Annotated in this window: 46 protein-coding genes and 2 tRNA genes (1 of these 48 running past the window's edge); 16 read left to right on the top strand and 32 right to left on the bottom strand. The window is 66.6% G+C overall.

The window, feature by feature from the left end; genetic code table 11:
• The 8 genes from iscA to C4B30_RS10670 form a co-directional block, all read right to left on the bottom strand.
• Position 1: a 1-nt sliver of an iron-sulfur cluster assembly protein IscA gene (gene iscA, locus C4B30_RS10705; RefSeq protein ID WP_014896627.1), read on the bottom strand. The gene continues 323 nt to the left of window position 1, outside the view; just 1 of its 324 coding nucleotides falls inside the window; its start codon straddles the left edge of the window (only 1 of its three bases is visible, at position 1); the stop codon falls past the left edge of the window.
• 66 nt (positions 2-67) lie between these two features.
• On the bottom strand, positions 68-475 hold the full coding sequence (iscU, locus tag C4B30_RS10700) for a Fe-S cluster assembly scaffold IscU (protein ID WP_006478389.1): 408 nt from the start codon (positions 473-475) through the stop codon (positions 68-70).
• A gap of 66 nt (positions 476-541) precedes the next feature.
• A complete protein-coding gene (locus tag C4B30_RS10695; protein ID WP_027784863.1) occupies positions 542-1,765 on the bottom strand; it encodes an IscS subfamily cysteine desulfurase in 1,224 nt (407 codons plus the stop codon).
• Positions 1,766-1,830: 65 nt separating this feature from the next.
• Positions 1,831-2,370 carry a Fe-S cluster assembly transcriptional regulator IscR gene (gene iscR, locus C4B30_RS10690; RefSeq protein WP_006401955.1) on the bottom strand — a complete coding sequence of 180 codons (540 nt, stop codon included), beginning with the start codon at positions 2,368-2,370 and terminating at the stop codon, positions 1,831-1,833.
• A gap of 114 nt (positions 2,371-2,484) precedes the next feature.
• Positions 2,485-2,967 carry a low molecular weight protein-tyrosine-phosphatase gene (locus C4B30_RS10685; RefSeq protein ID WP_027784864.1) on the bottom strand — a complete coding sequence of 161 codons (483 nt, stop codon included), beginning with the start codon at positions 2,965-2,967 and terminating at the stop codon, positions 2,485-2,487.
• A 101-nt stretch (positions 2,968-3,068) separates the two neighbouring features.
• Entirely contained in the window at positions 3,069-3,296 is a 228-nt protein-coding gene (locus C4B30_RS10680) for a hypothetical protein (RefSeq protein ID WP_027784865.1), read from the bottom strand.
• Between the two features lie 128 nt (positions 3,297-3,424).
• Entirely contained in the window at positions 3,425-4,837 is a 1,413-nt protein-coding gene (locus C4B30_RS10675) for a lactate utilization protein B (protein WP_027784866.1), read from the bottom strand.
• A gap of 34 nt (positions 4,838-4,871) precedes the next feature.
• A complete protein-coding gene (locus tag C4B30_RS10670; protein WP_027784867.1) occupies positions 4,872-5,594 on the bottom strand; it encodes a (Fe-S)-binding protein in 723 nt (240 codons plus the stop codon).
• Positions 5,595-5,776: 182 nt separating this feature from the next.
• Here C4B30_RS10670 and C4B30_RS10660 point away from each other — a divergent pair, with 182 nt between their 5' ends.
• Positions 5,777-6,586, top strand: a complete 810-nt coding sequence (locus tag C4B30_RS10660) for an IclR family transcriptional regulator (protein ID WP_027784868.1) — start codon at positions 5,777-5,779, stop codon at positions 6,584-6,586.
• A 111-nt stretch (positions 6,587-6,697) separates the two neighbouring features.
• Here C4B30_RS10660 and pbpG read toward each other — a convergent pair whose 3' ends face one another.
• Positions 6,698-7,864, bottom strand: a complete 1,167-nt coding sequence (gene pbpG / locus C4B30_RS10655) for a D-alanyl-D-alanine endopeptidase (protein ID WP_027784869.1) — start codon at positions 7,862-7,864, stop codon at positions 6,698-6,700.
• A 655-nt stretch (positions 7,865-8,519) separates the two neighbouring features.
• Between pbpG and C4B30_RS10650 the strand changes: the two genes are divergently transcribed.
• Positions 8,520-9,086 (top strand): phasin family protein, encoded by a 567-nt coding sequence (locus C4B30_RS10650; protein WP_006481973.1) that lies wholly within the window; start codon positions 8,520-8,522, stop codon positions 9,084-9,086.
• Between the two features lie 194 nt (positions 9,087-9,280).
• Here the strand turns inward: C4B30_RS10650 and lpdA are convergent, their stop codons facing one another.
• The 3 genes from lpdA to aceE form a co-directional block, all read right to left on the bottom strand.
• Positions 9,281-11,044 carry a dihydrolipoyl dehydrogenase gene (lpdA, locus tag C4B30_RS10645; protein ID WP_027784870.1) on the bottom strand — a complete coding sequence of 588 codons (1,764 nt, stop codon included), beginning with the start codon at positions 11,042-11,044 and terminating at the stop codon, positions 9,281-9,283.
• 285 nt (positions 11,045-11,329) lie between these two features.
• Complete coding sequence (gene aceF / locus C4B30_RS10635) at positions 11,330-12,979, bottom strand: dihydrolipoyllysine-residue acetyltransferase (protein WP_027784871.1); 1,650 nt, start codon at positions 12,977-12,979, stop codon at positions 11,330-11,332.
• A 68-nt stretch (positions 12,980-13,047) separates the two neighbouring features.
• Positions 13,048-15,744: a pyruvate dehydrogenase (acetyl-transferring), homodimeric type gene (gene aceE / locus C4B30_RS10630; protein ID WP_027784872.1), complete on the bottom strand. Its 2,697-nt coding sequence runs from the start codon at positions 15,742-15,744 to the stop codon at positions 13,048-13,050.
• Between the two features lie 273 nt (positions 15,745-16,017).
• Between aceE and fixL the strand changes: the two genes are divergently transcribed.
• From fixL to C4B30_RS10610, 4 genes are all read left to right on the top strand, one after another.
• On the top strand, positions 16,018-18,534 hold the full coding sequence (fixL, locus tag C4B30_RS10625) for an oxygen sensor histidine kinase FixL (protein ID WP_027784873.1): 2,517 nt from the start codon (positions 16,018-16,020) through the stop codon (positions 18,532-18,534).
• Positions 18,531-19,169 (top strand): oxygen response regulator transcription factor FixJ, encoded by a 639-nt coding sequence (gene fixJ / locus C4B30_RS10620; RefSeq protein ID WP_027784874.1) that lies wholly within the window; start codon positions 18,531-18,533, stop codon positions 19,167-19,169. The genes fixL and fixJ overlap by 4 nt, the downstream gene beginning before the upstream one ends.
• Positions 19,170-19,411: 242 nt before the next feature.
• Positions 19,412-20,272 carry a bifunctional methylenetetrahydrofolate dehydrogenase/methenyltetrahydrofolate cyclohydrolase FolD gene (gene folD, locus C4B30_RS10615; RefSeq protein WP_027784875.1) on the top strand — a complete coding sequence of 287 codons (861 nt, stop codon included), beginning with the start codon at positions 19,412-19,414 and terminating at the stop codon, positions 20,270-20,272.
• A gap of 246 nt (positions 20,273-20,518) precedes the next feature.
• Positions 20,519-22,606, top strand: coding sequence for a M3 family metallopeptidase (locus C4B30_RS10610; RefSeq protein WP_027784876.1), 2,088 nt, complete (start codon positions 20,519-20,521; stop codon positions 22,604-22,606).
• A 57-nt stretch (positions 22,607-22,663) separates the two neighbouring features.
• On the opposite strand, the gene dinB is transcribed toward C4B30_RS10610, so the two are convergent.
• Positions 22,664-23,827, bottom strand: coding sequence for a DNA polymerase IV (gene dinB, locus C4B30_RS10605; RefSeq protein WP_027784877.1), 1,164 nt, complete (start codon positions 23,825-23,827; stop codon positions 22,664-22,666).
• 183 nt (positions 23,828-24,010) lie between these two features.
• The gene (locus C4B30_RS10600) at positions 24,011-25,159 is read right to left on the bottom strand and encodes a branched-chain amino acid ABC transporter substrate-binding protein (protein ID WP_027784878.1); all 1,149 of its coding nucleotides are present in this window, start codon (positions 25,157-25,159) and stop codon (positions 24,011-24,013) included.
• 323 nt (positions 25,160-25,482) lie between these two features.
• Here C4B30_RS10600 and C4B30_RS10595 point away from each other — a divergent pair, with 323 nt between their 5' ends.
• The 3 genes from C4B30_RS10595 to C4B30_RS10585 all read left to right on the top strand — a co-directional run bounded on the left by C4B30_RS10595 (position 25,483) and on the right by C4B30_RS10585 (position 27,786).
• The gene (locus C4B30_RS10595; RefSeq protein WP_027784879.1) at positions 25,483-26,430 is read left to right on the top strand and encodes a LysR family transcriptional regulator; all 948 of its coding nucleotides are present in this window, start codon (positions 25,483-25,485) and stop codon (positions 26,428-26,430) included.
• 15 nt (positions 26,431-26,445) lie between these two features.
• On the top strand, positions 26,446-26,976 hold the full coding sequence (locus C4B30_RS10590; protein WP_027784880.1) for an ureidoglycolate lyase: 531 nt from the start codon (positions 26,446-26,448) through the stop codon (positions 26,974-26,976).
• Positions 26,977-27,093: 117 nt separating this feature from the next.
• On the top strand, positions 27,094-27,786 hold the full coding sequence (locus tag C4B30_RS10585; RefSeq protein WP_027784881.1) for an aspartate/glutamate racemase family protein: 693 nt from the start codon (positions 27,094-27,096) through the stop codon (positions 27,784-27,786).
• Positions 27,787-27,881: 95 nt separating this feature from the next.
• On the opposite strand, the gene C4B30_RS10580 is transcribed toward C4B30_RS10585, so the two are convergent.
• A tRNA-Met gene (locus tag C4B30_RS10580) sits at positions 27,882-27,958 on the bottom strand.
• Between the two features lie 183 nt (positions 27,959-28,141).
• Between C4B30_RS10580 and xth the strand changes: the two genes are divergently transcribed.
• Positions 28,142-28,918 carry an exodeoxyribonuclease III gene (gene xth / locus C4B30_RS10575; RefSeq protein WP_027784882.1) on the top strand — a complete coding sequence of 259 codons (777 nt, stop codon included), beginning with the start codon at positions 28,142-28,144 and terminating at the stop codon, positions 28,916-28,918.
• A gap of 22 nt (positions 28,919-28,940) precedes the next feature.
• On the opposite strand, the gene C4B30_RS10570 is transcribed toward xth, so the two are convergent.
• From C4B30_RS10570 to glnA, 4 genes are all read right to left on the bottom strand, one after another.
• On the bottom strand, positions 28,941-31,049 hold the full coding sequence (locus tag C4B30_RS10570; RefSeq protein WP_027784883.1) for a prolyl oligopeptidase family serine peptidase: 2,109 nt from the start codon (positions 31,047-31,049) through the stop codon (positions 28,941-28,943).
• An 88-nt stretch (positions 31,050-31,137) separates the two neighbouring features.
• Positions 31,138-32,652: a nitrogen regulation protein NR(I) gene (gene ntrC, locus C4B30_RS10565; RefSeq protein WP_027784884.1), complete on the bottom strand. Its 1,515-nt coding sequence runs from the start codon at positions 32,650-32,652 to the stop codon at positions 31,138-31,140.
• 46 nt (positions 32,653-32,698) lie between these two features.
• Positions 32,699-33,841 (bottom strand): nitrogen regulation protein NR(II), encoded by a 1,143-nt coding sequence (gene glnL, locus C4B30_RS10560; RefSeq protein WP_027784885.1) that lies wholly within the window; start codon positions 33,839-33,841, stop codon positions 32,699-32,701.
• 160 nt (positions 33,842-34,001) lie between these two features.
• Positions 34,002-35,417 (bottom strand): type I glutamate--ammonia ligase, encoded by a 1,416-nt coding sequence (gene glnA / locus C4B30_RS10555; protein WP_027784886.1) that lies wholly within the window; start codon positions 35,415-35,417, stop codon positions 34,002-34,004.
• Positions 35,418-35,823: 406 nt separating this feature from the next.
• Here glnA and C4B30_RS10550 point away from each other — a divergent pair, with 406 nt between their 5' ends.
• Positions 35,824-36,288, top strand: a complete 465-nt coding sequence (locus C4B30_RS10550) for a rhodanese-like domain-containing protein (protein WP_027784887.1) — start codon at positions 35,824-35,826, stop codon at positions 36,286-36,288.
• Positions 36,289-36,404: 116 nt separating this feature from the next.
• Here the strand turns inward: C4B30_RS10550 and C4B30_RS10545 are convergent, their stop codons facing one another.
• The 5 genes from C4B30_RS10545 to hrpA form a co-directional block, all read right to left on the bottom strand.
• Positions 36,405-37,220, bottom strand: a complete 816-nt coding sequence (locus C4B30_RS10545; RefSeq protein WP_027784888.1) for a competence/damage-inducible protein A — start codon at positions 37,218-37,220, stop codon at positions 36,405-36,407.
• On the bottom strand, positions 37,217-38,044 hold the full coding sequence (locus C4B30_RS10540) for an EI24 domain-containing protein (protein WP_027784889.1): 828 nt from the start codon (positions 38,042-38,044) through the stop codon (positions 37,217-37,219). Before C4B30_RS10540 ends, C4B30_RS10545 begins: the two co-directional genes overlap by 4 nt.
• Before the next feature lie 126 nt (positions 38,045-38,170).
• Positions 38,171-39,145 (bottom strand): sterol desaturase family protein, encoded by a 975-nt coding sequence (locus C4B30_RS10535; protein WP_027784890.1) that lies wholly within the window; start codon positions 39,143-39,145, stop codon positions 38,171-38,173.
• A 16-nt stretch (positions 39,146-39,161) separates the two neighbouring features.
• Positions 39,162-40,151, bottom strand: a complete 990-nt coding sequence (locus C4B30_RS10530) for a YVTN family beta-propeller repeat protein (RefSeq protein WP_027784891.1) — start codon at positions 40,149-40,151, stop codon at positions 39,162-39,164.
• A 179-nt stretch (positions 40,152-40,330) separates the two neighbouring features.
• Positions 40,331-44,530, bottom strand: a complete 4,200-nt coding sequence (hrpA, locus tag C4B30_RS10525) for an ATP-dependent RNA helicase HrpA (RefSeq protein WP_027784892.1) — start codon at positions 44,528-44,530, stop codon at positions 40,331-40,333.
• A gap of 23 nt (positions 44,531-44,553) precedes the next feature.
• On the opposite strand from hrpA, the gene argA reads away from it, so the two are divergent.
• Entirely contained in the window at positions 44,554-45,933 is a 1,380-nt protein-coding gene (gene argA / locus C4B30_RS10520) for an amino-acid N-acetyltransferase (RefSeq protein ID WP_027784893.1), read from the top strand.
• Positions 45,934-45,986: 53 nt separating this feature from the next.
• Positions 45,987-46,262, top strand: a complete 276-nt coding sequence (locus C4B30_RS10515; RefSeq protein ID WP_027784894.1) for an oxidative damage protection protein — start codon at positions 45,987-45,989, stop codon at positions 46,260-46,262.
• A 152-nt stretch (positions 46,263-46,414) separates the two neighbouring features.
• Here C4B30_RS10515 and C4B30_RS10510 read toward each other — a convergent pair whose 3' ends face one another.
• The 3 genes from C4B30_RS10510 to C4B30_RS10500 form a co-directional block, all read right to left on the bottom strand.
• Entirely contained in the window at positions 46,415-47,827 is a 1,413-nt protein-coding gene (locus C4B30_RS10510) for an MFS transporter (RefSeq protein WP_027784895.1), read from the bottom strand.
• 88 nt (positions 47,828-47,915) lie between these two features.
• A complete protein-coding gene (locus C4B30_RS10505) occupies positions 47,916-49,112 on the bottom strand; it encodes a CaiB/BaiF CoA transferase family protein (RefSeq protein WP_027784896.1) in 1,197 nt (398 codons plus the stop codon).
• Complete coding sequence (locus C4B30_RS10500; protein ID WP_027784897.1) at positions 49,109-50,860, bottom strand: acyl-CoA dehydrogenase family protein; 1,752 nt, start codon at positions 50,858-50,860, stop codon at positions 49,109-49,111. The genes C4B30_RS10505 and C4B30_RS10500 overlap by 4 nt, the downstream gene beginning before the upstream one ends.
• 172 nt (positions 50,861-51,032) lie before the next feature.
• Here C4B30_RS10500 and C4B30_RS10495 point away from each other — a divergent pair, with 172 nt between their 5' ends.
• Complete coding sequence (locus C4B30_RS10495) at positions 51,033-51,935, top strand: LysR family transcriptional regulator (protein WP_027784898.1); 903 nt, start codon at positions 51,033-51,035, stop codon at positions 51,933-51,935.
• A gap of 12 nt (positions 51,936-51,947) precedes the next feature.
• On the opposite strand, the gene C4B30_RS10490 is transcribed toward C4B30_RS10495, so the two are convergent.
• The 4 genes from C4B30_RS10490 to C4B30_RS10475 all read right to left on the bottom strand — a co-directional run bounded on the left by C4B30_RS10490 (position 51,948) and on the right by C4B30_RS10475 (position 56,234).
• Entirely contained in the window at positions 51,948-53,366 is a 1,419-nt protein-coding gene (locus C4B30_RS10490; RefSeq protein WP_027784899.1) for an amino acid permease, read from the bottom strand.
• 91 nt (positions 53,367-53,457) lie between these two features.
• Positions 53,458-54,528 carry a porin gene (locus tag C4B30_RS10485; protein WP_051421401.1) on the bottom strand — a complete coding sequence of 357 codons (1,071 nt, stop codon included), beginning with the start codon at positions 54,526-54,528 and terminating at the stop codon, positions 53,458-53,460.
• 71 nt (positions 54,529-54,599) lie between these two features.
• Positions 54,600-54,986 (bottom strand): RidA family protein, encoded by a 387-nt coding sequence (locus C4B30_RS10480; RefSeq protein ID WP_027784901.1) that lies wholly within the window; start codon positions 54,984-54,986, stop codon positions 54,600-54,602.
• Between the two features lie 33 nt (positions 54,987-55,019).
• A complete protein-coding gene (locus C4B30_RS10475) occupies positions 55,020-56,234 on the bottom strand; it encodes an amino acid aminotransferase (RefSeq protein WP_027784902.1) in 1,215 nt (404 codons plus the stop codon).
• A gap of 191 nt (positions 56,235-56,425) precedes the next feature.
• Between C4B30_RS10475 and C4B30_RS10470 the strand changes: the two genes are divergently transcribed.
• Together C4B30_RS10470 and C4B30_RS10465 are read left to right on the top strand one after the other, a co-directional pair.
• Positions 56,426-56,908: an Lrp/AsnC family transcriptional regulator gene (locus C4B30_RS10470; RefSeq protein ID WP_027784903.1), complete on the top strand. Its 483-nt coding sequence runs from the start codon at positions 56,426-56,428 to the stop codon at positions 56,906-56,908.
• An 82-nt stretch (positions 56,909-56,990) separates the two neighbouring features.
• A tRNA-Val gene (locus C4B30_RS10465) sits at positions 56,991-57,065 on the top strand.
• A 116-nt stretch (positions 57,066-57,181) separates the two neighbouring features.
• Here C4B30_RS10465 and C4B30_RS10460 read toward each other — a convergent pair.
• A partial coding sequence (locus tag C4B30_RS10460) for an aminotransferase class III-fold pyridoxal phosphate-dependent enzyme (protein WP_158683456.1) occupies positions 57,182-57,671 on the bottom strand: 490 nt, incomplete at its 5' end.

The raw sequence follows: 57,671 nt of genomic DNA, 5'->3' as shown, positions 1-57,671 counted from the left end.
TGATGTCCTTGCCGCGGCGTGCCACCGGGGCCCGCCGCGTTTCCTTCCTAGCCGCTCTCGATGCCGCTCAGGCTGCTGCCTGATCGCTTTCCTTGGTGTCGTGGCGCTTCTTGTAGTCGGCCACGGCTGCCTTGATCGCGTCTTCCGCGAGGATCGAGCAGTGAATCTTCACCGGCGGCAACGCGAGTTCCTCGGCGATCTGCGTGTTCTTGATCGACAGTGCCTCGTCGAGCGTCTTGCCCTTCACCCATTCGGTGACGAGCGAGCTCGATGCGATCGCCGAACCGCAACCGTAGGTCTTGAACTTCGCGTCTTCGATCACGCCGTCCGCGCCGACGCGAATCTGCAGCTTCATCACGTCGCCGCAAGCCGGCGCGCCGACCATGCCCGTGCCGACCGTGTCGTCGTCCTTCGCGAACGAACCGACGTTGCGCGGGTTTTCGTAGTGATCCAGAACCTTGTTGCTGTAAGACATGACTCAGACTCCTTGACTCGTTACGCTGCGTGCGTCAATCCGCGCGCGGTTGCATTCAATGCGGTATCAGTGTGCGGCCCATTCGATCGTCGACAGATCGATGCCTTCCTGGTGCATTTCCCAGAGCGGCGACAGTTCGCGCAGCTTCGCGATCTTGCTGTTCAGCAGGTCGATCACGAAATCGACTTCCTGCTCCGTCGTGAAGCGGCCCACCGTGAAGCGGATCGAGCTGTGCGCGAGTTCGTCGTTGCGGCCGAGCGCACGCAGCACGTACGACGGCTCCAGCGACGCCGACGTGCACGCGGAGCCCGACGACACCGCGACGTCCTTGATCGCCATGATCAGCGACTCGCCTTCGACGAAGTTGAAGCTGATGTTCAGGTTGTGCGGGACACGTTGATCCATGTCGCCGTTCACGTAGGTTTCCTCGATCTGCGACAGGCCGCGCAGCAGCTTGTCGCGCAGCATGCGGATGCGCTCGTTCTCGGTCGCCATTTCCTCGCGCGCGATGCGGAACGCTTCGCCCATGCCGACGATCTGGTGCGTCGGCAGCGTGCCCGAACGCATGCCGCGCTCGTGACCGCCGCCGTGCATCTGCGCTTCGATGCGCACGCGCGGCTTGCGACGCACGTACAGCGCGCCGATGCCCTTCGGGCCGTAGGTCTTGTGTGCCGAGAACGACATCAGGTCGACCTTCAGCTTCGCGAGGTCGATCACGACCTTGCCGGTCGACTGCGCGGCATCGACGTGGAACACGATGCCCTTCTCGCGGCAGATCTCGCCGATCGTCTCGATGTCCTGAATCACGCCGATCTCGTTGTTCACATGCATCACCGACACGAGGATCGTGTCCGGGCGCAGCGCGGCCTTGAACACGTCGAGGTCGATCAGGCCGTCATCCTTCACGTCGAGGTAGGTGACGTCGAAACCGTCGCGCTCGAGCTCGCGGCAGGTGTCGAGCACGGCCTTGTGCTCGGTCTTCACCGTGATGATGTGCTTGCCCTTGCCCTTGTAGAAGTTCGCGGCGCCCTTGATCGCGAGGTTGTCCGACTCCGTGGCGCCGGACGTCCAGATGATCTCGCGCGGATCGGCGTTCACGAGTGCGGCCACCTGCTCGCGCGCTTCCTCGACCGCGCGCTCCGCGTCCCAGCCATAGGCATGGCTACGCGACGCCGGGTTGCCGAACTGCTCGCGCAGGTACGGCACCATCTTGTCGACCACGCGCGGATCGACGGGCGTCGTCGCGCTGTAATCCATATAGATGGGCAGGTGGAGAGTCTCTTGGGTCATCTGTCGCTCCGGGTATTCTGTGCAGGGACTATGTGCGTTATGGGGTATGGCGGGCGCCTTCGCGCTCACGAACTCGCGATGTTGAACACCGAATTGGGGCCGAGCGGCATCGTGCGCACGGGCTCGGCCGGTGCGGCGACGGGCTCCGGCGCGCGACGGTCGCGCAGCACCGCCGGGGCGCCCTCGCGTGCGCGCTGCTGATCGACGAGATCCTGCAGCGACACCGAATCGAGGTATTCGACCATCTTCTGGTTCAGCGTCGACCACAGCTCGTGCGTCATGCAATGGCCGTCGGGCTGCTTCGAGCCGTCGCACGTGCCTTTGCCGCCGCACTGCGTGGCGTCAAGCGGTTCATCGACCGCGATGATGATGTCGGCAACGGTGACATCCTGCGCGCGACGCGCGAGGTTGTAGCCGCCGCCCGGGCCGCGCACGGATTCGACGATTTCATGCCTGCGCAGCTTGCCGAACAGCTGTTCGAGATACGAGAGCGAAATCCGCTGGCGCTGGCTGATGCCTGCAAGCGTCACCGGGCCCTGCTCCTGGCGCAGTGCCAAGTCAATCATCGCCGTGACGGCGAAACGGCCTTTGGTGGTGAGTCTCATGGTGTCTAGGGGACTGCAATCTTGACGATTTTGGTCAAGTATAAATATTTGACGTTTTTAGTCAAGTATCCATGTCTTTGAAAGGGTATTCGCAGACCGCTGAATACCGCCCGGTCAGCGCGCCGTGCGTGCGCGCAGCGTCTCCAGCAGCCCCGCGCATGCGCGCTCGACCTGGTCGAGCACCTGCTCGAAGCCCTGCGCGCCGCCGAAATAGGGGTCGGCCACTTCGGTTTCGGTCGCGCCAGGTGCGAATTCCATCAGCAGGCGCACCTTGTCGCGATGCTGCGGCGGACAACGGCGGCGCAGTTCGGCGAGATTCGCTTCGTCCATCGCGAGCAGCAAGTCGAACTGCTCGAAATCCGCCGCGCTCACCTGTCGCGCGCGCAACGCCGACAGATCGTAGCCGCGGCTACGGGCCGCCGCCTGCGCACGCGTATCGGGCGGCTCGCCCACGTGCCAGTCGCCGGTGCCGGCCGAATCGATCGCGATCCGGTCGGCCAGCGCGGCCGCGTCGACCTGGTGGCGCATCACGCCCTCCGCGGTGGGCGAACGGCAGATGTTGCCGAGACAGACGAAACAGATCGCAACGCGGGTCATCGCACTATCGGAAAGCCGCGGCGAGCCGCGTGGGTGAAGAACACGCCATTATACAAAGGGGGCCTAAATCGCGCCGCCGCGCGAAGCGACGGCGCCATGCCTCACAGCGCCTTCGGCGCAGCGAGCACAATGTCGCCGGATGCTGCCGGCAGCGGCTGCGCCGCGTCGCCGACCAGCCCGAACGACACCGCGCGCGCCAGTTCGGCGGACGCCTGGTGAACCTCGAGTGGGCCGCGCGACGGCGCACCGGCCATCGCATGCAGATAGGCAACCGCTGCCAGCGGGACCACGATTGCCAGCGGCCAGTACATCGATATTGTCTTTTTCATGATGCGGACCTCCTTGACCTCGTACCCCGAAACCCAATTCCGGGGACTACAGACGAGATTCTATAGGTCGCATCTATCGAGATAAATATGCAAATAGCGAACGCACTGTTGCTGCCCGCTGAACAGTGTCAGCCGAGATGGCTTTGCGACGCCGCGTACAGCTCGCGGAACGTGCGCCCGGTCGGCGTCGGCATGTCGCGCGTATCCATCCAGCCGCCCATCATCGGCAGGCGCCGCAGCGTGCCGGCGTTGCCGCCCAGCCGCTCGAGGACGCGCACCGCGAGCTTCGTCGTCAGCGCATACAGCATCGGCCGCCGTGCGAAGAAGCCCCACACGGCGAGCCCTGCGCGCTCGCGCCAGGGCCGCAGGTGGCGCTCGACCTGCTTCTCGCGCAGCGTGCGCAGCAGGTGCGACAACGGAATCCCGGCCGGACATACGCTGTCGCATTCGCCGCACAGCGTCGCGGCCTGCGGCAGGTCGAGCGTGCGGTCGAGTCCGACGTAGCTCGGCGTCAGCACCGATCCCATCGGGCCCGGATAGACCCAGCCGTACGCATGACCGCCGACCTTCTGGTACACCGGGCAATGGTTCATGCACGCGCCGCAGCGGATGCAGCGCAGCATCTCCTGGAATTCGCCGCCGATCAGGCCGGTGCGGCCGCCGTCGACGAGCACCACGTAGTTGTGTTCGGGGCCGTCCTCGTCGCCCTGCCCGCGCGGCCCGCTCAGCAGCGAGAAATAGTTCGACGTCTTCTGCCCCGTCGCGGAGCGCGGCAGCAGACGCATCGCGGTCGCGAGATCCTCGAGCGTCGGCAGCACCTTCTCGATGCCCGTCACCGCGACATGCACGCGCGGCATGACCGTGCACATGCCCTCGTTCCCTTCGTTCGTCACGAGCGCGACCGAGCCCGTTTCCGCGATCACGAAGTTGCCGCCCGTCACGCCCATGTCGGCCGACATGAAATGCGGGCGCAGCACCTCGCGCGCCTCGCGCGTCATGTCCGGAATCTCGGTGAGCCGCTCGCGCCGGTGCGTACGCGCGAACAGGTCGGCGATCTCGTCCTTGTCCTTGTGCACGACGGGCGCAATGATGTGGCTGGGCGGCTCGTTGTCGTTGATCTGCAGGATGTATTCGCCGAGGTCCGTCTCGATCGACTGCACGCCCATCTCGGCGAGCACCGCGTTCAGGCGCATTTCCTCCGACACCATCGACTTGGTCTTGATGACCTTCTTCACGCCGTGCCGGCGCGCGATGTCGGCCACGAGCCGCGCGGCGTCCGCGGTCGTTTCGGCGAACAGCACCGTCGTGCCGCGCCGCGTCGCCTCACGCTCGAACGCCTCGAGCCACACGTCGAGATTCTCCAGCGCACGGTTGCGGCGCGCCTTGAGCGCGGCGCGCGTGGCCGGGAAGTCGATCATGGTCATCGCATCGGCGCGCGCGGACACGAACTTCGTCGACAGCTTCTTCAGGTTCTGCTGCAGGCGCTCGTCGGCCAGCTTCTGGCCGGCGCGCGCCTTGAAATGCATCGATTGGACTTGCATCGCGGTATCGGGGAAAAGTGAGCGGAACCGGGCGTCAGACGTCGCCCGCCAGCACCTGCGCGACGTGCAGCACGCGCGTGTCGCGGTCGCCGGTGCGGCGCAACCGCCCTTCGATGTTCAGCATGCAGCCGAGATCGCCGAGCACGACGGCGCCCGCGCCGGACGCGCGCACGTTCGCGCATTTCTCGTCCGCGATGGCCGCCGAGATGTCGCCGTACTTGACCGCGAACGTACCGCCGAAGCCGCAGCAATGCTCGCAGTCCTTCATCTCGGTCACCGCGACGCCGCGCTGCGCGAGCAGCGCGCGCGGCTGCGCCTTCACGCCGAGCTCGCGCAGGCCCGAGCACGCGTCGTGATAGGTGACCGGCCCGGCGAATTCGCCCGGCGCGAGCGACACCTTCGCGACGTTGGCAAGGAAATCGGTCAGCTCGTGGACTTTCTGCTGGAACCGCGTGTAGCGCCCCATCAGCTCGGGATCGTCGCGGAACAGGTCGCCGTAGTGCGTGCGGATCATCCCGCCGCACGAACCCGACGGCGCGACGACGTAATCGAACTGCTCGAACTCGCGCAGCGTCTTTTCAGCGAGGTCGCGCGCGAGCGCGCGGTCGCCCGAGTTGTAGGCCGGCTGGCCGCAGCAGGTCTGCGTGGGCGGCACGATCACCTCGTAGCCGGCGTCGCGAATCAGCTTGAGCGCCGAAAAACCGATTTCGGGGCGCATCAGGTCGACCAGGCAGGTCACGAACAAACCGACTCGCATACGTGCTCCTTCGAGAAAACGGCCCTCATTATCCGACGTTTGGCCAGCAAGACCAACGCCGGCGCGCGCGCAAGCCCCGGTGCGCGAAGCGAGAACTTCCTCGAACGGCGTTCGCTTTTTTCACAATACGAGATACAATCGGTTCAACACCGCTTGACGCGTCAACCGATTCCTCCCCCGACATGAGCCAACCCAACCCGGATTCAAAAACGTCGATCCAGGTGATCGAACGCATGATGCGGTTGCTGGACGCGCTCGCCGCGCACAGTGACCCGGTCAGCCTGAAGGAACTTGCGCAGCGCACGGAGCTGCACCCGTCGACCGCCCATCGCATCCTCAACGACATGGTGACCTGCCGTCTCGTCGACCGCTCCGACCCCGGTACCTACCGCCTCGGTATGCGGCTGCTCGAGCTCGGCAATCTCGTGAAGGCCCGCCTGTCGGTGCGCGACGCGGCGCTGATGCCGATGCGCGAGTTGCACCGCCTCACCGGGCAGACCGTGAACCTGTCGGTGCGCCAGGGCGACGAGATCGTCTACATCGAGCGTGCGTACTCGGAGCGCTCGGGGATGCAGGTCGTTCGCGCGATCGGCGGCCGCGCCCCGCTGCACCTCACGTCGGTCGGCAAGCTGTTCCTCGCGGCCGACGAAACGTCGCGTGTGCGTGCCTATGCGACGCGCACGGGGCTGTCCGGCCATACCCAGAACAGCATTACCGAGATCTCGAAGCTCGAGCGCGAACTGACCCTCGTCCGCCAGCAATCGTGCGCGCGCGACAACGAGGAACTCGAACTCGGCGTGCGCTGTATCGCCGCCGGCATCTACGACGATTCGGGCAAGCTCGTCGCGGGCCTGTCGCTGTCGGCACCGGCCGACCGCCTGCAGGATGCGTGGCTCGGCCAGTTGAGCCGGACGGCGCTCACCATCTCGGAATCGCTGGGCTACCGGCCGGCGCCCGTGAAGGACGTGGACGGGTTGCAGCGGCAGGCGTAAGCCGCGCCATCGGCCCGGTTCCGACTCCGGTTCCGCCGGACGAAAAAAGCCCCGCGATTGCGGGGCTTTTTCTTTGCGGCGACCGGTACGGCGGCGAACCGCCGCACACGATCAGGTACCGCCGCTCGGCGTGTTGGCCGCCGTCAGGCGCTCGCCGCCGCCGGCATCGAGCCAGTTGCGCAGGCGCGATGCGTCGGCGAAGCGCGAATACTTGCCGAACGAATCGAGCAGCACCATCACCATCGGCCGGCCGTGGATCGTTGCCTGCATCACGAGGCATTCGCCCGCTTCGTTGATGAAGCCCGTCTTCTGCAGGCCGATGTCCCACGAGCCGTTGCCGCGGATCAGCGCGTTGGTGCTGTTGTAGACCAGGTTACGCTTGCCCGTGTACACCTCGTAGGTGCGATCGGTCGAGAACTGGCGGATCATCGGGTACTGGTACGCCGCATTGACCATCTTCACGAGGTCGCGCGCGCTCGACACGTTCGAGCTCGACAGGCCGGTCGAATTCTCAAAGTGCGTATCGGTCATGCCGAGCGACTTCGCCTTCGCGTTCATCGCCGCGATGAACGCCGGACGGCCACCCGGGTAGTAACGCGACAGCGCGGCGGCCGCGCGGTTTTCCGACGCCATCAGCGCGATGTGCAGCATGTCCTCGCGCGACAATACCGAGCCGACCGACAGGCGCGAGCCCGTGCCCTTCTCGTAGTCGCGGTCTTCGTCGGTGACTTCGAGCGGGTCGGTCATCGGCGACTTCGAGTCGAGCACGACCATGGCCGTCATCAGCTTCGAGATCGACGCGATCGGCACGACCGCGTGCGAATTCTTGTCGAACAGCGGCTCGCCGGAATTCTGGTCGACGACGTACGCGACGCTGGAGCGCAGCGCGAGCGCGTCGGGCGTGTCGTGCAGGCCGAATGCCTGGCCGACCGTCGGACGGCGCGGCTGGAACGCGACCTTGCGCACCGCGCCGCGATGGCCGCCATGCACGCCGTTCGCCGCGAGCGTCATGCGCTTTCGCGACGCTTTCGCGCGCGGCGCATCGGCCGCGGCGACCTTCGCGGAGTTGTCGGAGCTCGCCTTGGCCGACTTCTTCTTCGCTGACGAAGCAGGAGCGACGGCTTTTTTCTTGGCGGCTTGGGTCTTCGCAGTGGCGGCGAAGGCGTCAGCAGGCGTGACGGACGCGGTGGTCGCGAGCAACGCGACTGCGACCGACACAGCCGTGCCGAGCGTCATGCTCTGCAACAATCTGCGCGGTGAAAACGATTCGGCTTTCATTGGGGTCTGGACAAAGCGGGCGGGAGGTTTCCGCAAGTGTAGTTAAAGCTGAAAAAAAGAGCAATATTAGGCACTTACCGATCGTCTTTAAACCGGAATGTAAGAGTCGGCCAACCTCCGGCCAATCGACCCTTGCGCACCCATTGAAAAAATCCATGGGATGCCCTGCCCGACAGCGCCCGTCTCCCGATTACACACGGTTAATTGAGATAACGTCACTTCGGAGACGATTTAAAGCGGGGAAAGTACGTATCCGGTGCTCGGCATGCCAAAGGCGCCGGCCTCGACCCGTGGCGGCGGCACGTCGCCACGGCACGCGCATCGAAACGGCGCGTTTTTCGACAGGAACAGAAGGATAACGTTCCATGGGCCTGTCAGGTTTACCTGCGCATGATCATGGTGCGGCGCGCTTGCCCCGCCGCCGTGCGCACCATGTGGGAACGTGCCTGAAACCGATTCCGGACGACCGCGATAACTCGTTGTTTTATCGATAATTTGTCGTGATTGTGCAACGCACAAAAAATACTTGACATCCGTTTTCTCTGCCCTAAAATAGGCCTCATTGCTGCGTTGCACAAAGCACGCGGCGCCGAAGTTCCCCAGTGTAGTGCCCTTTATTTCTGCGATCGACGTGATCGCTTTTCAGGAGCTTGACATGTCCTTGCTGACCCCCGAGCAAATCGCCGCCGCCCAAAAAGCCAACCTCGAAAGCCTGTTCGGTCTGACGACCAAGGCGTTCGAAGGCGTCGAAAAGCTGATCGAACTCAACCTTCAGGTCGTGAAGTCGACGCTGGCCGAGGGCCAGGAAAACGCACAGCGTCTGCTGTCGGTGAAGGACGCGCAGGAACTGATCGCGCTGCAAGCGAGCCTGTCGCAGCCGGTCGCGGAAAAGGTGCTGTCGTACGGCCGTCACCTGTACGAAATCGCATCGTCGACGCAAGCCGAGTTCGCGAAGGTTGCCGAAGCGCAGTTCGAAGAGCAGAACAAGAAGGTCCAGGCACTCGTCGACAACGTCGCGAAGAACGCCCCGGCCGGTTCGGAAACGGCTGTCGCCGCACTGAAGTCGGCACTGAACGCTGCGAACACCACGTACGAAACGGTTCAGAAGGCCACGAAGCAAGCCGTCGAAATCGCCGAAACGAACTTCAACGCTGCTGCTGCCGTCGCAACGAAGGCTGCAACCGCCGCTGCCGCACGTCGTTCGAGCAAGCCGGCCGCGTAAGCGTCCCCTGCTCCTGAAAGAGCCGCGCCCAGCGCGGCTTTTTCGTTTCTGGCGCAAGAACGCGCGCGGGAGCAGCAAACCGCCCGTTCCGATCGATCGCCTGTCGCACGCCGCGCAAAAAAAACGCCGCCGCCCGGTTTGCCCGGGCGGCGGCGTTTTTTTTGGCCGGCACTTGGGGTGCCGGGCCGATCGCGTTACTTCTTGCGCTGCGGCGGCAAGTCGGTACAGACGCCTTCGTACAGCTCGGCGGCCATGCCGACCGATTCGCCGAGCGTCGGGTGCGGATGGATCGTCTTGCCGATGTCTTCCGCGTCCGCGCCCATCTCCACGGCGAGGCACACTTCGCTGATCAGGTCGCCCGCGTTCAGGCCGACGATGGCCCCACCGATCACGCGATGGGTTTCCTCGTCGAAGATCAGCTTCGTGAAGCCTTCGTCGCGGCCGTTCGCGATCGCGCGGCCCGAAGCGGCCCACGGGAACACGGCCTTGCCGTACTTGATGCCCTCGGCCTTGCACTGGTCTTCGGTCTTGCCGGCCCACGCCACTTCCGGATCGGTGTAGGCCACCGACGGGATCTGCAGTGCGTCGAAGTACGCCTTTTCGCCGTGCGCGGCTTCCGCGGCGACGTGGCCTTCATGCACGGCCTTGTGCGCGAGCATCGGCTGGCCGACGATATCGCCGATCGCGAAGATGTGCGGCACGTTCGTGCGCATCTGCTTGTCGACGTCGATGAAGCCGCGATCCGTGACCGCGACGCCGGCCTTGTCGGCACCGATCTTCTTGCCGTTCGGGCTGCGGCCCACCGCGACCAGCACGAGGTCGTAGCGCTGCGCTTCCGCGGGCGCCTTCTCGCCCTCGAACTTCACGTAGATGCCGTCTTCCTTCGCTTCCGCGCCGACCGTCTTGGTCTTCAGCATCACGTTGCCGAAGCGCTTCGCGTTGTACTTTTCCCAGACCTTCACGAGATCGCGGTCGGCGCCCATCATCAGGCCGTCCATCATTTCGACGACGTCGATCTCGGCGCCGAGCGTCGCGTACACCGTCGCCATTTCGAGGCCGATGATGCCGCCGCCGATCACGAGCATGCGTTTGGGCAGCTGGCGCAGTTCGAGCGCGCCCGTCGAATCGACGACACGCGGATCTTCCGGCATGAACGGCAGCTTCACGGCCTGCGAGCCCGCGGCGATGATCGCCTGCTTGAACTTGACGACCTTCTTGCCGTTTTCGCCCTGCACTTCCATGTGATACGGATCGACGAATGCACCGACGCCCGTGACGACTTCAACCTTGCGTGCCTTCGCCATGCCGGCGAGGCCCGTCGTCAGCTTCTTGACGACGCCGCCCTTGAAGTCGCGCAGCTTGTCGAGATCGACCTCCGGCTTGCCGAACGAGATGCCGTGCGACGCGAGCGCCGCGGCTTCGTCGATCACGAGCGCCGTGTGCAGCAGCGCTTTCGACGGGATGCAGCCGACGTTCAGGCACACGCCGCCGAGCGTCGAATAGCGTTCGACGAGCACGGTCTTCATGCCGAGATCGGCTGCGCGGAACGCAGCCGAGTAGCCGCCGGGGCCGGCGCCGAGCACGAGCATGTCGCACTCGATGTCGGCGGCGCCGCCATAGCTGCCGGCTTGCGGCGCGGGTGCCGGAGCGGCCGCGGCCGGAGCCGGCGCAGCCTTCGGCGCTTCGGGCGCTTTCGCGGGTGCGGGTGCGGCTGCGCCTGCCGAGGCTTCGACGATGGCGATGATGGTGCCTTGCGAGACTTTCTCGCCGGCTTTGACCTTGACTTCCTTGACGGTGCCGGCGACGTCGCTGGGCACTTCCATGGAGGCTTTATCGGATTCGAGCGTGATGAGCGTTTGCTCTTTTTCGATCACGTCGCCGGGTTTGACGTTGACTTCGATGACATCGACGCCGCTGAAATCGCCGATATCCGGAACCTTGACTTCGATGAGACTCATGACTGTCCCCTTCTTGATTGACTGCAGACAGAGGGGGAGGAACCCGCGAGAGAACCTGACGACGGCCGGCGAAAGACCGCGAGCTTGGGCAGGACCACCTTTGCCGTCCGCCCAAGGACGCGCCTTTCTTTTGGTTACTTTTCTTTGGAAGACAAAGAAAAGTGACCGCCGCCCCGCGCAGGGGCGACGCTAATAGACCGTTAGCACAACAGGTTCAACGACGACGACGGCGTGGAGAACAACAACAAAAACCAAACCACGCCCCCGCGAGCCCCACCCCGCTCATCAAAGAATGATGCGACGGAAATCCCCGAGCAACGCCCCGAGATACGCATTGAAACGCGCGGCTTCGGCGCCATCGATGACGCGATGGTCATACGACAGCGACAGCGGCAGCATGAGCCGCGGCACGAACTGCTTGCCGTCCCACACCGGCTTCATCTGGCCGCGCGACAACCCGAGGATCGCCACTTCCGGCGCGTTGATGATCGGTGTGAAGTTCGTCCCGCCGATCCCGCCGAGCGACGAAATCGAGAAGCAGCCGCCCTGCATCTGGTCCGGCTTCAGCTTGCCTTCGCGCGCGGCCTTCGACAGGTCGCTCATTTCCTTCGCGATGTCGACGAGGCCCTTCTTGTCCGCATCGCGAATCACCGGCACGACGAGGCCGTTCGGCGTATCGGCCGCGAAACCGACGTGGAAGTACTGCTTGAACACGAGGTTGTCGCCGTCGAGGCTCGCGTTGAAGGTCGGGAATTTCTTCAGCGCGGCGACGACCGCCTTGATCACGAACGCGAGCATCGTGAACTTCACGCCCGCCTTTTCGTGTTCCTTGTTCAACTGGACGCGCAGCGCTTCGAGCTCGGTGATGTCCGCTTCGTCGTTGTTCGTGACGTGCGGGATCATCACCCAGTTGCGATGCAGGTTCGCGCCCGAGATCTTCTTGATGCGCGACAGCGGCTTCGCCTCGAACGGGCCGAACTTCGAGAAGTCGACCTTCGGCCACGGCAGCAGGTTCAGCTCGCCGCCGCCTGCCGGTGCGGCTGCCGCGGCCGGTGCCGCACGCTGGCCCGTCATCACGCCCTTCACGAAGCCCGTGACGTCGTCCTTCGTGATGCGGCCCTTCGGACCCGAGCCCTGCACGCGCGAGACTTCGACGCCGAGTTCACGCGCGAACTTGCGGACCGACGGCGATGCGTGGCTGGCGCGGTATTCGCCGGACGGCGCGGCGGCCGGTGCCGGCGCGGCCTTCGCGGGTGCAGCGGCGGGCGCCGGAGCGGCCGCGGCCGGAGCCGGTGCGCTGGCCTGCGGCGCAGCGGCAGCCGGTGCGCCGGCGGCTTCGAGCAGCACGATCAGCGTGCCTTCCGACACCGAATCGCCCACCTTCACCTTGATGTCCTTCACGACGCCGGCAGCCGGGCTCGGCACGTCCATCGTCGCCTTGTCCGACTCGAGCGTGACGAGCGACTGCTCCTTCTCGACCGTGTCGCCGACCTTCACGCCGATCTCGATCACCGGCACGTCCTTGTAGTCGCCGATGTCGGGCACCTTCACTTCGAGCGTGCCGCCGGACGCTGCCGGTGCGGCAGCGGGCGCCGCGGCGGCCGGTGCCGGCGCTGCTGCCGGTGCCGGAGCGGCGGCCGGAGCCGGAGCCGGAGCCGCGGCCGGTGCAGCCGCGCCGTTCGCCTGGGCGGCCGCGCCGCCTTCGAGCAGGACGATCAGCGAACCTTCCGACACGGAATCGCCGACCTTGACCTTGATTTCCTTCACGACGCCGCCCACCGGGCTCGGCACGTCCATCGTCGCCTTGTCCGACTCGAGCGTGACGAGCGACTGCTCGGGCTCGACCGTATCGCCGACCTTCACGCCGATCTCGATGACCGGCACGTCCTTGTAATCGCCGATATCCGGCACCTTCACTTCGATCGCTTGACTCATCTGTTTCTGTCTCCATGGCTGCGCGCGCTCCTCGCGGGAGCGGCGCGCGGCATCACACGGCGTGTGCGTTAAACGGTCATCGGGTTGGGCTTGGACGGATCGAGGTTGTACTTGGCGATCGCGTCCGCGACCACCTTGCGCTCGATCGTGCCTTCGTCGGCCAGCGCGTTGAGCGCGGCGACGGTGACCCAGTGACGGTCGACCTCGAAGAAGTGACGCAGTTTCTCGCGGGTGTCCGAACGGCCGAAGCCGTCGGTGCCCAGCACGACGAAGCGGCGATCGATCTGGCCGCGGATCTGGTCGACCAGCGCACGGACGTAGTCGGTCGATGCGATGACCGGGCCCTGCGTGTCCTTCAGGCACTTCTGCACGTGCGACAGGCGACGCTCCTCGGTCGGATGGAGCAGGTTCCAGCGCTCGACCTGATGGCCTTCGCGCGCGAGCTCGGTGAAGCTCGGCACGCTCCACAGGTCGGCGGCGACGCCCCAGTCGTTCTTCAGCAGGTCGGCAGCCGCGATCACTTCGTTGAAGATCGTGCCCGCGCCGAGCAGCTGGACGCGCGGCGCCTTCTTGTCGGCGTCGGCCTTCTTGAACGCGTACATGCCCTTGATGATGTCGGCCGCCACGTGCTCGCCCTGCGGAATCGCCGGGTGCTCGTAGTTCTCGTTCATCACCGTGATGTAGTAGTACACGTCTTCCTGGTCCTGCACCATGCGGCGCAGGCCGTCCTGGACGATCACCGCGAGTTCATAGCCGAACGTCGGGTCGTAGCTCACGCAGTTCGGCACCGATGCCGCCCACAGCAGCGAGTGACCGTCTTCGTGTTGCAGGCCTTCGCCGTTCAGCGTCGTACGGCCCGCCGTGCCGCCCAGCAGGAAGCCGCGCGAACGCATGTCGCCCGCGGCCCATGCGAGGTCGCCGATCCGCTGGAAGCCGAACATCGAATAGAAGATGTAGAACGGCACCATGATCTCGCCGTGCGTCGAATACGACGTCGCCGCCGCGATCCAGTCGCACATGCCGCCCGCTTCGTTGATGCCTTCCTGCAGGATCTGGCCCGTCTGCGATTCCTTGTAGAACATCAGCTGGTCGGAATCCTCCGGCACGTACTTCTGGCCTTCCTGGTTCCAGATACCGATCTGGCGGAACAGGCCTTCCATGCCGAACGTACGCGATTCGTCCGGGACGATCGGCACGATGCGCTTGCCGAGCGCCTTGTCCTTCAGGAGGATGTTCAGGATCCGCACGAACGACATCGTCGTCGAGATCTCGCGGCCTTCGCCCGTGCCCTTCAGCAGCGGCTCGAACGCGTCGAGCGCCGGCACCGGCAGCGACGTCGCCTTCTCGCGGCGGTGCGGCAGGTAGCCGCCGAGGTCCATGCGCTTCTGGCGCATGTATTCGAGTTCCTTCGAGCCTTCCTCGAACTTCAGGTACGGCACGTCGGCGATCTGCTCGTCGGTGATCGGCAGGCGGAACTGGTCACGGAACTTCTTCAGTTGCTCGACCGGCAGCTTCTTCTGCTGGTGCGTGATGTTCATCGCCTGGCCCGACTCGCCCATCCCGTAGCCCTTGATGGTCTTCGCGAGGATGACGGTCGGCGCGCCCTTCGTGTTGGTGGCTTCGTGGAACGCCGCGTAGATCTTGTGCGGATCGTGGCCGCCGCGGTTCAGCGCCCAGATGTCGTCGTCCGACCAGTCGGCGACGAGCGCCTTCAGTTCAGGCGTGTTGAAGAAGTGCTCGCGAACGAACGCGCCCGACTCCGACTTGTACGTCTGGTATTCGCCGTCGACGCATTCCATCATCCGGCGCATCAGCGCACCCGTCTTGTCGCGGGCGAACAGCGCATCCCAGCGGCTGCCCCAGATGACCTTGATCACGTTCCAGCCGGCGCCGCGGAATTCCGATTCGAGTTCCTGGATGATCTTGCCGTTGCCGCGCACCGGGCCGTCGAGACGCTGCAGGTTGCAGTTGATCACGAACACGAGGTTGTCGAGCTTCTCGCGGCTCGCCATGCCGATCGCGCCGAGCGATTCCGGCTCGTCCGTCTCGCCGTCGCCGAGGAACGCCCATACCTTGCGGCCTTCCGTCTTCGCGATGCCGCGCGACTCCAGGTACTTCATGAAGCGTGCCTGGTAGATCGCCATGATCGGGCCGAGACCCATCGACACGGTCGGGAACTGCCAGAAGTCCGGCATCAGCCACGGGTGCGGGTACGACGAAATGCCCTTGCCGTCGACTTCCTGGCGGAAGTTGTCGAGCTGCTCTTCCTTCAGGCGGCCGAGCAGGAACGCGCGCGAGTATACGCCCGGCGACGAGTGGCCCTGCACGAACACGAGATCGCCGCCGTGCTGGTCGGACGCCGCGTGCCAGAAGTGGTTGTAGCCGACGTCATAGAGCGTCGCGGCCGACGCGAACGACGCGATGTGGCCGCCGACGTTGGTGTCCTTGCCTGCGCGCAGCACCATCGCCAGCGCGTTCCAGCGCGTGTACGAACGGATGCGGTGCTCGATGTCCTGGTCGCCCGGAATCTTCGCCTGGGCTTCGAGCGGAATCGTGTTGATGTACGGGGTATTGGCGGAGAACGGCAGGTGTTCGCCGTGCATGCGGGCGAATTCGATCTGCTTTTCGATCAGGTAATGCGCACGGCCGGTGCCCACGGAGGAGATCACGCCATCGAGCGACTCGAGCCACTCGACGGTTTCTTGCGGGTCGTCGTCACGTTCGGCGGCGACATATTTCATCACTTCGTTCGGTACAGCGGACATTCTCGTCTCCTGGGTCCTGGAATGTGAGGATCGCTCTCGTGCAGACGTCGCGACGCGGCCGGCTGCGGGCAAGCTCCGACGGATTGTAATGAGCGTGGACGGGCCTGCGCAACAAAATTTTCGAATCGTGAGATCTTTTCTCACCATACGAAATATTGCTGCGCTGCACCTATATTTCAGGGCTCCGCAGCCCGTCTCGTCGGAACAAAACCGTTTCCGTTCAACATATCCGGTATAGGTTTTCCATGTATTGCGCTGCGCTACAATCCTGCCATGTTGACCGATCGGCTTTTCGCACGCTCGGCGCGACCGCCGGGCCCGCCGGCGGAGTCGCAGCCGTCCCGTTGGCACCACGGACCGTGGTGGTCCAACTCCTATTTGCTGACGCCGCTGCTGTCGATCCTGGTGTTCCTCGTCGTGATGAGCCTCATCCTGTGGAGCCTCAACCGGCGCGAACAGCAGCAGCAGGAAGACACCCTCTTTCGCAACGTCGCGTGGGCCCAGCAGCAGATCCGCCTGTCGATGACGGGCGCGCAGGAACAGTTGCAGGCGCTGTCGCGCGACCTCGCATCCGGCCGCCTCGACCAGAACGCGTTCCAGATGGCCGTCGCCGACGTGATGCAGACGCATCCGGAAATCCTCTACCTGAACTGGTACACGGCGCCGGGCGTGCAGCGCTGGCCGGCCGTGCATCCGCCGCTGCTCGGCCAGCGGCTCGCGAAGCCCGGCGACGCGCAGATGCAGGACGCCGTGCGCGGTGCGTACGACGAGGCGCGCAGCACGCGCCGCCAGGCCTATTCGCCGCTGATCTACGACGACTTCGGCAACGGCTTCATCACGTTGCAGACGCCCGTGATGCGCGGCGACCGCGAATATCTCGGCTCGATCGCCGCGGTGTTCTCCGTCGAGGGCATCCTGAAGCACGACATCCCGCAGGAACTGTCGTCGAAGTACAAGATCTCGATCACCGATTCGAACAATCGCGAACTGTCGTCCACGTCGACGCGCCCGCGCCTGCCGCGCGACTCGCACTACGATCTCCCGCTCGACCCGCCCGGCCAGGGGCTGACGGTGCGCGTGTACGCGTTCCCGCAACTCACGAACCTGACCAACAACACGCTCGTGTGGCTGGTCGCCGGCCTGTCCTGCTTCGTGCTGTGGAGCCTCTGGAGCCTGTGGAAGCACACGCGCCAGCGCTTCGAGGCGCAGCAGGCGCTGTATGCGGAAGCGTTCTTCCGCCGCGCGATGGAAAACTCGGTGCTGATCGGCATGCGCGTGCTCGACATGCATGGCCGCATCACGCACGTGAACCCCGCGTTCTGCCGGATGACCGGCTGGGACGAAACCGATCTCGTCGGCAAGGTCGCGCCGTTCCCGTACTGGCCGCGCGACGCATACCCGGAAATGCAGCGCCAGCTCGACATGACGCTGCGCGGCAAGGCGCCGAGCTCGGGCTTCGAGCTGCGCGTGCGGCGCAAGAACGGCACGCTGTTCCATGCGCGCCTGTACGTGTCGCCGCTGATCGACAGTTCGGGCCGCCAGACCGGCTGGATGTCGTCGATGACCGACATCACCGAGCCGAAGCGCGCGCGCGAAGAGCTCGCGGCCGCGCACGAACGCTTCACGACGGTGCTCGAAAGCCTCGACGCCGCGGTGTCGGTGCTCGCCGCCGACGAAGCCGAGCTGCTGTTCGCGAACCGCTACTACCGCCACCTGTTCGGGATTCGCCCGGACGGCCACCTCGAACTGTCCGGCGGCGGCTTCGACCGCGCGCAGGCGTCGTCCGACTCGATCGACATGGTCGACGCGTTCGCGGGCCTGCCGGCCGCCGCGCTGACGAGCAGCACGGCCGATGCGCAGGAAGTGTACGTCGAGAGCATCCAGAAGTGGTTCGAGGTGCGCCGCCAGTACATCCAGTGGGTGGACGGCCATCTCGCGCAGATGCAGATCGCGACCGACATCACGACCCGCAAGAAGGCGCAGGAACTCGCGCACCAGCAGGAAGAAAAGCTGCAGTTCACGAGCCGATTGATGACGATGGGTGAAATGGCGTCGTCGATTGCTCACGAATTGAATCAGCCGCTCGCCGCGATCAACAACTACTGCTCGGGCACGCTCGCGCTCGTGAAGAGCGGCCGCGGCACGCCCGAGACGCTGCAGCCCGCGCTGGAAAAGACCGCGCAGCAGGCGCTGCGCGCCGGGATGATCGTCAAGCGGATCCGCGAATTCGTGAAGCGCAGCGAGCCGAAGCGCCAGCCGGCGCGGGTCGCGGACATCGTCGCCGACGCGGTCGGGCTCGCCGAAATCGAGGCCAGAAAGCGCAGGATACGGATCGTCACGGAAATCCTCGCAAGAATGCCTATTATTTATGTCGACCCCGTGCTGATCGAACAGGTGCTGATGAACCTGATGAAGAACGCAGCCGAGGCGATGGCCGACGTGAAGCCGGCGTCGGTGGACGGCGTGATCCGCGTCGTCGCCGACATCGATGCGGGCTTCGTCGACATCCGTGTGATTGACCAGGGCCCGGGCGTCGACGAAGCGACCGCCGAGCGCCTGTTCGAACCGTTTTACAGCACCAAGTCCGATGGCATGGGCATGGGGCTGAACATCTGCCGTTCGATCATCGAATCGCATCGGGGGCGTCTGTGGGTGGTCAACAACGTCGAGCCGGATGGCCGCATTTCCGGCGCGACGTTCCACTGCAGTCTGCCCATTGGGGAACCCGCTGATCTCGGCCAAGGGGGGCGCGAGGCATCGGCATCACATACCGTTACGGGAGAACTATGAATAGCCCTGTCACCACCACTCAGGAAACCGTCTTTGTCGTCGACGACGACGAGGCCGTACGGGACTCGCTGCGCTGGCTGCTGGAGGCGAACGGCTATCGCGTTCAATGCTTCTCGAGCTCCGAGCAGTTCCTCGATGCGTACCAGCCGGCGCAGCAGGCCGGCCAGATCGCTTGCCTGATCCTCGACGTGCGGATGTCGGGCATGAGCGGCCTCGAATTGCAGGAACGCCTCATCGCCGACAATGCCGCGCTGCCGATCATCTTCGTCACCGGTCACGGCGACGTGCCGATGGCCGTGTCGACGATGAAAAAGGGTGCGATGGACTTTATCGAGAAACCGTTCGACGAAGCCGAGCTGCGCAAGCTCGTCGAGCGGATGCTCGACAAGGCCCGAAGCGAAAGCAAGAGCGTCCAGGAGCAGCGTGCCGCGAGCGAACGGCTGTCGAAGCTGACCGCGCGCGAGCAGCAGGTGCTCGAGCGGATCATCGCGGGCCGCCTGAACAAGCAGATCGCCGACGACCTCGGCATCAGCATCAAGACCGTCGAGGCGCACCGGGCGAACATCATGGAAAAGCTCAACGTCAACACGGTGGCCGATCTGCTGCGCCTCGCGCTGTCGAAGAAACAGGCCTGAGCATGTTCCCCGGCCGCGGCGGCGCTGCCCGCCCGGCCCGCAACCGGTGTTTTCCGCCCCGCGCGATGCGGCCCACTCGCGCGGCGGCAGCCGTTCCTCCCGGCGCACGAGCGCCGCGGCCATGACGCTTCCCGTTGATTCGCTGTCGGACGGCGGCAGGCGAACGGTATAATTACGTGCTTTGCTACGGCGCTTCGGGCGCCGTACGCCCGCATTCCAACTTCCCGGCAGAACCCACCACCATGACAGCCCTCCTCATCGACGGCAACGCCCTTTCGAAGACCTTGCGCGGTCAGGCCGCCGAACGCGCCGCCGCGCTGACCGCACGCGGCCACCAGCCCGGTCTCGCGGTGATCCTCGTCGGCGCCAACCCGGCGAGCGAAGTCTACGTGCGCAACAAGATCAAGGCATGCGAGGACAACGGTTTCTTCTCGCTGAAGGATGCGTACCCGGCCACGCTGTCGGAAGCCGACCTGCTCGCGCGCATCGACGAACTGAACCGCGACCCGAAGATCCACGGCATCCTGGTCCAGCTGCCGCTGCCCGCGCATATCGACAGCCACAAGGTGATCGAGGCGATCGCGCCGGAGAAGGACGTCGACGGCTTTCACGTCGCGAACGCCGGTGCGCTGATGACCGGCAAGCCGCTGTTCCGCCCGTGCACGCCGTACGGCGTGATGAAGATGTTCGAAGCGCACGGCATTGCGCTGCAAGGCGCGAACGCGGTCGTGATCGGCCGCTCGAACATCGTCGGCAAGCCGATGGCGATGATGATGCTCGACGCCGGCGCGACCGTGACGATCTGCCACAGCAAGACGCGCGACCTCGCCGCGCATACGCGTCAGGCCGACATCGTGGTCGCCGCGGTCGGCAAGCGCAACATCCTGACCGCCGACATGGTGAAGCCGGGCGCGACGGTGATCGACGTCGGCATGAACCGCGACGACGCGGGCAAGCTGTGCGGCGACGTCGATTTCACGGGCGTGAAGGAAGTCGCCGGCTACATCACGCCGGTGCCGGGCGGCGTCGGCCCGATGACCATCACGATGCTGCTGATCAACACGATCGAATCCGCCGAACGCGCCGCTGCCGCCGCAGCCTGACGCCCCACCCGCTCAGCCGGCGCGCGGTTCCGTGCGCCGGCGCCTCGCCAGCCGCAATCGCGCAGCCGCATCGCGCCAGCCGGCACGCCCGACACCGCGCATCCGACCCTGCGTCAATCGCACCGTTAGAAACTAACGATTGGAAAGCGCGCGAGGCGCCCCAATAATATTGATATCGGGCGCGTTCGCGCCCCGCCGCCGTTACCCTTTTCATCCCGGTTCATCCGGCAACAGACAGGGAGTCTTATGTCCGCCAGCGCCAATACCAATCCGCTCCTCGACTTCTCCGGCCTGCCCCGTTTCGGCGAGATCCGGCCGGAGCATGTGACGCCCGCGCTCGACACGCTGCTCGCTGCCGCCAGCCGCGCGGTCGAAGCGGCGAGCGCGAGCGAGACGCCGTCGACCTGGGCCACCGTGGTCGAGACGGTCGAGCAGGCCACGGAGCCGCTCGGCCGCGCATGGGGCATCGTCGGCCACCTGAACGCAGTCGCCGACACGCCCGAACTGCGGGCTGCCTACGGTGAAAACCTGCCGCGCGTGACCGAGTTCTGGTCGAGCGTCGGCCAGAACCTCGCGCTGTACGAAAAATACAAGGCGATCGCCGCGAGCGCCGAATACGCGACGCTGTCCGCCGAGCGCAAGAAGATCCTCGACAATGCGCTGCGCGACTTCCGCCTGTCGGGCGCCGAGCTGCCCGAGGACCAGAAGCCGCGCTTCGCGGAACTGCAGGAACAGCAGGCCGCGCTGTCGAAGGCGTTCTCCGATCATGTGCTCGACGCGACCAACGCGTACGCGTACTTCGCCAAGGACGAAGCCGAGCTGGCCGGCCTGCCCGGCGACGCGATTGAAGCCGCCCGCGAAGCTGCCCAGAAGGACGGCAAGGAAGGCTGGAAATTCACGCTGCATTTCCCGTCGTACTTCCCGGTGCTGCAATACGCCGACAACCGCGCGCTGCGCGAGACGCTCTACCGCGCCTATGCGACCCGCGCATCGGAACTCGGGCCGCAGTACGGCGACGGCAAGGCCGAATGGGACAACACGGCGATCGTCGCCGACGCGCTGAAGCTGCGCCGCGAAGAGGCGCAGATGCTCGGCTATCGCAACTTCGCCGAAGTATCGCTCGCGCCGAAGATGGCCGAATCGCCGCAGCAGGTGATCGCGTTCCTCGAGGATCTCGCGACGCGCGCACGCCCGCACGCGGACAAGGACTGGGACGAGCTGCGCACGTTCGCCGCGAAGGAACTCGGCCTCGCCGAACTCGCGCCGTGGGACGTCGCATACGCGGCCGAAAAGCTCCGCCAGCAGCGCTATGCGTTCTCGGAAAACGAGGTCAAGCAGTACTTCCCGGAACCGGCCGCGCTGAAGGGCCTGTTCACCGTCACCGAGACGCTGTTCGGCGTGAAGATCAAGCCGGACGACGCGCCGGTATGGCACAAGGACGTGCGCTTCTTCCGCGTCGAGAATCGCGACGGCTCGCTCGTCGCGCAGTTCTATCTCGACCTGTACGCGCGCGAAGGCAAGCGCGGCGGCGCGTGGATGGACGACGCACGTTCGCGCGCGAAGCGCGGCAGCGACGTGCAGACGCCCGTCGCGTACCTGACCTGCAACTTCTCCGCGCCGGTCGGCGGCAAGCCCGCGTGCTTCACGCACGACGAGGTCATCACGCTGTTCCATGAATTCGGCCACGGGCTGCACCACATGCTCACGCGCGTCGACGAACTCGGCGTGTCGGGCATCAACGGCGTCGAATGGGATGCGGTCGAACTGCCGTCGCAGTTCATGGAAAACTTCTGCTGGGAATGGGACGTGCTGTCGTCGATGTCGTCGCACGTCGATACGGGCGCCGCGCTGCCGCGCGAGCTGTTCGACAAGATGATCGCCGCGAAGAACTTCCAGAGCGGGCTCGGCACGCTGCGCCAGATCGTGTTCTCGATGTTCGACATGCTGCTGCACGTCGACTTCGACCCGGCCGGCGCCACCGGCGTGACCGCATTCGCGCGCGAGATCAACGAGCGCTATCACGTGATCCCGCAGGCGGCGTTCTCGCGCTGGCCGAACACGTTCAGCCATATCTTCGCGGGCGGCTACGCGGCCGGCTACTACAGCTACAAGTGGGCCGAAGTGCTGTCGGCCGATGCGTACGCGGCGTTCGAGGAAGCGGCCGCCGCCAGCGGCAGCGTGCTCGACGCGGCAACCGGCACGCGCTATCGCCGCGAAATCCTCGAGGTCGGCGGCAGCCGTCCGGCGATGGAGTCGTTCAAGGCGTTCCGCGGCCGCGAGCCGCAGATCGACGCGCTGCTGCGCCACAACGGGATGGCCGCGCCCGCGCACTGAGCGCGTCGCCCGGCCGCACCGGCAGCATCGACAGGCACCGCTTCGGCGGTGCTTTTTTCATGGCGCGGACGATTCGTCGTCGAACAGCAGGAATTGCCCGTGGCGCTCGGCCGTGTCCTCGTCGATACGCACGCCGACGCCGAGCAGTCGCACCGGCTGCGCGCGCCGCAACAGCCCCTTCGCAAGCAGCGTGACGGCCGTCTCGGCATTCGTCGCGTCGGCCACGCACTCGACCGTCGTGCGCTGGAAATCGGCGAAGCGAATCTTCACGTACAGCTTGCGGATCGACCGCGCGGCGCCCGCACGATCGATCCGCGCGTCGAGCTGCACGACGAGGCGGCGGATTTCATCCGCGCATTGCTCGAGCGTCGTCAGGTCGGTCACGTAGGTCGTCTCGACGCTGACCGACTTGCGCTCCTGATCGGCCTGCACGGGCCGCTCGTCGATCCCGCGCGACAGTTCGTACAGCCGCCGCCCGAACGCGCCGAATTCGCGGTGCAGGTCGATCAGCGGCCAGTCGCGCAACTGCGCGCAAGTCTGGATGCCGAGCCGGTCGAGCCGCGTGGCCGTCACCTTGCCCACGCCGTGCAGCTTGCGCACCGGCAGCGCCGCGACGAACGCGTCGATCTCGTGCGGCCGCACGACGAACAGCCCGTCGGGCTTGTTCCAGTCGGACGCGATCTTCGCGATGAACTTGTTCGGCGCGACGCCCGCCGACACGGTCACGCCGACCGTGTCGCGCACGCGCTCGCGGATCTCGCGCGCAATCAGCGTCGCGCTGCCCTGGCATCGCTCCGACCCGCTGACGTCGAGGTACGCCTCGTCGAGCGACAGCGGCTCGACGTCGGGCGTGTAGTCGCGATAGATCGCCATGATCTGCCGCGACGCCGCGCGGTACTTGTCCATCGCCGACGGCAGGATCAGCAGGTCCGGACACTTGCGCATCGCCAGTGCCGACGACATCGCCGAATGCACGCCGTAGCGCCGCGCCTCGTAGTTGCAGGTCGCGATCACGCCGCGCTGGTCGGGGCGGCCGCCGACCGCGAGCGGCCGGTTGCGCAGCGACGGATCGTCGCGCATCTCGACCGATGCGTAGAAGCAGTCGCAGTCGCAGTGGATGATCTTGCGCGCGCGCGGCGGCGCGTCGCCGGGCGGCAGCGCGTGCGGATCGGCAGGCGGGATGGTGGTCGGGTTCACGGTGCCGATACTGTACAAAAACACAGTTCCGGTTTCAAGATCGCCGTGCAACCGCGTCGGGCCGCCGCCGGGAATGCAACATTCGCCGGCATTGGCCGCGCCCCGTACCGGCGTTCACTTCCGGGGCAATGGCCTGCCCTCGCGCCTGCCGATCGGCAGGCATCACGCGTTGCGGTGCCGCTGCCCCCCTCAATCGCGACGGCCGGCTTACATACGCACCACGTCTGCCACGGTCTTCTTGCGATCCTTGAACTGATAGATCGAAATCGCGGCATGCTTCAGGTCGCCGTGCGCGTCAAACGAGATCGTCCCCGTCACACCGTCGTACTGCGTCGAAGGCATCGCCGCGAGCACCTTCGCCCGATCGATCGACCCGGCGCGCTGGATTGCGTCGTAAATGACATACACCGCATCGTAAGCGAAGGGCGCGTACGCATCGATCCGCGTTCGATAGCGGGCAACATAGCGGTTGCTGAAATCCTGCCCTTTCGGCATCTTCGAGAGCGGAAGCCCTGCCTCCGAACACACGAGATTGTCGATCGCATCCCCCGCCAGACCGACCATCTTGTCGGTGCATGCGCCGTCTCCGCCGAGCACGCGCGCCCGGATGCCCAGATTCGCGGCCTGCTTCACCAGTGGCCCCGCGGTCGCGTCCGATCCACCGTACATGATCACGTCAGGCTGAAGACCCTTGACCTTCGTCAGAATTGCACGAAAGTCGATCGCCTTGTCGTTCGTCGCCTCGCGCGTGACGATCCGGGCACCCGACGCTTTCGCCGCCTGCTCGAACTCGTTCGCGAGGCCTTGTCCGTAAGCGGTCGAATCGTCGATGACCGCGATGCGCGTCGCGTGAAGCGTGCCGATTGCGTACCGGGCAAGGGCCGGCCCCTGCATCGCGTCGGTTGCCACCAGGCGGAACGCCGTCTTGTACCCCTGCTGCGTAAAGACCGGATTCGTCGACCCCTGCGATATCTGCGTAACATTCGCATCGCGGTAGATGCGGGAAGCCGGGATCGACACGCCTGAGTTGATATCGCCAACGACCGCGACGACGCCGTCGTCGACCAGCTTTTGGGCAATCTGCGTGCCCGTGCGCGGGTCGGCCGCGTCATCCTGCGAATCGAGCTGGAAGCGTACCGGCTTGCCGCCGACGACCGGATGCCGGCTGTTGATTTCGTCGATCGCGAGGCGGGCGGCATTCTCGCTGTCCTTGCCCATGTTCGCCAGTTGCCCGGTGAGCGGCGCAGCATGGCCGACGAGCACCACGGTCTGATTGTCCGCGCGGGCTTGCACACTTGCCGCGACGAGTAGAACGGCGGTGCCGACGAGCGGCAGGCGAGGAAAATTGGGCTTCACGGGGCAACTCCGGTATCGAAGTGATCGAACGGCGCAGTCGCGATGATGTCCGCTCATCCGACCGCATGCAGCCCAGTGTTCAATCGCCGAAATTCCGCGTCCAACAACAAATTGCATTCGTCGCCCACAAATAAAATCTATCGTGTCGCACGGCCATCATCGGAAAATCGTCGAACACTGCAGCCGATCCGGTCTGATTCGTGCAATTGGGGCCGCCCTCACCCGACAAGATTTTCCATGATCGAGCCAACAATTTTTCTCGCCACAACGGCAAACGCATCGCGTTAAACTGCCGCTCAATCCCACAGCGTTGGGCGTGCGACATGAACATGCGTTTTCTCGAGACCTTTGTCTGGCTGGCCCGCCTGCGCAACTTCCGCCTGACTGCCGAACGCATGCATGCGACCCAGGCCGCCATATCGAGCCGCATTTCCGCCCTCGAGCAGGAAATGGGCGTGCGGCTGTTCGACCGGGGACCACGAGAGGTCACGCTGACCCAGGTGGGCACGAAGGCGCTCCCCTTCGCGGAACAGATCCTCAAGCTGAATCAGAACATGCTCGAGAGCGTCGGCGACCGGTCGAAGATTTCAGGACTGCTGAGGCTCGGTGCGGTGGAATCGATCATTCATACGTGGCTGCCCGAATTGCTCAGGCGCGTACGCGACGAATACCCGAATCTCACCATCGAGCTGACCGGCGACACTTCATCTCACCTGGTTGCCCAGCTTGCCAGCGGCCACATCGACGTGGCCCTGCAGACCACACCGGCCACGGGTGCGGAAGCGTCCAGCATCATGCTCGGCAGTCTGCCCATGTGCTGGATCGCGAGTCCGTCGCTCAGCATCTCGGACGAGGCACTTTCAGAAGCGGAACTCGCTGCATTCCCGATCATCGGATTCGCACGCCACTCCCTGCCGCACACGTTCCTGGTCGATCTCTTCGAGTCGGTCGGCGAACCCACCGCCCAGATCAACTGCATGTCGTCGGTCGCGGCGATCATCCACATGGTGGTCGACGGCTTCGGCATCGCCGTATTGCCAAGTGCGTTCGTCATGAAGGAACTGGCAGCCGGTCGACTGCAAATGCTCAAGGTCACGCACCGCGTGCCCGCACTGCCGTTGATCGCCGCGTACCGCCGCAATCCGGATACCCTCCTGCCGGAATCGATCGCTCGACTGGCGCTCGCCGTCATGCTCGACTTTGCGCTTGCGAACGGCCCGCAATTTGCCCTTCTCCCCGACACCGACAACACATCCCCCTCCAACATCTGATCCGGAGCGACGCTCATGGGCATGGCACAGCGCATTTCAATTCAGCAACTCGCTCCCGAGGCGTGCGCACCCTACGGCACGATGCTGGGCAAGCCACCCAGCATCGACAGCAACGTACCCGTGTTCCTGAGCCAGGCATCCGATTTCTGGCGCGAACATCTATTCGACCCGGGCACATCGGACAAGGCGGAAATTCTCTGGGTGCGATACCGCAATGGCGACATGAGCATCAACTCGCTCGAGACACACCGTCTCACCGAGCAGGCCATCGTCCCGCTGACAGGTACGGTCATCCATGTCGTCGCCTGTTCGACCCCGGATGGCACACCGGACATGGCAACGCTACGTGCATTCCGCATTGCTCCGGGAGCAGGCATGGTGATGCGCCCTCACACCTGGCATACGACGCGCGTGACGCAGCCCGAGGTCACCTGCCTGATGTTGACCCGTCCGTCGACGACATGCGATCTCGTCGTCCACTTGCGGACCGGAGCGCCGGCATGCGAAAGCGAAATCCGCGCGATCGCGCCGCACTGCATCGATTGACGCGGCTTGCAGGCGGCCAGCGCCGTACCGGCCCGCTTTGCGCGGATCGTACCGGCCGGGCCTAGGCAGCGGCGCCTATACTCGTCTGCCGCGACACACGAAACGCCAAGGTGATGAATGAAGACGATCGGATTGATCGGCGGGATGAGCTGGGAATCGTCGGCCGAGTACTATCGGCTGATCAACCGCCACTCGAAGGCATTGCACGGCGGCCACCACAATGCAAAGAGCGTGCTGGTCACGGTCGACTTCGCCGAAATCGAAGCGCTCCAGCGCACGCACGACTGGGCAGCGCTCGGCGAACGGATGGCCGATGCCGCACGGCAGCTCGAAGCGGCCGGCGCCGATCTCGTCGTGCTGACGACCAATACGATGCATCGCGTGCACGACGCGATCGAAGCCGCGGTGACGCTGCCGTTCCTGCACATCGCCGATCCGACCGGCAGCGCGCTGCGCGACGCGGGCGTCGAGCGTGTCGCCCTGCTCGGCACGCGCTACACGATGGAGTTGCCGTTCTATGCGGAGCGGCTGCGCGGGAAGTTCGGGATGGAGGTGCTCGTGCCGGATGAAAGCGGGCGCGACGACGTGCACCGCATCATCTACGACGAGCTGTGCCACGGCGTCGTCGACGCGGCGTCGCGCACGACGTACGTGTCGATCATCGAAGGACTGGCGAAGCGCGGCGCCCAGGCCGTGATCCTCGGCTGCACGGAAATCACGCTGCTGATCGGCGCGGACGACTCGCCGCTGCCGGTGTTCGACACGACCGCGCTGCATGCGAAGGCGGCAGTCGAGTGGGCGGCGCGCTGAACGGCGCGCAGAAAACGAAAAACCCGGCACGAAGCCGGGTTTTTTGCCGACGAAGTGCGCATCGGTCAATTGCGCTGCACATCGTCTGGTGTGCTTGGTTGCGGGGACAGGATTTGAACCTGTGACCTTCGGGTTATGAGCCCGACGAGCTGCCAGACTGCTCCACCCCGCGTCAGAGAAATAAATTATAGGGTGAGGAAGTACTCACGTCAACACTTTTGTCACAATTTCTACTTCCACTGCCCAGGCGTCGATGCGCGACACGTGCGCGACGCTGCATGACGCGTGCGTTCGCACCCCATGCTCGCGGTAAGATGGCGGCCTTCGCATTCACGCCGCACACACCCTCCCGTTCATGAAAATCGCCACCTGGAACGTCAACTCGCTCAATGTCCGCAAACAGCATGTGCTCGACTGGCTCGCGCAAAGCCGAGTCGACGTACTGTGCCTGCAGGAACTGAAGCTGCCGGACGAGAAATTCCCGCGCGCCGATCTCGAGGCCGCCGGCTACCGCAGCTGGTTCACGGGCCAGAAGACCTACAACGGCGTCGCGATCCTCGCGCGCGACACGCTCGCCGTCGACGAATCGGACATCGTGCGCAACATCCCGGGCTTCGACGATCCGCAGCAGCGCGTGATCGCCGCGACGGTCGACGGCGTGCGCATCGTGTCCGCCTACTTCCCGAACGGCCAGGCGCTCGACTCCGACAAGTTCGTCTACAAGATGCAGTGGCTCGACGCACTGCAGGCGTGGCTGCGCACCGAGTTGCAGCGTCACCCGAAGCTCGCGCTGCTCGGCGACTACAACATCGCACCGGAAGACCGCGACGTGCACGATCCCGCGAAATGGGAGGGCCAGAACCTCGTGTCGCCGCAGGAGCGCGCGCACTTCGCGCAGTTGATCGAACTCGGCTTCGTCGATGCGTTCCGCCGCTTCGAGCAGCCCGAGAAGACCTTCACGTGGTGGGACTACCGGATGATGGCGTTCCGCCGCAACGCGGGGCTGCGCATCGACCACATCCTGCTGTCGCCGGCGCTCGCGTCGTCCTGCGCGTCGTGCGAGGTCGATCGCGCGCCGCGCACGTGGGAACAGCCGTCCGACCACACGCCCGTCGTCGCGATCGTCGGCTGATCGCGCAAGCGCCCTCGCGCGATCAGCGCCGCGCGGGCGCCGGCCCGAGATGGGTCCACAGGAAGCCGAATTCGGCCGCGTCGGACTCGGCGCGTTCCAGATCGTCGGCGCTGCCGTGGCCGCCGTCCGTGTTCTCCCAGTACCACACCCGTTCGTGACCGAGCGCCCGCATGCGCGCAGCCATCTTGCGTGCATGCGCGGGATGCACGCGGTCGTCACGGGTCGACGTCGTCAGCAACAACGGCGGATACACGACACCATCGCGCACCCGGTGATACGGCGAATACGCGGCCAGCGCCGCGCCTTCGCGCGGATCGTCCGGGTCGCCGTATTCGTCGAGCCATGCGGCGCCTGCGTGCAGCTTCGGATAGCGCTGCATGTCGAGCAGCGGCACACGGCACAGCACCGCGCCGAACAGCTCCGGCCGCTGCATCATGCACGCGGCGACCAGCAGTCCGCCGTTGCTGCCGCCCTCGATCCCAAGTTGCGCGGCGGTCGTCACGCCGGTCGCGGCCAGATCCTCGGCAACCGCGATGAAATCGTCGAACGAACGCTGCCGGTGTTCGCGCTGCGCGTCGACGTGCCAGCGCGGCCCGAATTCGCCGCCGCCGCGGATGTGCGCGAACGCCATCACGCCGCCGCGTTCGAGCCAGCCGATGCCGAACGCATCGCTGTAGCCCGGCAGATTCGGAATCGCAAAGCCGCCATAGCCGGACAGCAGGCACGGCCGCGCGACGCGCGCCCCGCCTTCCGGGGCGTCGAGCGCATCGCGCGGCCCGATCAGCGTGTACGGCACCACCGTGCCGTCGCGCGAGCGCGCGCTCGCGCGGCGTACGACGAGCCCGGCGGCGTCAAACTGCACCGGCGGCCGGTCGAGCAGCACGCGGCGCGCGTGCGCATCGTCCGCGCGATCGGCAAGATCGGCCAGCCAGCATTCGGGCGGATCGAGATACGTGTCGACATCGACGTACACCTCGTCGTTCAGCGTCGATTCGACGGGCTCGATGTCGATCTGTGCATCACCTGGCCAGTCGAACGGCCGCGCGTCCCACGTCCACGCACCGTCGTCGGCCTGCCGCGGTTGCCACAGCATCGTGCGGTTGTGCACGTCGTCGAGCCAGCTCGCGATCAGCGTCGTGCGCGTGTGCGTCCACGTACAGGCGGACGTCGTCGGCCGCGGCGCGAACAGCGTCGTGAATTCGCGCGCGCCGGCGAGAAACGCCTGCTCGCGGATCGCGAGCAGCGAGCCGCCCGCGTGGCGCACGCCGTCGCAATCCCAGTCGAGGCGCGGCTCCAGCACGAGCCAGCCTTCCCAGAACCCGACCTCGACATGCGTCGGCACGTCGTAGCGCGCCCATTCGCCCGCCTCCGTCAGCCGGTACGCATGCGCGTCGAAGAAATCGACGCTGCGCCACGCGACGTGGCGGTTGTCGATCGGATCGAAGCCCGCGCCCGCGCTGATGTCGTCGGGTTCGCCGCGAAATACGACGGGCGCATCGGCAAGCGCCGTGCCGCGCACCCAGCGCCGCGCTTCATACGGATAGCCGGCCGCGGTCGCATGCGCTTCGCCGCGATCCCAGCTCACGTAGACGGTGTCGCGATCGATCCAGCCGACCGTGTGATGGCCCGGCTCGTCGATCGTGAAGCCGCCGTCGACGAAACGGCGCTCGACGAGATCGAATTCGCGCACGACGACCGCGTCGGCGCCGCCCGGCGACAGCGACAGCAGCACGCGATCGCCGTCCGGATACAGGATCGCCTCCTGCTCGAACACCCACGACTCGCCCTCTTCGGCGCCGAGCGCGTCGACGTCGAGCAGCGTTTCCCATGCCGGCTGGCCGGCCCGCCAGTCGGCCCAGCGCGTGCGGCGCCACAGTCCCTTCGGATGGAGATCGTCCTGCCACAGGTCGTACGCCCAGTCGCGCCAGCGGGTCGGAATCACCGGGCGTTCGCGCGGCAGATACGCTTTCGCGAGACGCGCGCTCAGCGCGCGATAGGCATCGTCGTCACGCAGTGCGGCGCGCGTGCGCGCATTCTGCTCGTCGACCCACGTGCGGGCACGCTTGCTGTCGAGCGCTTCGAGGAAACGGAACGGGTCGGCCCCGGCGGGCCAGCGGAAGGAATCGGACATTGGGGATCGGCGCGATGGCAAGCTGCATGCAAACCGCGATTATGTCCGATCGCGGCATGCGCGGGCCCGCGCATGCCGCGAATCGTGCTCAGGGCTCCAGATGGAGTTCCTGGATCTTGCGCGTGATCGTGTTGCGGCCGATGCCGAGCCGCTCCGCGGCCTCGACCTTGCGGCCGCGCGTGAAATCGAGCGCCTCGCGGATCACGGCCGCCTCGAAGCGGCGCGCGAGCTCGTCCATCACGTCGGCCGAGTTCTCGCGCAACAACCGCGCGACTTCGGTGCGAAGCCCGTGTTCCCACAGCGGGTAGCCGGCCGGCGCGCTGCCGTTCGCCGCACTCGCGACCGGCGCGGCGGCGACCGGCGTTGCACCGATCGCGGCAGGCGCCGCCGCGTGGCCGCCGCTGCCGTGTACGTCCGCGCCGTCGCCCGACGCGACGACCGGCGCCCCGGCCGGCACGAGATCGGGCGGCAAGTCCTTGATCTCGACCGTCTGCGCGGGCGCCATCACGGTCAACCAGTTCGCGAGATTCTCGAGCTGCCGCACGTTGCCGGGAAACGGCAGCGACGAGAGATACGCGAGCGCGTCGTCCGACACGCGCTTCGGCTCGACGCCGAGATCGCGTGCGCTCTTCTGCAGGAAGTGGCGCGTGAGCAGCGCGATGTCCTCGCTGCGTTCGCGCAGCGGCGGCAGGCGCAGCCGGATCACGTTGAGCCGGTGGTAAAGGTCCTCGCGGAACAGCCCCTGCCGCACGCGCGACTCGAGATTCTGGTGCGTCGCGGCGATCACGCGCACGTTCGCGCGCAGCGGGTTGTGGCCGCCGACCCGATAGAACTGCCCGTCCGACAGCACGCGCAACAGGCGCGTCTGCAGGTCGAACGGCATGTCGCCGATTTCGTCGAGGAACAGCGTGCCGTTCTCGGCCTGCTCGAAGCGGCCCTGCCGCGTCGTCTGCGCGCCGGTGAACGCGCCGCGCTCGTGGCCGAACAGCTCGGATTCGAGCAGATCCTTCGGAATCGCCGCCGTGTTCAGCGCGATGAACGGCCCGTTGGCGCGCGGGCTGTGACGGTGCAGCGCCCGTGCGACGAGCTCCTTGCCGGTGCCCGACTCGCCGGTGATCAGCACGGTCGCGGCCGAATGCGACAGCCGGCCGATCGCACGGAACATGTCCTGCATCGCGGGCGCCTGCCCGAGCATCTCGGGCGCCTCGGTTACGCGCTCGTCCTGCGGCACGCCGCCGCGCAGGCTTTCTTCCACCGCGCGGCGGATCAGCTCGACCGCCTTGTCGACGTCGAACGGCTTCGCGAGGTATTCGAACGCGCCGCCCTGGAACGCCGCGACGGCGCTGTCGAGATCGGAGAACGCCGTCATGATGATGACGGGCAGGCCCGGCAGCCGCTCGTGCATCGCCTGCAGCAACTCGAGGCCCGAGCCGCCCGGCATCCGGATGTCGGACACGAGTACCTGCGGCGTCTCGTGGTCGAGCGCGGCCAGCGCGTCGCGCACGTTCGCGAAACTCTTCGTCGCGAAGCTGTCCCGGGCGAGTGCCTTTTCAAGCACCCAGCGGATCGATTGGTCGTCGTCTACTATCCAGATCGGCTTCATAGGTCGGTCAGATATGGGGAAATCCGGTGAATCGCACTGTCGCCGCTCAATGGTCGAGCGGCAGCAGAATCTGAAATTCGGTACGTCCGGGCCGGCTTTCGACCTCGATCATCCCGTCGTGTTGCTGCACGAACGTCTGCGCGAGCGTGAGGCCGAGGCCGCTGCCGTCGTCGCGTCCGGACACGAGCGGGTAGAAGATCCGGTCGCGGATCTCTTCCGGAATGCCGGGCCCGTTGTCGATCACGTGCAAGTCCAGTGCCAGCCGGTACAGGCGCTTGGCGATCGTCACCTTGCGCGCGATGCGCGTGCGCAGCTCGATCCTCGCGTCGCCCTGCGCGATCCGTTCGCGCAGCGCCTGCGCGGCATTGCGCACGATGTTCAGCAGCGCCTGGATCAACTGCTCCTTGTCGCCGCGCAGGTCCGGCACGCTCACGTCGTAATCGCGCTCGATCGTGAGCCCGCGCGGGAATTCCGCGAGCATCACCGCGCGTACGCGTTCGCACACTTCGTGAATGTTCACGTCGCCGACGATATGCGGATGCCGGTGCGGCTCCAGCAACCGGTCGACGAGCGTCTGCAGGCGGTCGGACTCCTTGATGATCACCTGCGTGTATTCGCGCAACTCGCCGCGCTCGCGCTCGCCCAGTTCGAATTCGAGCAGCTGGGCCGCGCCGCGAATGCCGCCGAGCGGATTCTTGATCTCGTGCGCGAGGTTGCGGATCAGTTGCTTGTTGACCGCGGTCAGGTCGTGGATGCGCTCTTCCCGATCGGTGCGCGACTGCCGTTCGTTCTCGAACAGCTCGACGAGCACGAAATCGGGCGCGGTCTCGATGAAGCCGACGATCGCGTGCACATGCAGCGGTTCACGGCCGGGCCGGTCGAGCACGGTATCGAGGTGCGTCGCGTGAAAGCGCTCCTCGCCGATCGCGGTGATCGTCGACGCAAGCTCGTTCGCGTTCGGGAAAATCTCGCCCCACGGCCGCTGCGCGAGCTGCCGCCGCGAGATGTCGAGCATCGCTTCCGCGGACGGGTTCGCGAACGCGATCCGCAGCGTCTTGCGGTCGAGCACGATCACGACCGTCGGCAGCGCCTCGAGCCCCGCCAGCAGACCCGAGCGCGAAAGCCGCTCGTCGTCCGTCAGTCGTTCGGGCTGCCCCGTTTTCGCCTTGATCAGATTCTTCAGAACCATCTGCGTGCTTGTCGCGCCTCACCGGGCCAGAAAATGAAAATCGTCGGAACAAAAAAGGGACGGCCGGACGCCGTCCCCTTCAGACTCCGCCGTTCCCGCCGCACGCCGCGCGACGGGAACGAACCGGCATGACGGCGCTGAATCGAAGCGCCATCGCCGATTAGAGCGAGTAGTACATCTCGAACTCGATCGGGTGCGTCGTCATGCGGAACTTCGCCAGCTCCTGCTCCTTCAGCGCGAGATACGCGTCCAGCATGCTGTCCGTGAACACGCCGCCGCGCGTCAGGAACTCGCGATCCTTGTCGAGCGCCTCGAGTGCCTGGTCGAGGCCCGCGCACACGGTCGGGATCTTTGCATCTTCTTCCGGCGGCAGGTCGTACAGGTTCTTGTCCGCTGCTTCGCCCGGATGGATCTTGTTCTGGATCCCGTCGAGGCCGGCCATCATCAGCGCCGTGAAGCACAGGTACGGGTTCGCCATCGGATCCGGGAAGCGCGTTTCGATACGGCGGCCCTTCGGGTTCGACACGTGCGGAATGCGGATCGATGCCGAGCGGTTGCGCGCCGAGTAAGCGAGCTTGACCGGTGCCTCGAAGTGCGGGACCAGACGCTTGTACGAGTTCGTCGTCGGGTTCGTGATCGCGTTCAGTGCACGGGCGTGCTTGATGATGCCGCCGATGTAGAACAGCGCCAGTTCCGACAGGCCGGCGTAGCCGTTGCCCGCGAACAGGTTCTGACCGTCCTTCCAGATCGACTGGTGAACGTGCATGCCCGAACCGTTGTCGCCGACGACCGGCTTCGGCATGAACGTCGCCGTCTTGCCGTACGAGTGCGCGACGTTATGGATGATGTACTTCGACCATTGCGTCCAGTCGGCGCGCTGCACGAGCGTCGAGAACTTCGTGCCGATTTCGTTCTGGCCCTGGCCCGCCACTTCGTGGTGGTGCACTTCGACCGGAATGCCGAGCTGTTCGAGCAGCAGGCACATTTCCGAACGCATGTCCTGGAACGTGTCGACCGGCGCGACCGGGAAGTAGCCGCCCTTCGTGCCCGGACGGTGGCCCGTGTTGCCGCCTTCGAATTCCTTGCCGGCCGACCACGGTGCTTCTTCCGAGTTGATCTTCACGAAGCAGCCCGACATGTCCGTGTTCCACTGGACCGAGTCGAAAATGAAGAATTCCGGTTCCGGACCGAAGAAAGCCGTGTCGCCGATGCCCGTGCTCTTCAGGTACGCTTCGCCGCGCTTCGCGAGCGAACGCGGATCGCGCTCGTAGCCCTTGCCGTCGGCCGGTTCGACCACGTCGCAGGTCAGCACGAGGGTGGACTCTTCATAGAACGGATCGACGAAGGCAGCGCTCGGGTCCGGCATGAGCAGCATGTCCGACGCCTCGATGCCCTTCCAGCCCGCGATCGACGAACCGTCGAATGCATGACCGCTCTCGAACTTGTCTTCGTCAAACGCCGAAACCGGCACCGACACGTGCTGTTCCTTGCCGCGCGTATCCGTGAAGCGGAAATCGACAAACTTGACGTCCTCGTCCTTCACGAGCTGCATGACGTCGGCGACGGTTTTACTCATAACCTCTTCTCCTGATTGAACAATTCCGGCGGACTGGGAACCGCCTCGTTTATCGAGCTGACCGGGGTCTTGCTTTGGCGCAGCGCGCCCCGATTCGACCGAATTCTATTAAGCAGCTTCCGTGCCACCTTGACGCAGGAGCGGCGCGAATCGCGCCGAGGCTCGCCACGACGGGGCTGGGCTGCGCGATTCCGGGGCTTGGCGGCGCACCGGCCGCTCCCCGCAAGCACCGCCATGGTGCAATTCCCACCGCCTATCGCGCCCGCCGTTTCACTTTGGTGCATCCGTGTCATTCTGCACCTTTCTGGTGAACGCGTGTACGACGCACGCACCGTGCCGCATGCGGACATCCGTGCCGCGACGCCGCGCTAGAATGATCGTTTGACCGATACGGAGACTCCCTGCCATGAGTACGCTCGACCAGCTTTACGCGAAGGCCGACGAACGCCGCGCACAAGGCGCGCTCAACTACGCCGGCGCGCTGCTGCCGGTCGAGGCATTCGAACTGCTGCAGCTCGACCCGTCGGCGCGCCTCGTCGACGTGCGCACGCGCGCCGAGCTCGACTGGATCGGCCGCCCGCTCGTCGGCGACGGCCAGTACCTGCACCTCGAATGGACACGCTACCCGGGCGGCGTGCCGAACGCCGAATTCGTCAACGAACTGAAGGCGGCCCTCCCGGCCGATACGCCCATCCTGTTCCTGTGCCGCAGCGCCGCACGCTCGAAGCTTGCCGCGGTCGCGTCCGCGCAGGCGGGCTACACGAAGGCGTTCGACCTGCTCGAAGGCTTCGAGGGCGCGAAGGACGCCGAAGGCCACCGCAAGACGGTCGACGGCTGGTGCTTCCGCAAACTGCCGTGGATCGGCGCCTGACGGCGCGCCGGGCCTGCCGGTTGCGACAGCCTCATCGTCGAGCCGGGCGATGACATGCCGATGACGGGCCGCGTTGCACGGCCCGTTGCTTTTGGTGCGGCAGCGTTGCAGGCCGCTCAGGCGCGCGGCGTATCGGGCTCGACGACGTCGCCGCCGAGCAGGTGCACGCCTTCGCGCAGCTTCACGAACGCGGCCGCGACCGCTTCCGGCTCGCCCTTCACGCCGAGATCGATGTGACGGCGCGCGTAGATGCCGCCGCGCTCCGCGTCGCCGACGCTCGGCAGGCTGAACACGCGCACGCCCGGGAAATCACGCTCGATCTTCTCCATCAGCGGCGTGAGCGTCGATTCCGGCAGCTCGAATACGTACAGCGAACGCTCCGCATGCGGCGTCGCGTGATGCAGATGCGCGTACTTCGTATCGAGCACCCATTCGATCATCGGCCACGCCATCACCGGGAAGCCCGGCACGAAATGGAGATGGCCGACCGAGAAGCCGGGAATCCGGTTATAGCCGTTCGGGATGATCGTCGAGCCGGCCGGGAACACGCCCATGTTGAAGCGGTGCTGGTTTTCCGGCGATTCGAAATCGACCGGCGTGGCCGGATCGGCGTGCGTCTCGCGGATCCGCTCCGCGATCAGCGCCTTCGCGTCCGGATGCAGCTCGAGCGGCACGCCGAGCGCGGCGGCCGCGCACTGGCGCGTATGGTCGTCCGGCGTCGCGCCGATCCCGCCCGTCGAGAACACGATGTCGCCCGACGCGATCGCGCGCGCGAGCGTCGCCGTGATGCGCGCCGGATCGTCGCCGACGTATTCGGCCCAGTCGAGCGCGAGGCCGCGCGCGCCGAGCAGCTCGATGACCTTCGCCAGATGCTTGTCCTGCCGGCGACCCGAAAGGATTTCGTCGCCGATGATGACGATGCCGATACTCATGCCTGCCCCATGTCGATTGCGGTGGCGCGCGTACTCGCGCGCAGATCTTCCAGCGCGCGCAGGCAATAGTGCCCGAACCACAGCGCCGAGAAGACGAGGATGAAAGCGTAAACCCAGATCATGGCGGCCGCGACGAACGGGAACAGCACCATCATCCAGACCGACGAGACCCACACGAAGGTCGGCACGGTGCCGAGCAGCCCGGTCGCGACGCCGATGCCGATCAGCGGCCAGCGGTGCCGGCGCACGAGCGCGCGGCGCTCGTCGCGGCTCGCGTGCAGCGCGAGCGCATCGTAGGTCATCACCCGATACGTGAGCCAGCCCCAGATCACCGGCGGCAGCAGCGCGAAGAACGGCGGAATCAGCCACAGCGGGATCGTGACGACGAGCAGCACGACGCCGACGAGCGCGGCGCCGAGCGAATTGAACACGCTGCCGAAGAAGGTGCCGCCCCGCTTCGCCTCGAGCGCCGCGAACTGCCGGTTCGACAGGTGCTTGATCACGACCGGCATCGAGATCGTCGCGATCAGCAGCAGCACGGTCAGCACGATCAGCGGAATGGCGAGCGACACGACCACGAACGGCGCGACGACCGCATGCAGCTGCGACATGCCGATCGCATCGAACGCGCGATACAGCCCGGCCGTCAGCACGAAGCCGTCGAGCGCGCCGCGCGCGAGGTCCAGCAGGGTCTGCCACGAGAACCACAGCACGGCGCCCCACAGCAGCGCCGACACGACGAACGGCATCAGGGTGAGCCACAGCATGCGCGGGTGCAGCGCGCTGGCGAGCGCCCGGACGAAGGAACGCAGCAAGTCGTTCATGCGAGCCTATGGAGTCTTGATTGACGGAGAAAAACGGGGAAAGGATAAACCACACGGCCCGCATGCGCCAAAGCGCATGCGGGCCGTGTGGAAGCGTCGTTCAACGGGAGAATGGACGGATCGGGATCAGGCCGACGCCGCGCCGCGCTTCGCGGGAAACAGGCGCCGGAAGATCCGCACGACCGCCAGGCCGTGCTGCGACCAGAAGCCGTCGCCATAGGACACGCCCTCGACCTGCTCGCGGATGCCGGTCGGCTCGACCGTGCGGTTCCACGACGCGGTGCCGAACATCATGTCCCACCACGGGAACAGCACGCCGAAGTTGCAGCCGTACTTGGTGCCTTCGTGGCCGTAGCCGACCGCATGGTGCCGGCGGTGGAAGATCGGGCTGACGAGCAGGCGCTCGCCGATGCGGCCGTACGACAGCCGCGCATTCGTATGCTGGATGCTCTGCAGGAAGTTGGTGACCGCGGTCAGCACGACGAACTGCGACGGCGTCACGCCGATCACGAGCGCGATCGCCGCGAAGAAGCACGACTGAAGCACGTCGTCGAGCAGGTGGTTGCGGTCGTCGCACCACAGCGACATCTGCCGCTGGCTGTGATGGACCGCGTGCAGCTCCCACCAGACGCCGAACTTGTGCTGCCAGCGGTGATACCAGTAGCCGGCGAAGTCGAGCACGACGAGGTAGATCGCGAATGCGACGATCGGCTGCGAGGTCACGCCCGGCCACAGATAGTCGAGGTTGACGTTCGCGACGCCATGCAGGTGCAGCCAAGCCTGGAAGCTGTCGAACACCGGCTGCAGCGCGAAGAAGAAGAACAGCGTGTAGACGCCGAGCTTCGAGATCGCCGTGTAGATCACGTCGACCCGCACCGCGCGGCGGTTCTTCCAGCGTTCGACCGGCAGCAGCGCCTCGAGCGGGCGCAGCAGCGCGAACATCAGCACCATCTGCAGCGCGCCGATGATCACCCAGTACAGCGCGTCGTAGGTGTCCTCGTCATAGTCCATCAGGTTGAACTTGAAGAGGAGCGGCTGCACGACGTCGACGTACAGCCAGGTCTGGATGTCCGACACGAACGCATCGATCAGGTGCAGCATCGCTCGCCTCCGCCCGTCACGCGCCGTTCGCCGCCTTCCACGGCGCGCGGTCGTAGAAGTAGATGCCGTGCGGCGAGCGGCCGACGGCGATCGTCTGCACCAGCTTGCGCGAGGCCAGATCGATGATCCCGACCTTCTTCGCGAAGCGGAACGTCACCCACAGCGTCTTCTTGTCGGCGGACAGCTCCATGTCGTCGGGGCCCGGCAGCAGGCCGGTGATGTCGCCGACGTTGGTGAGCGTGTTCTCGTCGAGAATGCTGATCGTGTTCGCGACGCGGTTCGTGACCGCGACGTGCGTGCCGTCGGCGAGCGAGCGGAAGTTGTGCGCGCCCTTGCCCGTGTAGATCTGCTTGACGACCTTCTGGTTGCGCCAGTCGACGACCGCGACGTAATCCGCGCCGGTCATCCCGACCAGCAGGAATTTGTCGTCCGGCGTGAGCCACAGGCCGGCCGGCACCTTGCCGACCTTCATCTTCCACTTGACCGTCTGCGTCGGCAGGTCGATCGCCGCGATCTCGCCGGACACCTGCAGCGACACGAGCAGCGTCTTGCTGTCCTTCGTGAACGCGAGGTGGCTCGGCATCACCGCGAGCGGCACGCGCTTCACGAGGCGCAGGTCGCGGCCGTCGTAGCCGTAGATGTCGACGCGGTCGAGCCGCAGGCCGGCCGCCGCGAACCATTTGCGGTCGGGCGAGAAGCCGAGCTGGTAAGGATCGTCGATCCCTTCGACGGTGCGCTGCAGCTTGCCCGTCTTCGGATCGAGGAACATCAGGCTGTTCGAGACCGAATTCGCGACGATCAGCGACCCATTGTCGGGCGTCGCCATCAAATGGTGCGGTTCCTTGCCGGTCGGCATCGTGGAAACGACTTCGCGGGTCTGCTGGTCGATCAGGGAAAGCGTCGCTTCGGCCGAATTGAGGACGATCACGTTATTCGCGTGTGCGGCGGGCGCCAGCACGGCGGCGGCCAGCGCAAGCGTGCGGCCGAAGGAAAGGAAAGTGCGCATGAAGACTCACGTCGTGGAACAGCAGTCATTGTAGAACGTTCGGCGGGCCCCTCCGGTTGACCCATGCCGGTATTGCGCCACTTCGACGCACGCCCTGCCTGCCGGACGAGCTGCCGCGGCAGGCGCCGCGGTGCAGGCCCCGGGCGGGCGCCGGTGCGGGCCGGCAAACCGATGTCGCGCTAGCGCTGCATCGACTCCCAGACCTTGTGCAGACGCTTGACAGAGACCGGCATCGGCGTGCGCAGTTCCTGCGCGAACAGCGAAATCCGCAATTCCTCGAGCAGCCAGCGGAATTCCGCGAGCCGCGCATCGGCGACGCCGCCGCGCTGCGACACCGCGCGCTGGTACTGCTGGGCGAGCGGCAGCAGCTCGGCCGACTGCTTCGCGTCGCGCGCGGGGTCGGCCTTCAGCTTGTCGATCCGCAGCGCGATGCCCTTCAGATAGCGCGGGAAATGCGCAAGCTGCGTGTAAGGCGTGTCGATCACGAAGCGCTTGCCGACCAGCGCGGTCAATTGCTGCTGCAGGTCCGCATGGGCCTGCGCGAACGGCTTCGCCTGCGCGAGCTTCTTCACGAGGCCCGCGTATTCGGCCAGGATCTGCCCGACGAGCCGCGCGATTTCCTGCGCGAGCAGGTTCAGGCGGCTGCGGCCCTCGTCGCGGCGCGCGTGGAAGCTCGCGTCGTCGTCGGGCAGCGGGTCCTGCAGGCACGCGCGGTCGAGCGCCGTGTCGATCAGCTGGTCGCGCAACTCGTCCTGCGTGCCGAGCGACATGTACTGCATCGCCATCTCGCGCAGGCCCGGCAGGTTCTTTTCCAGGAACTTGATCGGCTCCTTCAACTGCAGCGCGAAAAGGCGCCGCAAGCCGGCCCGGTGGATGCGCGCGGCCTCCTCCGGCGAATCGAACACCTCGACGTCGCAATGCGTGCCGCGATCGACGAGCGCCGGATAGCCGTACAGCGTCTGGCCGCGCCGGCGGATTTCGAGCAGCTCGGGCAGCTTGCCGAAATTCCACGTCGTCAGGTTCTCGTACAGCGCCGTCGCGCCGGTTTCCGCCGGGGCGGCCGTCTGCGGCGCCGCGCCCTTGCCGGCCTTCGCGCCGCGGCCGGCGGCACCGGCCGTGGCGGCAGCCGCCGGCGCCTGGCCGCCTGCCTGACCGGCCTCGGCATCGCCGCCGGTCGCGATCGTCGACGCCGCCGCGATCTTCTGGAATTGCTGCTGCGCCTGCGCGCCCAGCTCCTGGCGAAGCTGCGCGAGATTGCGCCCCATCGCGAGCTGACGGCCGTGCTCGTCGATCACCTTGAAATTCATGAACAGGTGCGCGGGCAGCGTCTCGAGCTTGAAGTCGGCCGTCTTCATCGCGACCTGCGTCTCGCCGCGCACGTCGGCGATCAGCGCCTCGACGAGGCCGCCCGCGCCGAAGCGCTCGCGACCCATCCGCTCGACGAAGCCGGCCGCGTACTCGGGCAGCGGCACGCAATGCCGGCGCAGCTTCTGCGGCAGCGACTTCAGCAGCAGTTGCACCTTTTCCTTGAGCATCCCCGGCACGAGCCATTCGCAGCGGCGCGCGTCGACCTGGTTCAGCGCGAAGAGCGGCACCGCGAGCGTCACGCCGTCGCGCGGCGTGCCGGGCTCGAAGTGGTACGTGAGCGCCATCTCGACGCCGGCCATCGTCGCGCGCTTCGGGAACAGCTCGGTCGTCACGCCGGCCGCCTCGTGGCGCATCAGGTCGTCGCGCGACAGGTACAGCAGCCGCTGCTTGTCCTCCGCCTGCCCGCCCTTCCTCACCTCGTCGCGATACCAGCGCTCGAACGCGGCGCCCGTGTGAATGCCTTCCGGAATCGCCTGGTCGTAGTACGCGTAGATCAGCTCGTCGTCGACCAGTACGTCCTGCCGGCGCGACTTGTGCTCGAGCTGCTCGATGTCGGCCAGCAGCTTGCGGTTGTGCGCGAAGAACGCGAGCTTCGTGTCGAACTCGCCTTCGACCAGCGCGCCGCGGATGAACAGCTCGCGCGCGCGCGCCGGGTCCTGCTTGCCGAACGCGACGCGCCGCCGGTGGTAGATCGGCAGCCCGTACAGCGTCGCGCGCTCGAATGCGCTGACCTGCGCCGGACGCTTTTCCCAGTGCGGTTCCGACAGCGATTTCTTCAGCAGATGCGCGCCGATCTTCTCGACCCACTCGGGCTCGATCTTCGCGAGGCAGCGCGCGTACAGCCGGCTCGTCTCGACGAGTTCGGCCGCCATCACCCAGCGGCCGGCCTTCTTCGCGAGCGCGGAGCCCGGCCACAGGTAGAACTTGATGCCGCGCGCGCCGAGGTAATGCGGATCGTCGTCGGCCTTCATCCCGAGGTTGCCCAGCAGCCCCGTCAACAGGGCCAGATGGATCTGCTCGTAGGTGGCCTCGACTTCGTTGAGCCGCCAGCCGTGCTCGCGCACGACCGTCAGCAGCTGCGAATGGACGTCGCGCCATTCGCGCAGCCGCAGATGCGACAGGAAGTTCTGCCGGCACGCGTCGACGAGCTGGCGATTCGACTTCTTGTGCGCGACGGCCTCCTCGAACCACGCCCAGATCTTCAGCCACTGCAGGAATTCGGAGCGCTCGTCGGCGAACCGGCGGTGCGCCTGGTCGGCCTGCTCCTGCGCTTCGATCGGGCGATCACGCGGGTCCTGCACGGACAGCGCGCTCGCGATGATCAGCACCTCGCGCAGCGACTGCTGGTCGCGCGCGGCGAGAATCATCCGGCCGACGCGCGGGTCGAGCGGCAGCCGCGCGAGTTCGCGGCCGAGCGGCGTCAGCGCGTTGTCGTCGTCGACCGCGCCGAGTTCGTTGAGCAGCTGGTAACCGTCCGCGATCGCGCGGCCCGGCGGCGGTTCGAGGAACGGGAACGATTCGATCGCCGTCAGGTGCAGCGACTTCATCCGCAGGATCACCGACGCGAGCGACGAGCGCAGGATTTCCGGGTCGGTGAAACGCGCCCGCGCCTGGTAGTCGCTTTCCTCGTACAAACGGATGCAGATGCCGTCCGCGACGCGGCCGCAGCGGCCCGCGCGCTGGTTCGCGGCCGCCTGCGAGATCGACTCGACCTGCAGCTGCTCGACCTTGTTCCGGTACGAATAGCGCTTCACGCGCGCGAGGCCGGTGTCGACGACGTAGCGGATGCCCGGCACCGTCAGCGAGGTTTCGGCCACGTTGGTCGCGAGCACGATCCGGCGCGCGTTCGACGCCTTGAAGACCTTGTCCTGGTCGGCCGCCGAAAGCCGCGCGAACAGCGGCAGGATCTCGGTGTGCGGCGGATGGTGCTTGCGCAGCGCCTCGGCCGCCTCGCGGATCTCGCGCTCGCCGGGCAGGAACACCAGCACGTCGCCGGGGCCTTCGCGGCACAGCTCGTCGACCGCGTCGACGATCGCGTCCATCAGGTCGCGCTCGGCTTCGCGCGCGGTCTTCACGCGATCGCGGCCGCCCGTGCCCTCGGCGTTCTTCACCGCCGGGCGATCCTCGGCCACCGGGCGGTAGCGCATCTCGACCGGATACAGCCGCCCGCTCACCTCGATCACGGGCGCCGGGCGCGCGTCGGTGCCGAAATGGCGCGCGAAGCGGTCGGCGTCGATCGTCGCGGACGTGACGATCAGCTTCAGGTCCGGCCGCCTCGGCAGGATTTCCTTCAGATAGCCGAGCAGGAAGTCGATGTTCAGGCTGCGCTCGTGCGCCTCGTCGATGATCAGCGTGTCGTACGCCTTCAGCAGCGGATCGGTCTGCGTCTCGGCGAGCAGGATGCCGTCCGTCATCAGCTTGACGGACGCGCCCGGCGCGAGATTGTCGGTAAAGCGCACCTTGTAGCCGACCACCTCGCCGAACGGCGTGCCGAGTTCCTCGGCGATCCGGCGGCCGGTCGACGACGCGGCGAGCCGGCGCGGCTGCGTATGGCCGATCAGGCCCGTGCCGCCGGCGCCGAGGCCGCGGCCGAGATCGAGACAGATCTTCGGCAACTGCGTGGTCTTGCCCGAGCCGGTTTCGCCGCAGACGATGACGACCTGATGACCGGCGATCGCACGCGCGATTTCGTCGCGCTTGCCCGACACGGGCAGGCTTTCCGGGTACGTGATCGGCGGAACGGGATTCGGCGGGACGGCGGCGCGCGGCGCACGCTCGCGGCGCGGGGCCCGCTCGCCCGTCGGCTGCGGCGCACCCTTCGCGGCCGACTGCCGCGCGTCGCCGCGCCGTTCGTCGTTGCGCGGCGCGTGTGCCGGCGTGCCCGCCGGCTTCTCCTGCTGCTGGCGCTGCGGCTGGCCCGGCTGCTCGCGCGCATCGGCCGCACCGTCCGGGTGCTTCGCCGACGGCGTATTGGCCCGCGTCGGCGCGGGACTTTTAGAAACATTCGACATGGGGGCGCATTATAATCCCGCCCATGAATTCCCAAACCGACCTCCCTCCCGCCCAGACCGGCGCCGCGACGCCGCCGGCCGCCGACGATTCGGCCGCCAGCCACGCGCAGTTCGTCGACTGGATGCGCTCCGTCGCGCCCTATATCCACAAGTTCCGCAACAGCACGTTCGTCGTGGGGTTCGGCGGCGAGGTGGTGCAGCAGGGGCTGCTGAATGCGCTCGTGTCCGACATCGCGCTCCTGCAGGCGATGGGCATCCAGATCGTGCTGGTGCACGGCTCGCGCCCGCAGGTCGAGGAGCAGCTGAGCCTGCACGGTGTCGAATCCGAGTTTTCGCACGGCCTGCGCATCACCGATGCGCGCGCGCTCGAATCCGCGAAGGAAGCGGCCGGCGAAGTGCGTCTCGACATCGAGGCCGCGATCAGCCAGGGGCTGCCGAACTCGCCGATGGCGCACGCGCACATCAGCGTCGTGTCGGGCAACTTCGTGACCGCGCGGCCGGTGGGGATTCTCGACGGGGTCGATTTCGCGCACACGGGCATCGTGCGCAAGATCGACGCCGAATCGATCCGTCATTCGCTCGCGAGCCGCAAGCTCGTGCTGCTGTCGCCGCTCGGTTTCTCGCCGACCGGCGAGGCGTTCAACCTGTCGATGGAAGACGTCGCATCGGCGGCCGCGATCGCGCTGCGCGCCGACAAGATCATCTTCCTGACCGACGGGCCCGGCATCGTCGACGACGAAGGCGAGCTGGTGCGCGAAATGTCGCTCGACGCGGCCGCCGAGCTGCTCGATTCCGGCAACATCCAGGGCGACGACGGGTTCTTCCTGAAGCATTCGATCCGCGCCTGCCGCGGCGGCGTGACCCGCGCCCACCTGATCCCGCAGTCGCTCGACGGCAGCATGCTGCTCGAACTGTTCCTGCACGACGGCGTCGGCACGATGATCTCGTACGAGAACCTCGAAAGCCTGCGCGAAGCGACGCCGGACGACGTCGGCGGCATCCTGTCGCTGATCGAGCCGCTCGAGTCGGACGGCACGCTGGTGCGGCGCGGCCGCCACCAGATCGAACGCGACATCGACCACTTCTCGGTGATCGAGCACGATGGCGTGCTGTTCGGCTGCGCGGCGCTGTACCCGTACCAGCAGGAAAAGATCGGCGAAATGGCGTGCCTGACGGTGGCGCCCGAAGCGCAGGGCTCGGGCGACGGCGAACGCCTGCTCAAGCGCATCGAGCAGCGCGCCCGCGCGCGCGGCCTCACGCACATCTTCGTGCTCACGACGCGCACCGAGCACTGGTTCCTCAAGCGCGGCTTCGTCAAGGTCAGCGTCGACGACCTGCCGGAAGACCGTCGCAAACTCTATAACTGGCAGCGCAAGTCGCTCGTGCTGATGAAGCAGCTCTGAGCACCGGCACGACTGCCCCTCCCCCCAGACACCGATTACAGGAGAAGTACACGATGGCTCGAATGATTCAATGCGCGAAGCTCGGCAAGGAAGCCGAAGGCCTCGATTTCCCGCCGCTGCCGGGCGAACTCGGCAAGCGCATTTACGAGAGCATCTCGAAGGAAGCGTGGCAAGGCTGGCTCAAGCAGCAAACGATGCTGATCAACGAAAACCGCCTGAACATGGCCGACCCGCGCGCGCGCCAGTACCTGATGAAGCAGACGGAGAAGTACTTCTTCGGCGACGGCGCGGACCAGGCGTCGGGCTACGTGCCGCCGACGGAAGGCTGAGCGCCGCGAATCGCGAATCGCGCGGGGCCGGTCGCGCGAATCAAGCAAACGGCACCGTGCAATCGCACGGTGCCGTTTGCTTTTGGGGGAGCGCCATCGACGCGGACCCGCCGGTGCGCTCGATGGCGTCCCGACGAGCCGCCGTGCCCGGCTCATCCCGCCGGTTTCAACGTGCCGCGATCGTCCGGCGGCGCACCTGCGCCGGATGGGTGGTCCGCGCCGGCGCCTTCCGTGCCCCATTCCGCCGCATCGCTGCGTTCGGCCGTCGACAGTTCGTCCGCGCGATATCCGGTGCGATTCAGCAGCGCCAGCATGCACGCCAGCGACACGAGCGCATAAAGCCCCGACGCGATCGCGACGCCGACGATGCTGCCCGTCGCGTTCAGGATCGCCTGCGCGAGCACCGGCGTGCCGCCGCCGACCACCAGCGCGCTCAACTGATACGCGAGCGACAGGCCCGTATAGCGGATGTTGGCCGGGAACACGCGCGCGAGCACGCCGCCGACCGCGCCGTAGAACATCGCCGACGGAATCGTCGAAATGCACATGCCCGCGACGGCGACCCAGTATGAACCCGTCGCGAGCGCATGGAACATCACGGGCATCAACACGATTTCCGGGATCAGGATCCAGCACATCGCGCGCCGCATGTCGACCTTCGACACGAACCACGCGCCGACCGGCTGCATCAGAAATTGCACGACGAGCGAGATCGACAGGATGCCGAGGAACGTGCCCTGCGCGTAACCGAGCGTCTTCGTCGCCCACGACAGCGCGAACGTGCTGCGGAAATACGTGACGTTGATCACCGGCAGCGTGCCGGCCGCGAGCAGCACGACCACCCAGTGATCGCGCACGACGTCGCGCAGCGGCAGCTTCACCGTGCGCTTGCGCGCGAGCACGCGCTGCATGTCGACCGACTCCTCGAGCCTCAGCCGGATCACCATGCCGATGATCACGAGCACGGCCGACAGCAGGAACGGAATGCGCCAGCCCCACATCAGGAACGACGGCGTCGGCAGCGCGCTCAGCGCGAAGAACGCGGCCGTGGCCAGCAGGTTGCCGGTGGGCGAGCCCTGCTGCGCGAACGCCGCATACAGGATGCTGCGGTGCTTCGGCGCGTTCTCGCTCGCGATCAGCACCGCGCCGCCCCACTCGCCGCCGACCGCGATGCCCTGCAGCACGCGCAGCACGACGAGGCCCGCCGGCGCCCATACGCCGATCGACGCATAGCCGGGAAGCAGGCCGATGCCGGTCGTCGCCAGCCCCATCATCACCAGCGTGATCACGAGCGCGGTCTTGCGGCCGACGCGATCGCCGAGATGCCCGAATACGATCCCGCCGAGCGGCCGCGCCGCGAAACCGGCCCAGAACGTGACGAATGCGAGCAGTGTCGCGACGCCGGGATCCATCGTGCTCGAAAAGAATACCTTGCCGAACACGAGCGCCGCGGCCGTGCCGTAGATGTAGAAGTCGTACCACTCGATCGTGGTGCCGACGAACGCCGCGAAGGCGGCGCGGCCGGGCCGCGGCTGCGCGGCGGGCGGGGATTGCGGACGGCTCATCGATGTCTCCATGTTGGTGATCGGGGGCGCGACTGTCGCGCGCCTTTCCCGGGTGGCCGGCATTGCGCCGCCGGCCGGTGGCGTCATGTCAGTCGGACGCCGTTTTCAGCAGGCCGGCATCGAGCAGTTGCTGCTGAAGTGCGCGATCGACGCCGAGCCGATCGAGCACCGCCCGCGTGTCGCGACCGAGCGCGGGCGGCGCCGACCGGTAGGTGGCCGGCGTGCGCGACAGCTTCACCGGCGACGCGGTGCCGCGATACGCGCCGATCTCGACAAACAGGTTGCGGTGCAGCGCATGCGGATCGTGCGCGACGTCGGCCACCGTGCGCACCGGCCCGCACGGCACGCCGGCCGCCATCAGGTCGCGCGCGAGCGGCTCGCACGCGTGCGCGGCGAGCCGCGTTTCCAGTTCGGCCTTCAGCTCGGGCCGGTGCGCGCAGCGGCTGCGGTTGTCGACGAAACGCGGATCGCCGGCGAGCGCCGGCGCACCGAGATGCGCGACGAGCCGCGCGAACTGCCGGTCGTTGCCGACCGCGAGAAAGATCGGCACCGTGGCCGTGCGGTAGCTGTCGTACGGCGCGATGTTCGGATGCGCGTTGCCGCTGCGTTCCGGTACGCGGCCCGAACCGAAGAAGTTCGGCAGGTGCGGATGCAGGAGCGACACGCCGCAGTCGTACAGCGCCACGTCGATCGACTGCCCGCGCCCGCTCTTCTCGCGCTCCGCGAGCGCCAGCAGGATGCCGGCCAGCGCGTTGAGCCCCGTGACCATGTCGACGATCGGCAAGCCGATGCGCGTCGCGCCGCCATCGCGTTCGCCGTTCACGCTCATCAGCCCGGCCATCGCCTGGATCACCGCGTCGTAGCCCGGCAGGCCGCCGAGCGGGCCGTCGTCGCCGAAGCCCGTCACCGCGCAGTGGATCAGGCGCGGAAAGCGCGGCTGCAGGTCGCGTGCGTAGTCCATGCCCCAGCGCGCGAGCGTGCCCGGCTTGAAATTCTCGACAAGCACGTCGGCCTCTTCGAGCAGGCGCCACAGGATCGCCCGCCCTTCGTCGTGCGACAGGTCGAGCGCGAGCCCTTCCTTGTTGCGGTTCACGCCCATGAAATACCAGGCCGTGTCGCCGAGGAACGGCGGCCCCCAGCCGCGCGTCTCGTCGCCGCCGGGCGGCTCGATCTTGACCACCGTCGCGCCGTGATCGGCGAGCGCCTGCGTGCAGTACGGGCCGCCGAGCACCCGGCTCAGGTCGACGACCTTCAGGCCGTCCAGTGCGCCACGCGTCGCGCTCATCGCTCGACCTCCGGCAGCAGGTCGAGCGCCGTATCGAGCGCGACCGGCAGGCCGCGCAGCAGCGCGTCGGACGCGGCCGATTCGTCGTCGCGCGATGCCGGCGCGAGCGGATCGACCGGCAGCAGCTTGTGCCGCACGATCAGGTGCGCCAGCGCGAGACGCCTGAAATCCGGCGCGAGCCGTGCGCCCTCGCAGGCCATCAGCACGGCCGCGCTCGCGTAATACAGCGCGGACGCGGCCTGCCGCACGCGCGCGTCGTCGCCCTCCTCGGCGACCCGCGCGAGCGCATCGCAGGCCCGCGCGAGAATGCGCCGCAGCGCCGTGCGGCTCGCGTCGGGCAGCGGCGCCGCGCCCAGACGATCGCCGAGGAACGTGCGCAGCGCGTCGAGCGCATGCTCGCGCTGCGCGGCGCGCGCGACATCGAGCGCGACGATGTTGCTCGTGCCTTCCCAGATCGAACCGAGGTGCGCGTCGCGCACGAGCCGCGCATCGCTCCATTCCTCGATATAGCCGGTGCCGCCGCGCACTTCCATCGCATCGCCCGTCACGCGGCGTGCGTCGCGGCATGCGCGGAACTTGATCAGCGGCGTCAGGATCCGCACGCAGCGCGCGGCCTGCTCGTCGCCCGCATCGGCCTGCGGCAGCAGCAGCGCGATCTGCATGAACATCGCGCGCGCGGCCTCGGCCGGCAGCAGCATCTTCATCAGTTGGCGCTGCATCAGCGGCATCTCGATCAGCTTGCGGCCGAACGCGTCGCGATGCGCGGCGACGTGCAGCGCCTCGTTCAGCGCGCGCCGCATCAGCCCGGCCGCGCGCACGCCGTTCGACAGCCGCGACATGTTGATCATGTCGGCCATCTGGTGAAAGCCGCGCCCGATCTCGCCGATCAGGTAAGCCTGCGCGCCTTCGAGCGCGATCTCGCCGCTCGCCATCGAACGGCTGCCGAGCTTGTCCTTCAGGCGCACGATCCGGTAGCGGTTGCGCGTGCCGTCCGGCAGCGTCTTCGGCAGCAGGAACAGCGCGAGGCCCTTGATGCCGTCCGGCGCGCCGTCGGGCCGCGCCAGCACCATCGCGAGATCGGCGTCGGCATTCGAGCAGAACCACTTGTCGCCGGTCAGGCGCCAGACCGTCTCGCCGTGCGCGTCGGTTTCGCGGGTCGCGCGCGTCGCGATACGGCCGACATCGGAGCCGGCCGCCTGCTCGGTCATGAACATCGCGCCCTGGTACAGCGTGTCGAAGTCGCGCGACGCGAGCCTCGGCAGGTAGCGCGCGACGAGCGCGGGATCGCCGAAGCGGCGCAGCGTGCGCGTCAGCGAATCGGTCATGCTGACCGGGCAGCACAGCCCGAATTCCGCCTGCACGAACAGGAACGTCAGCGCGTACTTGACGAGCGGCGGCACGGTGTCGGATCCATGACTCAGCGACGCGAGCCCGAGCTCCGCATACGCGACCCGTTCGAGCGCGACGTAGGCCGGGTCCTTGTCGATCCGCTGCACGGCCTCGCCGCGCCGGTCGCGGTGCTCGAGCACGGGCGGATGCTTGTCCGCGCGCGACGCCCATTCGTCGAGTTCGTCCGATACGCGCTCGCCCAGCGCGCGTAGCCGCGGCTCGAGTTCGGCATAGTGCGCGTCGCCGAGATGCAGCTTCAGCAACGCGCCAAGATCGGGATCGACGGTGAAGAAATTGATGCCCCGGCTGTCGGGGATATTGGATGCGCCGGTGTCCGGCGTGCGAGCGGTGTCGTTCATTCGTGCGTCTCCTGGATTGCCTGCTCGTCGGCCGCGGCGGACGCCGCAGCGCCCGGATGGCCCGGTGCAAAGCCTTCGCAGAGCGTAGGCGCGCGATCGATAAGCGTCCAATACACGATTTGTCCGGTACGATAGATATCGCTTATCGATGCCGACGCCGGGAGGAGACACCATGGAACTGAGGCAGTTGCGCTACTTCGTGGCGGTTGCCGAGGAGCTGCATTTCGGGCGCGCAGCGAAGCGCCTGTTCATCTCGCAGCCGGCGCTGAGTTTCGACATCCGCAAGTTCGAGGATGCGCTCGGCGTGCTGCTCTTCTCGCGCACCAACAAGACCGTCGCGCTGACCAATGCGGGCGAGGTGCTGCTCGGCGAAGCGCGCCGGCTGCTGCTGCAGGCGGCCGAAGCCGAGCGCCTGACGGTGCGCTCCGCATCGGGGCTCGCCGGGCGCCTGCGGATCGGCTTCGTCCACTCGATGCTGTATCGCGGGCTGCCCGATGCGGTGCGGCGCTTCGAGGCCGACTATCCGGGCGTCGAGGTCGTGCTGAGCGAGATGAACACGCATGCGCAGGTGCAGGCGATCCAGCGCGGCCAGATCGATCTCGGCTATGCGCACTGGGGCCACTTCCCGCCCGAGGTCGAATCGGCGCCGGTCTATGCGGAGCCGTTCGTGTGCTGCCTGCCGGCCGCGCATCCGCTCGCGCGGCGCAGGCAGGTCGCGCTCGCCGCGCTCGCGACAGAACCCTTCATCCTGTTTCCGCGCGAAGCAGCGCCGCACTATCACGACCTGATCATCGCGCAGTGCGTGAACGCGGGATTCAGTCCGCTGATCCGTCACGAGGCGCGGCTGTGGCAGACGATCCTGTCGATGATCGAGTTCGGGATGGGCATCGCGCTGGTGCCGCGCGTGCTGCAGCAGGCGAAAAGCGACCGGCTCGCGTTCCTGCCGCTGAGGGATGCGTCGCTCGAATCGCGCACGCTCGCGCTGAAACGCAGCGGCACCGCCGAACCGGTGGCGCTGCGCTTTGCCGGCTACGTGCGCGCGTCGATCGACGCGCTGCCCGCGCTGCCGGGCTGAGCGGGCGGCTCGCTACTTCGCTTCAGGCTGCAGCGCCGGCTGCGGGCGGCGATACCACACCGCGTACACGACCGAGAGCGCAATCAGGAACGGAATGCCGAAGATCAGCGTCATGTGGAATTCGGCCGTGAAGTAGGTCGTCACCATCACCGCGAGCATCAGGCCCGCGCCGAGCAGCGTCAGCAGCGGAAAACCGCGCATCCGGAATGCGGGCGCAGGCAGGCCGAGCGCCGCGCGGCGGCGCCGGAAGCAGTAATGCGTGACGAAGATCATCATCCACGTAAACAGTGCGCCGAACATCGACACCGCCATCATGATCGTGAACGACGCGTCCGGATACAGCACGCTCAGCACCGTCGCGAGCGCGATGCCGAGCGTCGACAGCATCAGCGCGCCGAACGGCACGCCGCGCGCGCTCACTTCGCCGAGCGCCTTCGGTGCATGCCCCGCGCGCGACAGGCTGAACATCATCCGCGTCGTGATGTAGAGCTGGCTGTTCATCGCGGACAGCGCGGCGACCAGCACGACGAAGTTGATCAGCCCGGCCGCGCCCGGCAGGCGGATCGCCTCCATCACCTTCACGAACGGGCTTTCGTCGCGCCCCGCCGCCGTCCACGGCACGATCGCGAGCATCAGCGCGAGCGTGACGAGGTAGAACAGTACGAGCCGCACGATCGTCGAGCGGAACGCACGCGTGACCGCGCGCTCGGGATCCTCCGCTTCGCCGGCCGCGACCGCGATCATCTCGATGCTCAGGTAGCTGAAGATCGACACGATCACCGCGACCCACGTCCCCCACGGGCCCTTCGGAAAGAAGCCGCCGTGATCCGTGTAGTGGTGGAAGCCCGCGCGCGCCGCGCCGTCGCCGACCAGCCCCGGATTGCCGAACACGACATACGCGCCGAGCACGATGAAGCCGACGATCGCCGCGATCTTCACGACCGAGAAACCGTATTCGACCGCGCCGAACACGTCGACGCTGCGCGCGTTGATGAACACCAGCAGCGCCGAGAAACCGACGATCCACAGCCAGCCGGGCACGCCCGGAAACCAGTACTTCATGTACAGCGCGATCGCGGTGACTTCGGTGCCGACCGCGAGCACGATGCACGCCCAGTACGCGTAGCGCACGAGGAACCCGGCCCATGGGCTCACGTAATGCTCGGCGTATGCGCCGAACGAACCGGATGTCGGGTGCGCGACCGTCATCTCGGCGAGACAGCCCATCAGCAGCAGCGAGATGAACGCACCGATCGCATAGCTGACGAGCACGCTCGGGCCCGCGAAGCCGATCGCGAAGCCGCTGCCGAGAAAGAGACCGGTGCCGATGGCGCCGCCGATCGCGATCATCGCCATCTGCCGTGCGGAAAGCGTGCGGCGCAGACCTTGCTCGCGCGCCGCGATATGCTGGAATTGCCCTTCTGGTTGCATCGAATGACCTCGTTCGAAAGCGATTGTCCGGTCGAAACGTCGGCGGCGCGCGGGCCGGCGCCGGACCGGCCGGCCGCCGCGCGCCGCGGGTTCAGAACAGATGGCGCAGGCCGGCCGCGATGCCCGTCTGGTTGCCGCGCCCGGGCATTTCGGTGAACGCGCCGCCGGTCACGCGGTTGTAGTCGACCGTCGCGTAGACCTGCGTCGCCTTCGACAGTGCGTACTCGGCCTCGAGCACGCCCGTATAGCGCTTGCCGACGTTGCCGGCGACGCCGTTGACGTTGCGGATGTCGTCGTAATACGCGACGCCCGTCACCGACACCGCAGGCGTGACCTTGACGCTCGCGCCCGTGTAGAAGATCGCGTCGCGGCGCGGGTTGTCCGCGAACGACCCGTAGCTCACCTGGCGGCCCGGCGCGTTCAGCAGCGCCTCGTCGAGCACGCCCGAGCGATCGATGCCGCCGAGATAACCCGCGTACAGCGTCGCCGCGCCGAATGCGTAGCGCGCGCCCGCCCCCCACGCCTGCTGCGCGCGCCTCTTCAGGTCGCGCACCTGCTGGTACGTCGCGCCGACCATCAGGCCGCCCTGCGTGTACGACACGCGCGTGCCCCAGTATGCATTCGCGCCGAGGCTGCCCGCGACGCCGCCGAAGCCGTAGCTCGCGCCGACGTTCAGCCCGCCGAACGTGCCGTCGTAACTGACGACGTTGCTCGCGCGGCCTTGCGTGAGGAAGTACGGCCACATGTTGGCCGTGTAGTTGCCGACCGTCAGCGGATCGAGATCGCCGAACAGGTTGAACGCCTCGGTCGCCTGGCGGCCGAGCTTCACGGTACCCCAATCGCTCGCGAGGCCGACATACGCGTAGCGGCCGAACAACGCGCCGTCGAACTGCCCGTTTTGCGGCTCGAAGCCGCTCTCGAGCCGGAAGATCGCCTGCAGCCCGCCGCCGAGCGCTTCGCTGCCCTTCAGCCCCCAGCGGCTGTTCGTGATCGCGCCGTTGGTCATCTGCACGCCCGCGTCGTTCGACGCGTCGGCATGCGTCGTGTAGCGGATGCTCTGGTCGACGATGCCGTACAGCGTCACGCTGCTCTGCGCCGACGCACTGCTCGCGGCGAGCGCGCCCGCCATCATTGGCAGTGCCAATCGATAAATCTTCCTCATGTTCTCCTCCAGTCTTGTTTTCGTTTCCTGTTGATCGTGGTAACTACCCACCGCGCAACGCGGTGTTCCTGCTAGGCGCGCGCCGCCGGCAACGCAACGTACGCGACGAGCTCGACGCGCATCGCCGGATGCGCGAAACCCTGCACGCCGACGCACGTACGGTTCGGATAGGGTTCCCGGAAGTGGCGCCGGTATTCGGCGTCGAATTCGGGCATCGCCTTCACGTCGGACAGGTAGACGAGCACCTGCGCGACATCGTCCATCGTCGCGCCGGCCGCCGCGACGGCCGTCGCGAGATTCTCGAGCGTGACGCGCGCCTGCTCGGCCATCGTGTCGCCGACGATCGCGCCGGACGCAGCGACCGGCCCGTGACCGGTAAACATCAGCCCGCAGGCGCGGGTCGCCCACGAGAACGGTTGCGCGAGCAGCGGCAAGTCGACCGGGATCGTTTCAGCCATCGTACGTTATCCTTATGATCGGGATCGGGACGCTCAGGCGGCCTGGCGCGACGCACCGCCGAGCACGTCGGCGATCGCGTTCGCGACATGGTCGACGTTCGCGTCGTTCAGGCCCGCGATGCACATGCGGCCCGAGCGCAGCAGATAGACGCCGTGCGATGCCCGCAGCCGGTCGACGTCGGCCGCGGCGATGCCCGTATAGCTGAACATCCCGCGCTGCGCGACGAGCGCGTCGAACGCGCGCCCCGGCAGGCCCGCATCGAGGCGCGCCTTCAGTTCGCCGCGCATCCGCTTGATGCGCGTGCGCACCTGCGCGACTTCGTCTTCCCAGCGCGCGCGCAGCGCGTCGTCGTTCAGCACCGTCGACACGAGCTGCGCACCGAACAGCGGCGGGCTCGAATAGGTGCGGCGCACGCCGGCCTGCAATTGGCTCAGCACCGTCGCGGCCTCGCCCGCGTTCGCGCAGACGATCGACAACCCGCCGACGCGCTCGCCGTACAGCGAGAAGTTCTTCGAGAACGAGTTGCCGACGATCGCCGGCAGCCCCGCATCGACGATCGCGCGCACGGCCCATGCATCATCGGCGAGACCGTCGCCGAAACCCTGGTACGCCATGTCGAGGAACGGAATCAGCCCGCGCCGCGCGAGCACGGCGATCACCGCGCGCCATGCATCGCGGTCGAGGTCGAGCCCTGTCGGGTTGTGGCAGCACGGCTGCAGCAGCACGACGCTGCGCGCCGGCAACGCGTCGAGCGTCGCGAGCATCTCTTCGACGCGGATGTCGTTGCGCGCTGCGTCGTGGTACGGATACGTGTGCACCTCGAGGCCGGCCGCCGAGAAGATCACGCGATGGTTGTCCCACGTCGGGTCGCTGATCCAGATCGCGCTGTCGGGGAAATAGCGCTTCACGAATTCCGCGCCGAGCCGGATCGCGCCCGATCCGCCTAGCGTCTGCAGCGTCGCGATGCGCCCTTCCGCGAGCGCCGCGCAATCGTCGCCGAAGACGAGGCGCTGCACGCCCTGCCGGTAGGCGGCGAGCCCTTCCATCGGCAGATACGTATGCGGCGCATCGGCTTCGCGCAAGCGCCCTGCCGCGACGCGCGTGCTGTCGAGCACCGGAATCCGGCCCGTGTCGTCGTAGTAAAGGCCGATGCTCAGGTTGACCTTGTGCGGATGCGCATCCTGCTGGAAGGCCTGGAACAGCGACAGGATCGGATCGCCCGGATAGGCGGGAACGTGTTCGTACATGGCGGAATGACGGTAAAGATTGAAGGCGGCGGCACGACCGGCGGCATCGCGTTGCGTCGGGCCGTGCGGTCGAGGCATGGGGCGCATGTTATCGAGGACGAAATAGAATGAGCTTCACTTTTCGATGACGAATCGCGCCGATTGCAGTAGAGTCTGCGATTCCTATCTAAAAATTCATCGGATTCTGCGAAATGGCTCTGGATCGAACCGACATGCGAATCCTCCGGCACCTCGAACGTGACGGTCGCATCAGCAATCAGGACCTCGCGAACGCGGTCGCGCTGTCGCCGTCGGCATGCCTGCGTCGCGTGAAGCTGCTCGAGGAACGCGGCGCCATTTCGGGGTATCGCTGCACGATCGAGCCGAAGAAGGTCGGCGTCGCGTTCGAGGCGCTCGTGCATGTGTCGATGCGGCCGGACGTGCCCGAGTGGCACGACCGGTTCGTCGAAGCGATCCAGCAGTGGCCGGAAGTCATCGCGGCGCAGATCGTGACGGGCGGATCGAACTACGTGCTGACGGTTCGCGCGCGCGACCTCGATCATTATTCGGACTTCGTTATCAATCGGCTGCACCGCGCGGCGGGCGTGATGTCGATCAATTCGAGCATCGTGCTCGCGACGCTCAAGCGCGACGGTTCGATCCTCGATCTCGTCGAGCCGTCGACGGCCGGCTGACCGATCGTTGCGCCGGCCTGAAAAAAATTTGCGGAAAGGGCTTTACGAACCCAAAAAGCTCTGACATAATTTCAGCTTCTTTGGGCGGTTAGCTCAGCGGTAGAGCACTGCCTTCACACGGCAGGGGTCACTGGTTCGATCCCAGTACCGCCCACCAAAGAATTCAAGGGCCTGCGTCTCACGACGCAGGCCCTTTTCGTTTTGGCGACGCGCGTGCCCTGCGTGATGCGAGCGCCGCACCATTCGACGCCACACCCTCACGCAGCCGCCGGCTTACCGTACCTGCCCCACCCGCTCCGCCGTCGCGTCGAACGCGCGCTTCGCCTTGTCGACGATCTCGTCGACCTCCGCCTCGCGAATCACGAGCGGCGGCGACAGCAGCATCCGGTCGCCGGTCGCGCGCATGATCAGGTTGCCGTTGAAGCAGAAGTCGCGGCAGATCGTGCCGACGTCGACGTCCGCGCCGAAGCGCTCGCGCCGGTGCCGGTCGCGCGCCAGTTGAACGCCGGCGACGAGCCCCGCTCCCGCAATCTCCCCGACGATCGGATGATCGCCCAGCGCGTCGCGCAGGCGGCGCTGGAAATACGGGCCGATATCGGTCTTCACGCGCTCGACGATGCCTTCGTCGCGCAGCAACTTCAGGTTCGCGACCGCGACGGCCGCCGCCACCGGGTGGCCCGAGTACGTGAGGCCGTGATTGAATTCGCCGTTGTCGATGATCGGGCGCGCGATGCGCTCGTGGATGCCCACCGCGCCCATCGGC

Origin of the sequence: Burkholderia sp. BE12 (assembly GCF_002959955.1) — a bacterium.
GTDB lineage: Bacteria > Pseudomonadota > Gammaproteobacteria > Burkholderiales > Burkholderiaceae > Burkholderia.
This window is presented reverse-complemented; position numbering and strand designations above follow the sequence as displayed.

What these genes read in the sequence shown, in the direction of transcription:
- glnA (WP_027784886.1), bottom strand. Translation starts at nt 35,417, where the DNA reads ATGAGTAAAACCGTCGCCGACGTCATGCAGCTCGTGAAGGACGAGGAC.
- C4B30_RS10660 (WP_027784868.1), top strand. Translation starts at nt 5,777, where the DNA reads ATGAGCCAACCCAACCCGGATTCAAAAACGTCGATCCAGGTGATCGAA.
- lpdA (WP_027784870.1), bottom strand. Translation starts at nt 11,044, where the DNA reads ATGAGTCTCATCGAAGTCAAGGTTCCGGATATCGGCGATTTCAGCGGC.
- aceF (WP_027784871.1), bottom strand. Translation starts at nt 12,979, where the DNA reads ATGAGTCAAGCGATCGAAGTGAAGGTGCCGGATATCGGCGATTACAAG.
- C4B30_RS10570 (WP_027784883.1), bottom strand. Translation starts at nt 31,049, where the DNA reads ATGTCCGATTCCTTCCGCTGGCCCGCCGGGGCCGACCCGTTCCGTTTC.
- C4B30_RS10545 (WP_027784888.1), bottom strand. Translation starts at nt 37,220, where the DNA reads ATGAGTATCGGCATCGTCATCATCGGCGACGAAATCCTTTCGGGTCGC.
- C4B30_RS10470 (WP_027784903.1), top strand. Translation starts at nt 56,426, where the DNA reads ATGGCTCTGGATCGAACCGACATGCGAATCCTCCGGCACCTCGAACGT.
- C4B30_RS10610 (WP_027784876.1), top strand. Translation starts at nt 20,519, where the DNA reads ATGTCCGCCAGCGCCAATACCAATCCGCTCCTCGACTTCTCCGGCCTG.
- C4B30_RS10650 (WP_006481973.1), top strand. Translation starts at nt 8,520, where the DNA reads ATGTCCTTGCTGACCCCCGAGCAAATCGCCGCCGCCCAAAAAGCCAAC.
- iscR (WP_006401955.1), bottom strand. Translation starts at nt 2,370, where the DNA reads ATGAGACTCACCACCAAAGGCCGTTTCGCCGTCACGGCGATGATTGAC.
- ntrC (WP_027784884.1), bottom strand. Translation starts at nt 32,652, where the DNA reads ATGAAGCCGATCTGGATAGTAGACGACGACCAATCGATCCGCTGGGTG.
- C4B30_RS10485 (WP_051421401.1), bottom strand. Translation starts at nt 54,528, where the DNA reads ATGAGGAAGATTTATCGATTGGCACTGCCAATGATGGCGGGCGCGCTC.
- C4B30_RS10695 (WP_027784863.1), bottom strand. Translation starts at nt 1,765, where the DNA reads ATGACCCAAGAGACTCTCCACCTGCCCATCTATATGGATTACAGCGCG.
- xth (WP_027784882.1), top strand. Translation starts at nt 28,142, where the DNA reads ATGAAAATCGCCACCTGGAACGTCAACTCGCTCAATGTCCGCAAACAG.
- C4B30_RS10685 (WP_027784864.1), bottom strand. Translation starts at nt 2,967, where the DNA reads ATGACCCGCGTTGCGATCTGTTTCGTCTGTCTCGGCAACATCTGCCGT.
- pbpG (WP_027784869.1), bottom strand. Translation starts at nt 7,864, where the DNA reads ATGAAAGCCGAATCGTTTTCACCGCGCAGATTGTTGCAGAGCATGACG.
- C4B30_RS10530 (WP_027784891.1), bottom strand. Translation starts at nt 40,151, where the DNA reads ATGCGCACTTTCCTTTCCTTCGGCCGCACGCTTGCGCTGGCCGCCGCC.
- folD (WP_027784875.1), top strand. Translation starts at nt 19,412, where the DNA reads ATGACAGCCCTCCTCATCGACGGCAACGCCCTTTCGAAGACCTTGCGC.
- C4B30_RS10515 (WP_027784894.1), top strand. Translation starts at nt 45,987, where the DNA reads ATGGCTCGAATGATTCAATGCGCGAAGCTCGGCAAGGAAGCCGAAGGC.
- aceE (WP_027784872.1), bottom strand. Translation starts at nt 15,744, where the DNA reads ATGTCCGCTGTACCGAACGAAGTGATGAAATATGTCGCCGCCGAACGT.
- C4B30_RS10480 (WP_027784901.1), bottom strand. Translation starts at nt 54,986, where the DNA reads ATGGCTGAAACGATCCCGGTCGACTTGCCGCTGCTCGCGCAACCGTTC.
- C4B30_RS10675 (WP_027784866.1), bottom strand. Translation starts at nt 4,837, where the DNA reads ATGCAAGTCCAATCGATGCATTTCAAGGCGCGCGCCGGCCAGAAGCTG.
- C4B30_RS10540 (WP_027784889.1), bottom strand. Translation starts at nt 38,044, where the DNA reads ATGAACGACTTGCTGCGTTCCTTCGTCCGGGCGCTCGCCAGCGCGCTG.
- C4B30_RS10670 (WP_027784867.1), bottom strand. Translation starts at nt 5,594, where the DNA reads ATGCGAGTCGGTTTGTTCGTGACCTGCCTGGTCGACCTGATGCGCCCC.
- fixJ (WP_027784874.1), top strand. Translation starts at nt 18,531, where the DNA reads ATGAATAGCCCTGTCACCACCACTCAGGAAACCGTCTTTGTCGTCGAC.
- C4B30_RS10535 (WP_027784890.1), bottom strand. Translation starts at nt 39,145, where the DNA reads ATGCTGCACCTGATCGATGCGTTCGTGTCGGACATCCAGACCTGGCTG.
- glnL (WP_027784885.1), bottom strand. Translation starts at nt 33,841, where the DNA reads ATGGTTCTGAAGAATCTGATCAAGGCGAAAACGGGGCAGCCCGAACGA.
- argA (WP_027784893.1), top strand. Translation starts at nt 44,554, where the DNA reads ATGAATTCCCAAACCGACCTCCCTCCCGCCCAGACCGGCGCCGCGACG.
- C4B30_RS10590 (WP_027784880.1), top strand. Translation starts at nt 26,446, where the DNA reads ATGGGCATGGCACAGCGCATTTCAATTCAGCAACTCGCTCCCGAGGCG.
- C4B30_RS10475 (WP_027784902.1), bottom strand. Translation starts at nt 56,234, where the DNA reads ATGTACGAACACGTTCCCGCCTATCCGGGCGATCCGATCCTGTCGCTG.
- C4B30_RS10510 (WP_027784895.1), bottom strand. Translation starts at nt 47,827, where the DNA reads ATGAGCCGTCCGCAATCCCCGCCCGCCGCGCAGCCGCGGCCCGGCCGC.
- iscU (WP_006478389.1), bottom strand. Translation starts at nt 475, where the DNA reads ATGTCTTACAGCAACAAGGTTCTGGATCACTACGAAAACCCGCGCAAC.
- C4B30_RS10490 (WP_027784899.1), bottom strand. Translation starts at nt 53,366, where the DNA reads ATGCAACCAGAAGGGCAATTCCAGCATATCGCGGCGCGCGAGCAAGGT.
- C4B30_RS10680 (WP_027784865.1), bottom strand. Translation starts at nt 3,296, where the DNA reads ATGAAAAAGACAATATCGATGTACTGGCCGCTGGCAATCGTGGTCCCG.
- C4B30_RS10585 (WP_027784881.1), top strand. Translation starts at nt 27,094, where the DNA reads ATGAAGACGATCGGATTGATCGGCGGGATGAGCTGGGAATCGTCGGCC.
- C4B30_RS10550 (WP_027784887.1), top strand. Translation starts at nt 35,824, where the DNA reads ATGAGTACGCTCGACCAGCTTTACGCGAAGGCCGACGAACGCCGCGCA.
- hrpA (WP_027784892.1), bottom strand. Translation starts at nt 44,530, where the DNA reads ATGTCGAATGTTTCTAAAAGTCCCGCGCCGACGCGGGCCAATACGCCG.
- fixL (WP_027784873.1), top strand. Translation starts at nt 16,018, where the DNA reads ATGTTGACCGATCGGCTTTTCGCACGCTCGGCGCGACCGCCGGGCCCG.
- C4B30_RS10595 (WP_027784879.1), top strand. Translation starts at nt 25,483, where the DNA reads ATGAACATGCGTTTTCTCGAGACCTTTGTCTGGCTGGCCCGCCTGCGC.
- C4B30_RS10505 (WP_027784896.1), bottom strand. Translation starts at nt 49,112, where the DNA reads ATGAGCGCGACGCGTGGCGCACTGGACGGCCTGAAGGTCGTCGACCTG.
- C4B30_RS10500 (WP_027784897.1), bottom strand. Translation starts at nt 50,860, where the DNA reads ATGAACGACACCGCTCGCACGCCGGACACCGGCGCATCCAATATCCCC.
- C4B30_RS10495 (WP_027784898.1), top strand. Translation starts at nt 51,033, where the DNA reads ATGGAACTGAGGCAGTTGCGCTACTTCGTGGCGGTTGCCGAGGAGCTG.